This window comes from Williamsia sp. Y712, from assembly GCF_059445525.1.
Genome location: NZ_JCAIUN010000002.1, coordinates 573,724 through 631,394 on the forward strand (window position 1 = coordinate 573,724; position 57,671 = coordinate 631,394).

Sequence of the window (57,671 nt, forward strand, 5' to 3'; positions counted from 1 at the left end):
ACCTGCCGCAGTTTCGTCGCTGATGCGGTCGATTTCGGCAAAGGCGACCTCGAGTTCGTAGAGCGAACTCTCCCGCCCCTCGTCGACGCGGGGTGCCTGCGAGGTGGTGCCGATGAATCGTCCCGAGAACAGATATGACAGTGACGGATGCAGCTGCCAGTAGGTCAACATCGAGACCAGCAGATCTGGGCGGCGCAGCATCGGTGAATCGGCCGGGCGAATGCCACCGAGTGTGATGTGGTTGCCGCCGCCGGTGCCGCCGTGGCTGCCGTCGAGGTCGAACGACTCGGTCCCCAGACGGACCCGGCGAGCCTGGTCGTAGAGGGTTTCGAGGAGTTCGGACTGTTCGACGAACGACGCGGTCGGCTGGATGTTGACCTCGATGACACCGGGGTCGGGCGTGATCGTCAATGACGTCAGGCGCGGATCCGACGGTGGGCCGTACCCCTCGATGACCACCGGCTTGCCCACTTCGGCGGCACTGTCTTCGATCAGGCCGACCAGCTCGGCGAAGTCGTCGCCGGTCTGGGTGGGGGGAAGGAAGACATACAGGACACCGCCTCGCTCCTCGGCCACCAACGCGGTGACCGACCGGCCGGAGGGTTCGATGAGACCGGGCTGTTCCGAGGACGTTTGCGCCGCAGCGTTTGCTTCTGCTTCCGATTGCGCCGCCGCTGCTGCTTCTGCGGCCTTCTTCGCTTCGGCAGCAACGCGGGCCTTCTGCATCTCCGGGGTGATCCACAGCGGTTCACCGTCTCCGGGAACACCTGCCTCGGCCACGGACGTGCCCGGCCGGGCTCCGGGCAGCGGCTCCCCCGCCATTCCGGTCCGAGGCATCTGCGGTGCGGATGCGGCAGGTGGTATCGCGGAGGCAGGCGGTAGCGGCAGCTCATCCGACGCGGCGAGATCGGCAAGCGGGTCGATGTCGAATGCGGTGGGATCGGCCGGGAAGAACTGCATGTTCGGCTCCCAGAAGAGAGCGTCCAGCGGCAGTCGGAGACCGGCAGGCGAATTGCCAGGACTCAGGACCAGTCGGCCACGCCGGGTCCGCCACAATGCGCTCTGCCATCCGACACCGTTCGGGGCGCGGTTGATCGGCATCACATAGGCGGTCGGACTGCTGACCGACGAGTCCAGCTCGGCCAGAAGACGTTTACGAATCTCTGCCGAATCCTTGTCCGGCGTCAGATCGTCCTCGGTCGCCTCGGCGGCCTGTGCTTCGGGGTCCGGCGGTGCACCTGCCGGCAGCCGCACCAACTCGGCGAGACGCAGCAGCGGATCTTCGTAGGCGGGCATCACCTGCGAGTCCGGGAGGCGCAGACGTCGTGCCAGTGCCGAGATGAATGCCTTGGGCGCCTTGGCCGTTGCCGGATCGGTCGGCCCGAGTCCACCCGGTGCCTGCCAATCCATGGTGGCCTGCGCGGCGTCCTTCGTGGGCCACGGGTCGTCCAGCAGATCGGGGTTGTTCCAGAGCGCTTTTCCGTCCGCGCGCCAGATCAGGTCGATCTGCCACCGCGGCAAGGGTTCACCGGGATACCACTTGCCCTGTCCGCGCTGCACCAAACCGCTCGGCGCGTAGATCTTCTTGACGCGATCGGCCAGATCGGATGCGAGTGAACGCTTGTGGGGTCCGTCGGCGTCGGTCAGCCACTCGGGATCGACCTGATTGTCCAGGGAGACGAACGTCGGTTCACCGCCCATCGTGAGCCGGACGTCGGCCTCACGCATCCGCTCGTCGAGATCGGTGCCGAGATTGACGATCCGCTTCCACTGATCACCCGAATACGGCAGCGTGACCCGCGGATCTTCGTGGAAGCGGGAGACCTCGTTCGAGAAGTCCATCACCGCATGGCATTTGCCGGTGGCTCCGGTGATCGGTGCGGCCGCTCCCGGATGTGGGGTCGCGGCGAGCGGGATGTGGCCTTCGCCTGCGAACAGGCCCGAGGTGGGATCCATGCCCACCCAGCCCGCGCCGGGCAGGTAGACCTCCGTCCAGGCGTGCAGGTCGGTGAAGTCGGCGTCGGGGCCGGAGGGGCCGTCGATCGATTTGATGTCGGACGTCAACTGGACCAGGTAGCCGGAGACGAAACGGGCCGCCAGACCGAGACGGCGCAGAATCGCAACGAGCAACCACGCGGAGTCGCGACACGACCCGACCCCGCTGTCGAGGGTGAACTCCGGTGCCTGCACACCGGCCTCGAGCCGCACCGTGTACCGGACGTCGTCGCGGACTGCGGAATTCAGTTGGACGAGGTAGTCGATGACGCGCATCTTCCCCGACGCACGGTGGTCGTCAACCCACTTGGCCACCAACGGGTCCGTGCCCGTCTCGTCCACCGGTCGCAGATAGACCTCGAGATCGCGGCGGAGTTCTTCCGGGTACTCGAAGCCGACGTTCTCGGCCCATTCCTCGATGAAGAAGTCGAACGGGTTGATCGCGGTGAGGTCTGCAACCAGACCCACCGTGAAGCTCAGGACCGTTGTCGGTTCCGGAAACACCAAGCGCGCCAAGTAGTTGCTGAAGGCATCCTGTTGCCAGTTGATGAAGTGGTCGCCGGGCTCGACCTTCAGCGAGTACGCCTCGATCGGGGTCCGCGAATGTGGCGCCGGCCGAAGCCGCAGGACATGTGGATAGACCTTCGTCAACCTGTCGAAGTTGTACGTGGTCCGGTGCTCGAGTGCCACCTTGATGGTCAACTGGCGTTACCTCCATGCGTGCCAAAACGTCAGAACTGCAAGTTCATCACAATCTGCGCCCCACCGCCGGGCACAAGATCTACGCCACCTGCAGCCAGAGATCAGGCCCGAATACCTCGTATGCGATGTCGGCAGACGGCACACCCGCCTCGAGCAACTGCCCACGCATGCTCTGCATGAACGGCAGTGGGCCGCAGAGGTAGGCCTTGACGCCGTCCGGGAGCGCGATCGCCGACAGGTCGGTGTACCCGGCCCGACTGGTCTGGCTCTCAGGGCGGACGCCGAGGTCTTCGTACCAGTTGTGCATGATGGCGGCAGGCAGTTCGGCGACCAACTCCTCCAACTCGGTCCGATGTGCATGCACCGACAACGACCGGTCGGCATGTAGCACCCAAACCTGCCTCGGGTCACCGGTATCGACCATGTGTCGCAACATCCCGATCATCGGCGTACAGCCGATACCCGCCGAGACCAGCAGCACCGGGGTTGCCTCCGGATGCAATGTCAGATTGCCGAACGGCAGCGATACCACCAATGAATCGCCCTCGAAAAGGTTGGCATGCAGGTGGTTCGACACCTGACCGTCCTTTTTCACAGTGATGCGCCACTGCCCTCCCGATTTCGGGGTCGTGAGGCTGTATTGGCGGATCTGCCGCGCGCCGTCCGGGAGGTTCACCGCCACCGAGGTGTACTGGCCGGGGGCAAACCCGGGCAGCGTCGACCCGCCGTCGGACCTCAGCGTGATGGCAATGCAATCCGGCGATTCCTGCGTGCGCCGCACCACCGTTGCCGTCTGCCAGACCTGGCCGGGTTCCACGCCCGCTTGGTCGTACAACTGCCGTTCGATCGCTATCAGGCCGTGTGCCATCAGCCAGTAGACCTCGTCCCACGCCTTTGCCACCTCCGGTGTGACGGCTTCCCCGAGCACCTCGACGATCGCGGCGAACAGATAGTCGTGCACCACCTGATAGAGCTCTTCGGTGATCCCCAGGGACGCATGCTTGTTGGCGATCCTCGAGAGCACCGCCTCCGGACTGGGCGCATTCTCTGCCACCAGCAAGGTGGCGAAGGAGGCGATTGCACCGGCCAGCGCTCGTTGCTGATCCCCCTGGGCCTGATTGCCACGATTGAACAGGTCTCGCTCGAGTTCGGGGTGATCGGTGAACAGTGTCGAGTAGAACAGGGTCGTGATCTCTTCGATCGCACCGCCGACCGCGGGCAGCGTGGCGCGGATGATGGTTGCGGATTCAGGGCTCAGGGCCATCTCAGGCATGGGTCCTCCAGGACGCGAAGTGGTGATCAGGGTTCTGGTGGGGCATCTACTCGACGGCGAGCAGCGAGATTTCATTGTGAGCCACATCGCAAGCCCGTCGGTCACGCCACGGTTACGTCTGGCGAACCATCGGATCACCGACTCGCCGTGCCCACTGTGAGAAGCACCGATGGCCGACCGACAGTCATCTGATCTACGAATGCGAGATCAATTGTGCGCGGACAACTTAGGCTGACGTGCAGGCCCGCGGCACACCCTGCTGCAACGGGTCGGAGAGGCGAGAGACATGCGGATTCTGTTGGTCGGCGCGGGCGGAGTGGGCGACGCGATCGCCAGGATTGCCGCTCGGCGCGACTTCTATGAGTTGATCGTCGTCTCCGACTACGACGTGAGTCGAGCCGAGCGAACGGTGGCCTGGATCGCGGACAGACACGGCAGCAATGTTGCGGCCCGATTCACCGCCGCACAGATCGACGCCGGTGATGCCGCGGCGGTGGCCGAACTTGCTCGGGCGCATCGGGTCACACATGTGATGAATGCGGTTGAACCCAAGTTCGTGCCGACCATCTTCGACGGCGCCTTCGCAGCTTCGGCACATTACATCGACATGGCGATGAGCTTGAGCGCCCCGCATCCCGACGAGCCCTACTCGAAGACCGGCATCAAGTTGGGCGACTACCAGTTCGGGAAAGCAGCCGAGTGGGAAGCTGCCGGACTCCTGGCCCTCGTCGGGATGGGGGTGGAACCCGGTCTGTCCGACGTCTTCGCCAAATACGCCTGCGACCACCTCTTCGACACCGTCGATGAACTCGGTACCCGCGACGGCGCCAACCTCGTGGTCCGCGACGCCGACGGCACCGAGATCTTCGCACCCAGCTTCTCGATCTGGACCACCATCGAAGAGTGTCTGAACCCGCCGGTGATCTACGAAAAGGATCACCCCGAAGGCTGGTTCACGACACCCCCGTTCAGCGAGCCCGAGATCTTCGACTTCCCCGACGGCATCGGCCCGGTGGAGTGTGTTCACGTCGAGCACGAAGAAGTGTTGCTGATGCCACGATGGCTCGACGCCAAGCGGGTCACGTTCAAATACGGCCTGGGAGCCGAGTTCATCGGCATCCTGCAAACCCTGCACCTGTTGAAACTCGATGCCGTACAGCCGATCCGGGTTCGTTCGGCGAACGGTGCGGTGGAGGTCGCCCCTCGCGACGTCGTAGCAGCGGCACTCCCCGACCCGGCAACCCTCGGGCCACAGATGACCGGAAAGACCTGCGCCGGAATGTGGGTCACCGGAACCAAAGACGGCCAACCCAGGCAGGTGTACCTCTACCACGTTTCCGACAACGAGTGGACGATGGCGGAATACGGCTGCCAGTGCGTGGTCTGGCAGACCGCGCTGAACCCGGTGGTCGCCTTGGAGTTGCTGGCAACTGGGACATGGTCGGGTGCCGGGGTTCTGGGACCCGAGGCCTTGGACGCGGTGCCTTTCCTCGAGCTGATGAAGGCCGACAGTTCTGCGGGCGGCTACGACCAACCATCGGGTCTGCGTGAGGAGACACCGGGCCGCTAGCGACAATCCGCCGAGGCGCCGAACCGCGTTGCCCACGATTGTCAGACCTCTTCAGTAGGCTGAGTGGTTGCCACTGTTCTGTGGACCAATAGTCTTGCAGGACAACAGAAATACTTCGCTAGAACACTTGTGCGAACAGCTCGACGGGCGTAGTCTCGAATCATGAACTTCGGGGGGATGTTCGCCAGACTTTCAGATCTGGCAGGGGATGCGGCTTTGGTCACCGGTGATGATGCTGAAGTTTCATCGCGCACGGTGGCGGTACTTCGACTCAATCATGTTGTGGAACAGATACTTTTCCGGCTTGTCGGTGAACTCGACAAGCGTGGGGTCGCGCAGAAGTCCGGCGAACGATCCACCGCGAGACTGCTGCAAGAGGCGGGGATGGCTCCGGCGGTGGCCCATCGATATGTGCGGGTGGGTAAGGCGCTCGGCGACATTCCGTCGGTGGCGGCCTACGGGGTGGACGGAACGTTGTCCGGTGAGCATGTCGATGCGATCATCAAGGGTCTCAACCACATTGATCGGCGCAACCCGGATCTCTCCGGTGGTGATCGCGATGATTGTGTCCGCGGGTTGATGACCGAAGCGTTGGTGGCCACACCGGGGGCGGTGTCGGTGCGGGCACGACATATGGCTGTGGTGTTGTCGCCGCCGGACAAAGAAATCCCGGATGCGGAAAACCATGAGTTGAATGAGGTCTCATTCGGGACCGGCGATGACGGCCGCACCCACGGGGTGTTTGATCTGGACAACCTCGTCGGCGAGAAACTCACCGCGGCGTTGGCGCCACTATCCAGGCCGGTACCCGAGCCTGATGGATCACCCGATTCGCGCAGCAAACCCCAGATCCGCGCCGACGCCCTGGAGCGACTGCTGGATTCCTACCTCGGTCAGGAAGACCGACCCACCAGTGGCGGCGCCAAACCGCATGTGGTGATGACAGTTTCACCGGAGTATCTACAGCCGCTGCAGATGCGCGGGCTCGCCGGCGTCAAGCCGCCGACGTTGGCACCGGCATTCGAGTGGACCGGACCGGCATCAGCATCGACGGCGCAGATGGTGGCGTGTGATTCAGTGATCACCAAAATCTTGGTCGACAGTAACTCGGTGCCCTTGGATGTCGGCCGGGACCAGCGCACTGTCACCCCGGCAATCCGCAAAGCCCTGATCGCCCGGGACCGCGGCTGCGCGTTCCCTGGCTGCCAGTGCCCGGCCGGATACACCGACGCCCACCACATCGACTTCTGGCGCAACGGTGGCGTGACCAGTCTGACCAACATGGTGCTGCTCTGCCGACGACATCACCGCTACATCCACCACCGGGGCTGGGAAGTGTTCATTGGTCGCGATGGTCATCCCTGGTTTGTATCGCCGGATGATGCCGGCAAGACGCCGATGCGGTCCCAAGCCCGCCGCACCCTGACTTCGAACCTCGCCGCCGCGTAGAGAAGGCGAGCCCGGAAACCGCAAGACCCTCAGCTGACAGAGAACCTCTGCGCAGTACGACCATTGACAACTACACAGTGTGAACCGCACAAAAGACAGATCGCCGGCGGCTCGAGGCCGCCGGCGATCTGTCAGTCCAGGTTTCTTGCGGGAGCTATTGCTTCTCGGCAGCCACTTGCTTGTCGGCAGCCGCACCCGGAGCCTGTTGCTGCTTCGGAGCCGCGGGCTTGGCGTCGATGCCTGACTCCTTGCGCTGCTGCGGGGTGATCGGCGCAGGCGCGTCGGTCAGCGGGTCGATGCCGCCGCCCGACTTCGGGAACGCGATCACGTCGCGGATCGACGGCTGCCCGGCCAGCAGTGCCGTGATGCGATCCCAGCCGAAGGCGATTCCGCCGTGCGGCGGCGCGCCGTAAGCAAACGCGTCGAGCAGGAAGCCGAACTTCTCCTGCGCTTCGTCGTGCGAGATACCCATGATCTTGAAGACGAGTTCCTGGATCTCACGCTTGTGGATACGGATCGAACCGCCGCCGATTTCATTGCCGTTGCAGACGATGTCGTAGGCGTACGCCAACGCGGCGCCCGGATCGGACTCGAGCACATCCAGCGATTCCGGCTTGGGTGAGGTGAAGGCGTGGTGCACAGCGGTCCACGCACCCGAACCCACGGCCACGTCACCGCTCGCGGTGGCTTCATCGGCAGGCTCGAACAGCGGCGCGTCGACAACCCAGGTGAAGGCCCAGTCGCCGTCCTTGATCAGTCCGAGCTTCTGGGCGATCTCGCCGCGGGCCGAACCGAGCAACGCACGCTGAGCCTTGGCCGGACCCGCCGCGAAGAAGACACAGTCGCCGGGGTTGGCACCGACATGGGCGACGAGGCCGTCACGCTCGGCCTCCGACAGGTTCTTGGCAACCGGCCCACCGAGCGTGCCGTCTTCCTGCACCAGCACGTAGGCCAGTCCCTTGGCGCCGCGCTGCTTCGCCCATTCCTGCCACGCATCGAGCTGACGCCGGGGCTGGCTTGCACCCCCGGGCATGACGACCGCACCCACGTACGGCGCCTGGAACACCCGGAACGGGGTGTCCTTGAAATAGTCGGTGCACTCGACGAGCTCGATGTCGAAGCGCAGATCGGGCTTGTCACTGCCGAACCGGCGCATCGCATCGGCGTAGGTGATCCGCGGGATCGGGGTCTGCACGTCGTAGCCGATCAGCTTCCACAGCGCGACCAGGATCTGCTCGCCGAGGGCGATGATGTCGTCCTGCTCGACGAAGCTCATCTCGATGTCGAGCTGGGTGAACTCGGGCTGGCGGTCGGCGCGGAAGTCCTCGTCGCGGTAGCAGCGGGCGATCTGGAAGTAACGCTCCATACCGGCCACCATCAGCAGCTGCTTGAACAGCTGCGGGCTCTGCGGCAGTGCGTAGAAAGTACCCGGCTGCAAGCGTGCGGGGACCAGGAAGTCGCGCGCACCCTCCGGGGTCGAACGGGTCAGCGTCGGGGTCTCGATCTCGACGAAGTCCTGCTCCAGCAGCACACTACGGGCGGCCTGGTTGACCTTCGACCGCAATCGCAGTGCCGAACCGGGACCTTCGCGACGAAGGTCGAGGTAGCGGTACTTCAGCCGCGCCTCTTCGCCTGGGTTCTCGTCCAGCTGGAACGGCAACGGTGCCGACTCGTTGAGAACAACCAGCTCGGTGGCGTTGATCTCGATCTCGCCGGATTTCAGGTTGGGGTTCTCGCTACCGGCCGGCCGCTGTTCGACGACGCCGGTCACCTGGACGCAGTACTCGGCACGCAGCCGGTGAGCGGGCGTGGCCACAGCCTCGTCCCGGAACACAACCTGTGCGAGGCCGGAGCTGTCCCGCAGGTCGATGAAGATCACGCCGCCGTGGTCGCGTCGGCGCGCCACCCAGCCGGTCAACGTCACGGTCTGCCCGGCGTTCGCGGCTCGCAGTGATCCGGCAAATTGGGTGCGCAGCACAATAGTCCTCTCGAAGCTGACGATTTTGTATCGTGCAACATCCTACGGCTGTCTCGATCGGCCGAGGACGGCACTGCTCATGCAATGCTGACCGCATGACATTTCGAGGCAATGGCCCCTTGGATACCGGCAACGTTTCGGGCGGCGGCGGAGGCCGCGGCAAGTTCGCCATCGGCGGCGGAGCGGGCCTGATCATCGTGATCGCGGCCGCGCTGTTCGGATTCGATCCGGGCATTCTGGGCCTGGGCAGTGACGGATCGACCTCGACGTACTCGTCGCAGGACCAGTCCGCCATCAACGAGGAGATCAAGAGCTGCACCATCGAAAAGGCGAACACCGACACGGTATGCCGGATCGTGGCCACCACCAACAGCCTCGATGCGGTGTGGTCGGAGCTCATGCCCGGTTATGAACCACCGCAGACAGTGATCTTCGAGGGCAGCGTCGACACCGCCTGCGGACCGGCGACCTCGGATGTCGGCCCGTTCTATTGCCCCGGCGACCAGACCGCGTACTTCGATCCGTCGTTCTTCGATGTCCTGAGCGATCAGCTCGGTGGCGGAGACGGGCCACTGGCCCAGGAATACGTCGTCGCCCACGAGTACGGCCACCACGTCGAATACCTGACCGGTGCCCTGCAGGAAGGTCAGCGGATGGGTGCGGCCGGACCGAATTCGGGTTCGGTACGGATCGAACTTCAGGCCGACTGCCTGGCCGGCGTGTGGGCGTATCACGCCGACAAGGGCTCCGATGCGATGCTCGAACCGCTGACGCAGCAACAGATCAACGACGTCATCAAGACCGCCAAGGCGATCGGCGACGACGCGATCCAAGGTGACGCCTCCAACCCGGAAGGCTGGACCCACGGCTCATCAGACCAGCGGGTCCGCTGGTTCAACGTGGGCTACAGTGCGGGTGACCCGAACTCCTGCAACACTTTCGATGCGGCAAGCCTGTGACCCGCTCCAGCGCGATCGATCGGGTCGCCGACAACCACCTCGAACGCTCCTGTGCGCTCAACCCCATCGAGGCGACCCACCTCGGGGTGGCCGGCTTCGACGATCAACTACCCGACTTCTCTCCGGAAGGTGAGGCCGATCGGGTCTCCGAACGCCGCGCCGCGCTGAATTCGCTCGCGGCCGCGAACATTACCGACGACGTCGACCGCGTCACGGTTGCCACGATGTCCGACCAGTTACGCCGTGCACTCGCGGTCGACGAAGCGGGCCTGCGGATCGGCGAGGTCAATGTCATCGAATCCCCGCTGCAGGGTGTCCGCGACGTCTTCGATCTGATGTCGACGACGACCGCAGCCGAGCAGGACCTGTTCCTCGCGAGGTTGTCGCAGATACCGTCCTGCGTCGAATCGATCATCGCCGGGATGCGCCATCGCGTGCAGACCGGTCCCCCGTTGGTGAGCAGGCAGGTGAGTCTGTGCGCCACGCAGGCCGACGCCGCAACCGGGTCGATCTTCAGCAACGCCACCGCCATCGAAACCACCGACCAGGTCGATCTGCTCGACGATCTGCGCGGCCAGGTGGGAGCTGCGATGACCGAGCTCGCAGCGGTCCTGCGCGACGAGGTCCTGCCCCGGACCATCGACACCGATGCCGTCGGCCGCGACCGCTACCGGCTCCACTCGGCCGAGTTCGTCGGCGCGGACATCGACGTCGACGACGCCTACGCCTGGGGCCTGGATTTGCTCGAATCGATTGTGGCCGAACAGGAGACGTTGGCCCAGCAGATCGCGCCCGGCGCCGGAGTGACCGGTGCGCTGGCGGCACTGAACGACGATCCCCGCTACCAGATGACCGATCGCGATGCGTTTGTCGCCTGGATGCAGGATCTGTCCGACCGTGCGACCGACGAGGTCGGCCGCCTGCACTTCGACATCCCGCCCCAACTGACCGCACTGGAATGCCGGCTGGCCCCGTCGGCGACCGGGATCATCTACTACACGATGCCCAGCGAAGACCTGAGCCGTCCGGGACGCATGTGGTGGTCGGTGCCGCCGGACCAGCAGGTCTTCCACACGTGGCAGGAAACGACCACCGTCTTCCACGAAGGTGTCCCCGGCCACCACCTGCAACTGGGATCGGCCATGGTGAGCCCGGAGCTGAACCGCTGGCGCAAGCTGGCGTCGTTCACCTCCGGCCATGGCGAGGGGTGGGCGCTGTACGCCGAGCGGCTGATGGGCGAACTGGGTTGGCTCGATGATCCGGGCGATCGGATGGGCATGCTCGACTCGCAGCGACTACGCGCGGCCCGTGTGGTCGTCGACATCGGCGTGCACTGCGGCCTGACCGCACCCGCCTCGGTGGGCGGTGGCACCTGGGATGCCGACAAGGCCTGGCAGTTCCTGAGCTCCGCGGTTGCGATGGACAAGACAGTGCTGCGGTTCGAGCTCAACCGTTACCTCGGCTGGCCCGGCCAGGCCCCGTCATACGCGCTGGGACAACGGGTCTGGCAACAGGCCCGCGACAACTACATCCGAACCAACCCGGCGGCATCCCTCAAGGACTTCCATCGCAAGGCGCTGGCGCTGGGCGGTGTCAGTCTCGATGTGCTGCAGGCAGAACTGAGCTGACCTCCCCCTGCAAACGAGCCGGATATACGAAGACGAGCCACATATTTGTGGCTCGTCTTCGTACAAGTGGCTCGGCTGTCGAATCGCCGGCTAGCCGGGCGGGTTCTCGGCTGTGGGGAACTCCGGCGTATGCGCCGAACTCCCCCACGTCCGGCCCGTATGCGGAGCAGGTGCCGGGTCACCGTCGACGGTGAAGGTGCAGGCGGCGACAGTGGTCGCCATCAATACCCCGACCACCACTGCTGCCCACCGACGCCGCGCCCCCACGGCCCCTACCCCGCAGCCAGTGCCGAATTGATGTGCGCCACCACGGCATCGAGCGCGACACGCTGTTGCTCACCGTTAGACAGGTCTTTGAGTTCGATCTGGCCGTCGGCGAGTTCGTTGTCGCCGAGCACCAGCGCAAAACGTGCTCCCGAGCGATCGGCCGCCTTCATCGCACCCTTGAGACCACGGCCACCGTAGGCGATGTCGGCGCGGATGCCCGCGGCCCGCAGTCGCCCGGTGATCGCGACCAGCTCGTCTTTGGCGGCTTCACCCATCGGGACGCCGAACACCTCGCAGCGCGCATCACTGACAGCGGCAATACCCTCGGCCTCCAGCGCGAGCACGGTGCGGTCGACACCCAGGCCGTAACCGATACCCGAGAGCTCCTGCTTGCCACCGAGCTGCTTCATCAGACCGTCGTAACGGCCACCGCCACCGATGCCGGACTGCGCACCGAGTCCGTCGTGCACGAACTCGAAGGTGGTCTTGGTGTAGTAGTCGAGGCCACGAACCAGTCGCGGGTTCTTCTCGTACGGAACTCCCAGTCGGTCGAGGTGACCGATCACCGCGTCGTAGTGCTCACGCGCCGAGTCCGACAGATAGTCGATCATCAGCGGTGCCGACGCCGTGGCCTCACGAATGTGCGGACGCTTGTCGTCGAGTACGCGCAGCGGATTGATCTCCGCGCGACGACGGGTCTCTTCGTCCAGGTCGAGCCCGAAGAGGAACTGCTGCAGCACTTCCCGGTACTGCGGCCGACAGGTGTCGTCGCCGAGCGAGGTGATCTCGAGGCGAAAACCGGTCAGGCCCAGACGGCGGAAACCCTCATCGGCGATGGCGATGACCTCGGCGTCGAGTGCCGGATCATCGATACCGATCGCCTCGACACCCACCTGTTGCAACTGGCGGTAACGACCGGTCTGCGGCTTCTCATACCGGAAGAACGGTCCGGCATACGACAGTTTGACCGGCAGTTGCCCGCGATCGAGGCCGTGCTGGATCACCGCACGCATCACACCGGCTGTGCCCTCGGGGCGCAGTGTCACCGAGCGGTCGCCGCGGTCGGCAAACGTGTACATCTCCTTGGAGACGACGTCGGTCGACTCTCCGACACCGCGAGCGAACAGCGCGGTGTCCTCGAAGATCGGGAGTTCGATGTGTGAATACCCGGCAAGTCGCGCTGCACGCGTCAGGGTGTCGCGTACCGCCACGAACTGCGCCGACTGCGGTGGCACATAGTCCGGTACACCTCGTGGAGCCTGAAATCCGGCATTCACAGCCCGTGACGTCCCTTCTTGGGTTGATCGGCCGAGCCCGAGGCGGTCAGGTCGGCGAGAAATGGATTGGTGGCGCGTTCGCGGCCGATGTTGGTCTGCTCGCCGTGGCCCGGCAGGACCACGGTGTTGTCATCCAGTGGCAGCAGGCGGTCGGCGATCGAATCGAGGAGCTGCTGATGATTACCGCCGGGCAGGTCGGTCCGCCCGATCGAACCGGCGAACAGCACATCACCGGAAAAGCACACCGGCACAGTGCCTTCGGGCACCACGACGTCGATACCAAACAGCACCGAACCCTGGGTGTGGCCGGGCGCGAGGTCAACGCTGAAGGTGAGTCCACCGACGTCGATCGGTTCGCGGTCGGTCAGTTCGATGACTTTCTCCGGCTCACGGAACACCGTGTCGCCGATGATCTGCGACATCGCCCGCCCTATCCCGACACCCGGATCGGCCAGCATCGGCCGGTCGGCGGGATGGATGTAGGCCGGGATCGTGAACTCGTCGCAGAGCTCTGCGGCATTCCAGGTGTGATCGAGGTGACCGTGGGTCAGCAGGACCGCCACCGGGTTCAGCCGATGTTCGGAAAGTATCTCCCGGACACCGGGGGCCGCGTCCTGACCTGGGTCGATGATGATCGCATCGCTGTCGGGTCCGCTCGCCACCACGTAGCAATTGGTGGCGAACATACCGGCGGGGAAACCCGTGATCAGCATGGTCTGTTCTCCTGGGTCGTAAGGACGTGTTCCACCATCATCCCAGCACCACTGAATCCTGTGTGCCACGGCCATCCATTGTGGTCGGGCTCCGCTAGGCTGCGTCTCCAAATTCTGGTCGAGCTCCGCTAGCCTTCGTCTCCAAATTCTGGTCGAGCTCCGCTACGCTGCGTCTCCCGGTCACATCTCGCCCGGCGCGCCGGGGCAGTGCCCATATAACGTGCTCTCAGCAAGTGCTGGCAGACTCGCATCGGTGTCCCGCACCCGGGGCGCGGTCAGACGTACGACTTTGACGGAGGTTCTCTGCAGTGTCGAGCAGCAACAACGAGCAACGCCGGCAAGCGGCTAAACGCAAGCTGGAGAAGCGGTTGGAGCGGCAGCAGCAGGCCGCCCGTAAACGGAAGATGATCATCATCGGCAGCTCGGTTGCCCTGGTTGTGATCGTCGCCGCAGTGTCGACGACCCTCATCGTCAAGAAGGTGTCCGACGACAACGAGAAGGCACGGTGGACGGCCTGCGCGTTCACCCCGAATGATGCCGACCCGCTGGCGTCGCTACCGCCGATCGAGGAAGTCCCGGCCGAGCAGCAGGCGGAATACCTGAAGTACAAGGACGAGCTCACCGCGGGGATGGCCAATAAGCGGACCACCCCGATTCCCGGTGACAAGCAACTCAAGAGCGGCGTCGTCGACGCGTTGTTCACCACCAACCAGGGTGAACTGCCCATGACGCTCGATCGTGAAGACGCGCCCTGCAACGTCGGAGCCTTCGAGACGATGATCGAGGCCGGCTACTACAACGACACCAGTTGCCACCGACTGACCACCGAAGGCATCAAGGTGCTGCAGTGCGGCGATCCGACGGCCACCGGAGCCGGCGGCCCCGGTTGGCAGAGCCCGGACGAACCGCCCACAGACCTCACCCCTGTCGGCGAGATGAACGCCCAGACCGGCACGCAGGCGGTCATTTATCCGCGCGGCACCATCGCGGTCGCCAACAGTGGTCAGGAGAACACCGGCGCCAGCCAGTTCTTCATGGTGATCGAGGACAGCGAACTCGCGCCGAGCTATTCGGTCATCGGCACCGTCGACCCGGCCGGACTCGAAGTACTCGACAAGGTCATCGCGGCCGGTGTCGAACCCACTCCGGAAGGTCCTGCCACCGACGGCAAGCCGGTGCTGCCGGTGGAGATCCTCACCGCAACGATCACGAACTGAGCCGCCGTCACCAACTGAGCCACAAAAAACCCGGCCACCCCATTTGGGAGCGGCCGGGTTTTTTGTTCGGTTGATTCTGTACGGCAGAAGCCTGGGCGACACCAGGATCTAGGCGGCTGAGGTCACCCGGTAGACGTCGTAGACACCTTCGACGTTCCGTACGACATTGAGTACGTGCCCAAGATGTTTGGGGTCACCCATCTCGAACGTGAACTTGCTGATGGCCACCCGATCGCGGCTGGTGGTCACCGAGGCGGACAGGATGTTCACCCGTTCGTCCGCGAGGACCCGCGTCACGTCCGACAACAGCCGCGACCGGTCGAGCGCCTCGACCTGGATCGCGACCAGGAACACCGACGACGGTGACGGCGCCCATTTGACGTCGATGATCCGTTCGGCCTGTTCGCGCAGCGACCCCGCGTTGGTGCAATCGGTGCGGTGCACGCTGACACCGCCACCGCGGGTGACGAAGCCCATGATCTCGTCACCCGGGACCGGGGTGCAGCATTTGGCCAACTTGGCCAGAACACCATCGGCGCCGGGAACCACCACACCGGCGTCACCGGTCTGACGGACCGGCGACGGCATGGTCGAGGGCGTCGACCGCTCGGCCAGTGCCTCTTGCGCGTCTTCGAGTCCACCGAGCTGGGCAACCAGCCGGCTGACCACATGTCGTGCCGACACATGGCCCTCACCGACGGCCGCGTACAGCGCCGAGACATCGGCAAAGCGCAATTCGCTTGCGATCGCACTCATCGAGTCACTGTTGAGGAGGCGCTGGATCGGAAGCCCGCCGCGCCGAACCTCTTTGACGATCGCGTCCTTGCCGGACTCGAGTGCCTCTTCGCGCCGCTCCTTGGCAAACCACTGCCGGATCTTGGCGGTCGCCCGTGGGCTGACCACAAAAGTCTGCCAGTCCCGCGACGGACCGGCCGTTGCGGCCTTGGAGGTGAAAACCTCTACCACTTCACCGTTTTCGAGCTTGCGTTCGAGCGCGACAAGCCGTCCGTTGACCCGTGCGCCGATGCAGCGGTGGCCGACCTCGGTGTGCACCGCATACGCGAAGTCGACCGGCGTCGAGCCCATCGGAAGGGTGATCACGTCACCCTTGGGGGTGAAGACGAAGATCTCCTTGACCGCCAGGTCGTACCGCAGCGATTCAAGGAACTCGCCGGGATCGGCCGCCTCCCTTTGCCAATCGAGCAGCTGGCGCATCCAGGCCATGTCGTCGATCTCGGCGGAGTCGGAGCCGTGCTTGCCTTTGGTCTCCTTGTACCGCCAGTGCGCCGCGATGCCGAACTCTGCGGTCCGGTGCATGTCACGGGTCCGGATCTGGACTTCCAGCGGCTTGCCCTCGGGACCGATCACCGTGGTGTGCAGCGACTGGTAGACGCCGTACCGGGGCTGGGCGATGTAGTCCTTGAAACGGCCCGCCATCGGCTGCCAGAGCGAATGCACAACGCCCACAGCGGCATAACAGTCACGGAGGTCGTCACAGAGGATGCGCATGCCGACCAGGTCGTGGATGTCGTCGAACTCGCGCCCCTTGACGATCATCTTCTGATAGATCGACCAGTAGTGCTTGGGCCTGCCCTCGACCGTTGCCGTGATACGCGAACCCTCGAGCGACTTGATGATGTCGGCTCGCACGCGCGCCAGATACGTGTCGCGGGACGGCGCCCGGTCGGCGACGAGCCGGACGATCTCCTCGTATCGCTTGGGGTGCAGGATCGCAAAGGCCAGGTCCTCGAGCTCCCACTTGACCGTTGCCATACCCAGGCGATGTGCCAGCGGGGCGATGACCTCGAGGGTCTCGCGCGCTTTCCGGGCCTGCTTCTCGGGCGGCAGGAAGCGCATCGTCCGCATGTTGTGCAGCCGGTCGGCCACCTTGATCACCAGTACCCGCGGATCACGGGCCATCGCGATGATCATCTTGCGGATGGTCTCGGCCTCCGCGGCATTGCCCAGTGCGACCTTGTCGAGTTTGGTCACACCATCGACGAGATGCGCGACCTCTTGGCCGAAGTCGTCGGAGAGCTCCTCGAGGGAATAGCCGGTGTCCTCGACGGTGTCGTGCAGCAACGCCGCGACCAAGGTGGTGGTGTCCATCCCGAGGTCGGCGAGAATCGTCGCCACCGCGAGCGGGTGGGTGATGTACGGATCACCGGATTTACGGAACTGACCGCTGTGACGCGCCTCTGCGGTGTCGTAGGCCCGCTGCAGCACATGAACGTCGGCTTTGGGGTATACATCGCGATGGAGGGCGACCAGGGGCTCCAGAACGGGCCTGATGGAACTCTTTGTCGCGGTCATCCGTCGGGCCAGGCGGGCGCGCACCCGCCGTGAGGCAGACGTCGATACCGCGGCACCGCCGCTCTTCGTTTCGGACTCTTGCTCACCGGTGGTCACCGATGTAGCCCTGGGAGCCTCGTCAGCCATCTGTCACCTCCGTTTGTCGAATCCAGCCTAGTCGCCTCGGCGCGAACCCAGTCGCCTCAGCCCGGTGCCAGCGCCGAGAGCGCGACCCCGGTGCAGGCCAGGTTGACGGCCTCACGGCCGCCGAGTCCTTCGAGTTCCATCACCACTGCGATCGACACCGGGATCGCACCGGCCTGCTGCAGCAGTTTCACCGCTGCGATGACCGTTCCACCGGTGGCCAGGACGTCGTCGATCACGAGCACGCGGCGCCCGGTCAGATCCAGCCCATCGGCCGGGATCTCCAGGCTCGCCGAGCCGTATTCGAGTGAATAGCTCTCGGTGAGCACAGGCGGCGGCAGTTTGCCTGCCTTGCGCATCGCCAGCACGCCGGTACCGAGGTGAAGTGCAACACCTGATCCCAACAAAAATCCGCGGGCATCGATTCCCGCCACCAGGTCGACGCCGTCGGCGGCGCCTGCGGCCAGCCCGGCGATCACCGCACGCAATCCATCCCGATCAGCCAGGACCGGAGACAGATCCTTGAACTGGATTCCCGGAGACGGGAAGTCGGCCACCCTGCGGGTCAGTCGCTCGATCGCCGCGAGAGCGTCGTGGCCGATCGGGGTCTTGCTGTCCATCTGGTATTTCCTCAATCTTGTTCGTTCAGCTGTCGGTCAACAGCCAACGGTCGATGTTCCAGCCCGAACCCGGTCTGGCCATACCCATCACCACATTGTTCACCTTGTCCCCCGCGAGCCGAGTACGCGCCTCCGCAAACAGAGGCAGAACGGGCATGTCGCGCCAGAGCAATGTCTCGATCTCCCGCAGCAGCGGAAGCCGCCCGGCAGGTGGAACGGTCACCGCGAGCTGATCGATCAGGGCGGAGACCCGACTGTTGTCGTAACCCCCGACGTTGATCGGTTCGCCGCGCACGAACGCGTAGCTGTCGCGGGTCGGGTCGGCGGCCCCGGTGGCCGCGAATCCGTTGCCAGATGCGGTGATCAGCACATCGACGTCGCGCCCGAGGCTTCCCGGACCGATGTCCGGACCCGCCGTATCGATGACGGACACATCGGCACGACCACAGCTCGCGGCGATGGCGGCGACCATCTGGGCCCGCCGGCTGTCGGGTGCGACATAACCGATCCGGACGACCAGCGGCGGCATCCCGGCGCGCGCGGCAGCCAATTGTGCGCGGGCCCGTTCGGGATCTGCTTGTAGGTATTGGCCGCCGAACTGTGCGTTCACCGAGTCGGACAACAGATCGTCCGGACCGAGTAAGTGGTTGTTCACCACCGATGTTCCGCGGCCGAACTCGCGGGCCATGCTGTCTCGTGGGATGCAGGCGGCAAATGCGCGGCGGACGGCGGCATCGGCGAAGACGCCTTCACCGGAGAAAACGAGACGTTCGACACCCAGCGACGAGACGGGCGCCCGCACGCCCTGCGGGATCGGTTCGGCTTCGCGGTGTTCGCGCGGCGTGGGATCGACTCCGTATGTCCCCGCCGCGATGTCGAGAACGTCGATGGAACCGGCATCCCCGGTGGCGATCTTCTCGGTCATCTCCGTCTGCCGTGGCCAGACGGTCAGCCGTGGTGCCGCAGGCGGATCACCCCACCATCGGGTGTTCGCCACCAGGACCAACCCGTCCTCGCGCGTGTACTCCTCGACACGTAGAGGTCCCAGCGCCGGATACCTGTCAGTCGAGCGCTCGCCGGGCACCAACTCCCACGCCGTGTTCCACACCCGCGCGAGCTCGGCCCTGGCCTGTGGGTCGGAACCGGTGATGACGTCGACAACGGACGATATGCCCATCTGCTGGGTGATCACCTGCGGCGGCAGCAGCGTGCCTGCGCCGAAGAGCGCCTTCCAATCCTTGTATGCGCGACCGTGTTTGAACGTGACCATCGCGGTCCGCGCCCCGGGTCGGCAATCGATGCCCTCGATGTCGCGGTACCCGGCAGTGCTGGCCACGTCGAAACCGCCGACCGTACCGCTGTGCGCCGCCCAGGCCAACATCATCGCGTCACACGTGAGCGGCACCCCGTCGCTGTACACGGCCTTGGGGTTGATCTGGTACCGGACGACCAGCCCCCCGCGATTGCTGTCGGTGACAACGGAGGTGCCGATGTCGGTGTCCGCGAGGGCGCCACCGTCAGGCCCCAGGTAGCTGAAACCAGGAAGGACCCGCGACAGCGCCATCAAAGAGCCCTCGGTGGACCCAACCAGCGAACTCGGGTTATAGGTGGTCACCGCGCCGTCGATGACGTAGTTGACGGTCTCCGCGGGCGCATCGGAGCAGGCGCTGACCGACCCCATTACACACATCCCGGCGATTGCCGTCGCCAGGAGCCCGCGGATTCTCATCAACCGTGAGGTTAGTGCTTGCGCCTGCGCTTACCCGACGGACGCGCCCCGGGTTCCGGAGTACTTCCCGGACGGGCCGCACGCTTGGTTGTCTGCGCGGTCTTGGTCAGCGTCGTCTTGGACCCTGTGGTCGAGGATTCAGTGGCGGCGGACCCGGCATCGCCGGAGACGCTCACGCGTTCTTCACGCTCGGCACGGCGCGCGAGCACCTTGCGGGTGTGTGCCCCGATGTCTTTGCGGCGCTCCTTCAGCGTGACCAGCAGCGGTGTGGCGAAGAAGAGCGACGAGTACGTCCCGGTGATCACACCGACCATCTGGACCAGGGCCAGATCCTTCAGGGTTCCGACCCCGAGGAGCCAGACCGCGATGATCATCAGCGCCAGCACCGGCAACACCGAGATGACCGTGGTGTTGATGGACCGCATGAATGTCTGGTTCACCGCGAGGTTGGCCTGCTCGGCGTACGTGCGGCGCGCCGTGTGCGTCACCCCTCGGACGTTCTCCTCGACCTTGTCGAAGACCACCACCGTGTCGTACAGCGAGAAACCCAGAATCGCGAGGAAGCCGATCACGGTCGCCGGGGTCACCTCGAATCCGACCAGTGAATAGATCCCGGCGGTGGTGATGATGTCGAAGATCAGGGCGGCCATCGCCGCCAATGCCATCTCCCGGTCGAACCGGATGGCGATGTACACCGTCACGATGACCAGGAACACGATCAGGGCGATGATCGCCTTCTCGGTGATCTCACCACCCCAGGTGGAGCTGACCTCGGACGAGCTCACGTCGTTCGGCGCCAGTCCGAAAGCGTCTGCCAGCGCCGTGTTGACCTTGACCACTTCTTGCGCGTTCAAGGTCTCGGTGCGGATTTGCACCGTCTTGCTCGAACCCGAACCGGCGGTCTGCACCGACTCCGGGGCACTGCCCATGGCCTGGGTGTAGACGTCCTCGACGTCTCCGGTGCTGATCTCACTCGACATCGGGAGCGAGATCTGGGTGCCACCCTCGAAGTCGATACCGAGCGTGAAACCCCGGATACCGATACTGGCCAGTGAGATGACCACCAGCGCCAGCGTGATGAGATACCACATCTTGCGCCTACCGACGATCTGGAAAGCGCCGGTACCGGTGTAGAGCCGTGAAAACGCCGAACGATTGGTGGCCGCGACAAAGTTCGCGTCACTCGTGGGTGCCAGGCGATCGACCTCAGCCATTGCGCACTCCTCCTGAGGTCGATGTCGGACGATCCGCCGCGGCAGCGTTGCGGCGCTCGCGCGCCACATCGGTGACGGCGCCCAGTCCGTTGACAGAGGGCTTGGACAGGAACTTCGAACGTGATGCGTAGACCACCAGCGGGTACGTCACCATGAACACCACCGCGACATCGAGGATGGTCGTGAGGCCGAGCGTGAACGCGAATCCTCGGACGTCACCGATCGCCAGGAAGTACAGCACCGCGGCCGAGATCAGGGAGACCGCGTTACCGGACCAGATGGTCCGCTTCGCGCGCGCCCAGCCGCGAGGCACGGCGGACCGGAAACTTCGGCCCTCGCGCATCTCGTCCTTTATTCGCTCGAAGTAGACGACAAACGAGTCGGCGGTCATACCGATACCGATGACCAGACCGGCAATACCTGCGAGGTCGAGCGAGAAGCCGATGTATCGGCCGAGCAGGACCATGATCCCGTAGACCATGATCCCCGACATCACGAGCGAGACAACGGTCAGGATTCCGAGCATGCGGTAGTACAGCAATGCGTAGATGAAGACGGCGAGGAGTCCGACCAGACCCGCGATCAGACCTGCCTTGAGCGAGGACCAGCCCAGTGTTGCCGACACCGTCTCCGCATCAGAGGCCTCGAACGACAACGGCAACGATCCGTATTTGAGGACGTTGGCGAGGTCTTTTGCCTCGGTCTGGGTGAAGTCACCACTGACCTCGGTGGTGCCACTGATGGCACCGTTGATCTGGGGAGCGCTCACGACCTTGGAGTCGAGCGTGAACGCCGTCGCCTTGCCGATGTTCTGGGCCGTGTAGCTCGCCCATCGATCGCTGGCGCCACCCTTGTAGTCCAGGCGCACGATCCAGGCACCGGCCCCCTGGGTGGTGCCTGCCTCGGCCTTGTCGATGTCGCTGCCCTTGAGGATCTGCGGTTCCAGCAGATAGACCTGCGAACCGTCCTCTGAACAGGTCACCAGGTACTGATCGGGATCGTCGTTGCCCTGCAACGGATCCGGCACCGAAGGATCACAGTTCATCTTCGACATGTACTCGGTCAAGGCGGTGGTGTCGGCATCGGCCGGAGCCTGCCGCAACCGCTTCGCCTCGGCGATCGCCTCTTCCGGCGTCTGGTCCTCGGGGGTGGTTGCCGCCGGCTGAGGTGTCGCCGCCTGAACGGTGGCGACGGGCCGGACGTACAGCAGGGCGGTCTGCCCGAGGGTGCGCGCCTGCTGACCGTCGTCGCCGGGCACCGTGATGACCAGGTTGTCACCGGTGATGACCACCTCGGACCCGGAGACACCGAGCCCGTTGACGCGCTGCTCGATGATCTGCTTTGCCTTGTCGAGCTGATCTTTGCTCGGCGCGGCGCCATCAGGGGTACGAGCGGTCAGTGTGACCCGGGTACCGCCCTGTAGGTCGATACCCAGCTTGGGTGTCGGATCTTGGTTGCCGGTGAAGAACACCAACCCGTACACCACGATCATCAATAAGAAAAAGACGATCAAAGACCGTATAGGCGGTGCCTCACGGTTCGACGACGATGCCACGCTGCCTACGTCTCCTCGGTTGTTCTAGATACCCCATGCACACCGCAGGGGCGCCCGCCACGGTACGTGCCGCGACCACAGTTGTGTCGCGACACCTCCTTGGAGGCGCCCCGGTATGGGCTTCGTACTTACGCTTTGTCTTGGTCTTCGTGCGGCTTCTCCAGGCTGACATTCTTGTCGCCGTTGTCGGAGCTGCCCAGGTCTTCGTCGTCATCGTGGATGCCGTTGTATTCGATCTCGGCATCGTTGCTGCCGACCAATCCGACACCCGGGTAGCTGTCGGCGAGGTCATCGGAGTGGACGACCTCGCGAATGGCGAGGCGGTTCCACCGAGAGACGAAGCCGTCGGCGATCTCGAGATCAACAGCTCCCTCGGCCAGTCCGGTCACGGTGCCGTAGACACCGGACGTGGTCTGGACGCGGACGCCGACCTGCAGGGATTCCTGCATGGTCTTGGCTTCTGCCACTGCCTTCTTCTGGCGGCGGACAGACAGGAACATCATGCCGACCAAGAAGACCAGCAGTAGGGGGAATAGCAATTCCATGAGGTGTGTTCAGTCCTTGGTTGTAATTCGCGGTCGCGAGAAGTGCTCGCAATCACTGACCAGTGTGCCATCTTCGCCGCACCATGCCAGATCCGGCTTGGAACAGCCCCTTGTCAGATCCCCTTCTCGTCGGATGGATCGAACAGCGAAACCACCTCGGGACCGTCGTCCCGCGCCCGCACACCGAAGCCCGCACTGAGTGCACCCGCCGGCGGATTCAGCCCGAGGTGATGCCACGCAGCTGCGGTCGCGACCCGGCCGCGAGGGGTCCGGGCGATCATCCCGGCGCGCACCAGGAACGGTTCACACACCTCTTCGACGGTGGCGGGTTCTTCTCCAACTGCCACCGCAAGGGTTGACACACCCACCGGCCCGCCGCCAAAACCCCTGATCAGGGCTGCGAGCACAGCACGGTCGAGACGATCGAATCCGAGTTCGTCGACGTCGTAGACGGCCAGTGCAGCACGTGCCACGGCCAGATCGACCACGCCATCGGCCCGCACCTCCGCGTAGTCCCGGACGCGCCGCAGCAGGCGGTTGGCGATCCGGGGCGTGCCCCGGGACCGGGAAGCGATCTCGGCACCGGCGTCGGGCCGCATGGTGATCCCGAGAATTCCCGCCGCCCGGTTCAGAACCCGCTCGAGTTCACCGGTGTCGTAGAACTCCATGTGCGCGGTGAAGCCGAACCGGTCACGCAACGGTCCGGTGAGGGCACCTGACCGCGTGGTTGCGCCGACCAACGTGAACGGTGCGACATCGAGCGGGATCGATGTGGCACCGGGTCCCTTGCCGACGATCACGTCGACACGGAAGTCCTCCATCGCGAGGTACAGCATCTCCTCTGCGGGCCGGGCGATCCGGTGGATCTCGTCGATGAAGAGCACATCACCCTCGACGAGGTTGGAGAGCATCGCGGCGAGATCGCCTGCCCGTTCGAGCGCCGGACCCGACGTCACGCGCAGCGCCGCACCCATCTCGGAGGCGATGATCATCGCGAGCGAGGTCTTGCCGAGTCCGGGTGGACCGGAGAGCAGAATGTGATCCGGTGTCCCGCCGCGTCCGCGGGCGGCTTGCAGCACGAGTTCGAGCTGTTCACAGACCCGTGGCTGCCCGATGAAATCGCCAAGGCTCCGTGGCCGCAGACTGTTGTCGAGATCGCCGTCACCCGTGATGCGACCGGCATTGACGGTCCGACTGGACGACTCATCGGACCCGGCCCCGAAATCGTCGCCACCGAAATCGCCGTCTCCGAAATCGCCGTCTCCGAAGTTGTCGTCCCCGAAGTTGTCGTCCCCGGCGCCGATCATGACGACCCACCCATCACTTGGTCTTACCCAGTGACGCCAGCGCGGCTCGCAGCACGGTTGCCGAATCGGCATCCGGCCGGTCGGCGAGGACCGCGATGACGGCCTTCTCTGCCTGCGGGGCGGCGAATCCGAGTCCGACGAGGGCTTCGGACACCTGGTCGCGAATGGTGAAACTCGACATCGAGGAATCACCTGTGGAGGCGGCATGTGGCCGCTCGACCTTGTCGCGCAGTTCGACGACGAGACGCTCGGCGACCCGCTTGCCGATGCCGGGCACGGTGATCAATGCCTTGGTGTCGCCGCCCGCCAATGCTTGTCGCAAGGCATCGGGCTCGAGGACCGCGAGGGTGGCCATCGCCAACCGCGGACCGACCCCGGTCACCGTCTGCAACAGGGTGAACAGCGATCTGGCGTCGGGTTCGGTGAAGCCGTACAAGGTCATCGAGTCTTCGCGGACGATCATCGTCGTCAACAGAAGGGCCTCGACGCCACGGCGTACCGATCCGGCGGTACTGGGGGTGACCAGGACCTGATACCCGACGCCGCCGCAATCGATGACCACATGGTCGAGTGCCACGTCCACCACCGGACCACGAACCGAAGCGATCATCGCGCCGCCGCCTTCTTCGCCTGGGCGACTCGCTCGCGATACGCCTTTTGTTGGGCCAATGCCTTTGCCTGGGCCGCCTCCATGCGCTCGGCGATCGGTCCGCGCCAGCAATGACAGATCGCCAACGCCAGCGCGTCGGCGGCATCGGCCGGTTTGGGAGCCTGCTGCATGCCCAGGATGCGGGTGACCATGGCGGTCACCTGCGCCTTGTCGGCACGGCCGCTGCCGGTGACAGCGGCCTTCACCTCACTCGGCGTGTGAAATCGCACGGGGACACCCCGTTTGGCCGCGGCCAGCGCGATCACTCCCCCGGCCTGGGCGGTACCCATGGCGGTGCTGACCTGATGCTGCGCGAAGACCCGCTCGATCGCCACCACGTCCGGGCTGTGGACATCGAGCCAGTGCTCGGCGGCCGTGTGGATGGCGAGCAACCGGTTCTCCAGCGGCATGTCCGGGGGCGTGCGGATCACGTCGACGTCAAGTGCCGTCACAGCGCGACCGGAGCCGGATTGAACCAGCGCAATCCCGCACCGGGTCAACCCTGGGTCCACACCCATCACACGCATGCATCTCCACCTTCGACAACAACCAGCCAGAAACGAACAACTGTTCGATATCCTAGCGGCCGCGTCGAACAAGCCGAGGCAACAACACGCCGGGTCAGGCGTCCTGTTCGAGTTCGGCGAGCACGTCGTCGCTGATGTCGATGTTGGTGTAGACGTCTTGCACGTCGTCCGAATCCTCGAGCGCGTCGATCAGCCGGAAGACCTTGCGTGCACCCTCGGCGTCGACCGGCACCTCGACCGAGGCGCGGAAGCTGGCCTCGGCGGATTCGTAGTCGATTCCGGCGTCCTGCAACGCGGTGCGAACGGCAACGAGATCGGTTGGCTCACTGACGATCTCGAACTGCGTCCCAAGATCGGTGACTTCTTCGGCGCCGGCCTCGAGAACAGCCATCAACACGTCGTCCTCCGACAGACCGTTCTTCTCGAGGGTCACCACACCCTTGCGGGCGAACAGGTACGACACCGAACCCGGATCGGCCATGTTGCCGCCGTTGCGGCTCATCGCGGTGCGCACCTCGGTGGCAGCCCGGTTGCGGTTGTCGGTGAGGCACTCGATCAGGATTGCAACACCGTTGGGTCCGTAACCCTCGTACGTGATGTTCTGCCAGTCGGCGCCACCGGCCTCTTCGCCGCCGCCACGTTTGCGGGCGCGTTCGATGTTGTCGTTGGGCACCGACGACTTCTTGGCCTTCTGAATCGCGTCGTACAACGTGGGGTTACCAACCGGGTCGCCGCCACCGGTCCGCGCTGCGACCTCGATGTTCTTGACGAGCTTGGCAAACATCTTGCCGCGCTTGGCATCGACCACCGCCTTCTTGTGCTTGGTGGTGGCCCATTTGGAGTGGCCGCTCATTGGCGCAAGCCCCTTTCGTACAGCTCTGGTCTTCTGGCGTGGAGGTGCGGATCGATCCTACTCGCAGTATCAGCGGGTATTTCTGACCATCTCGGCAAAGTACTCGTGGACCCGTAAATCGCCCGTCACCTCGGGATGAAATGAGGTCGCCAGGACATTGCCCTGACGTACCGCCACCACCCGACCGGCGGCCGGACCGTCGGGGACCGTGCCGAGTACCTCGACGCCCTCCCCCGTCGACTCCACCCACGGCGCGCGGATGAAGACCGCACGCATCGGGCCGCCAGGGATGCCGACGAGTTCGAGGTCGGTCTCGAACGAGGCGACCTGACGTCCGAATGCGTTGCGGCGCACGGTGATGTCGAGGGCATCGAGGTGCTGGGCATCGGGACGCGTATCGAGGATGTTGCTGGCGAGCATGATCATCCCGGCACAGGAACCGTAGGCGGGCAGGCCACCGGCGAGAGCCTTGCGCAACGGTTCGAGCAGGTCGAGGATCACCAGCAACTTGCTCATCGTGGTCGATTCGCCACCGGGGATGACGATTCCGTCGATCTGGTCGAGTTCACTCGGCCGGCGGATCGCGCAGGCCTGCGCCCCCGCCTTGGTCAGCGCGTCGTGATGTTCGCGGACATCACCCTGCAGTGCGAGGATGCCGATCCGGGGTGCGCTGCTCAACTCGGCCGCTTCGCGTGCTGGTCGGCCGGAACGGGACGTCCGGTCCTGGTCAGCCCCTCCTGCGTGACCGCGGCCACCATCACGCCCCGGTGATCGTAGATCCGGCCCTGGGTCAACGAGCGACCCCCACTGGCCGACGGTGACGTCTGGTCGTAGAGCAGCCATTCGTCGGCGCGGAACGGGCGGAGGAACCACATCGCGTGGTCGAGGGAGGCGAACTGCGCGTCTTCGTCGGGGTGCGGGACCTTCGCCGAACCCAGCAATGTCATGTCGCTCATGTACGCGAGTGTGCAGACGTGGAACACCTGGTCGTCGGGCAGCGGGGTGCGGTAGCGGAACCACACCTGCTGCTGCGCCGCGAGGTCCCGGCTGCCGATCAGATCGTCACGCGGAACGATCCGGACGTCGAAGTTCTGCCATTCACGGTAGGGCGCCTTGAGTTCCGGGTCGTCAACGGTCAGCAGGTCGACGAGCTCTTCGGGCCGTTTGACCCGGGGCATCGTGTCCTGGTGTTCATAACCCTGGTCATCGACGTGGAACGAGGCCGACATCGTGAAGATTGCCAGGCCGTCCTGGATGGCGGTGACCCGGCGCGTGCAGAACGACCGGCCGTCGCGGATCCGATCGACGAGGTACACCGTCGGTTCGAGCGGGTTGCCCCCGCGAAGGAAGTAGCCGTGCAGCGAGTGCACGTTGAAACGGTCCTCGACACTCCGGGTGGCCGACACCAGTGCCTGTCCGGCGACCTGCCCGCCGAAGGTGCGTTCGAGGAAACTCTCGTGAACCCGCCCCCGGTAGATGTCCTTCTCGATTTCCTCGAGTTGGAGGATCTCTTCGATCATCGCCATGTGGTTGACCCCTTTCTGACCACGATTATTGCCCACGTGGCGTCAGAGGCCGATCACCCGCACCCGCGGGCGACTACTTCACAAGTCGTCGATGGAGACGATCCCGTCCTGGATGGCCCGCGCCACCAGAGCCGCTTTGGTCGATGCTCCGCGCCCGACCTCGTTGTACTTCACGCGGATTCGCGCGAGGTGCGTGTTGACGGTGCCGAGCGAGATGAAGAGTGATTCGGCGACAGCCGATTTCGAGTCGAGGTTCAGCCAGGCCCGGAGCACCTCGATCTCCCGTTGCGACAGCTTCGGCTTCGGGTATGTCCGGGTGGCCACCGAATCGACCTGGCCCTGGCCCGCCTGCCGGGTCGGTGACGTCGGAGCACCCGGCGTGGTGCAGGTGGTCGTCTGCCGACCCGGAAGTGGCATCGTGCGCTGTGCCAGCCGGGCCAACGCCTCTTCACGGGTCAGCCGGGCCGGGGTCGCCGGCCGGTAGCCGACGCGGGGACGGGTCGGCGCGTGAAAAGTGTTGTGCAATACGGTCATCACGGTCTCCTACTAGGTGTTGGGCCAACTCGCTGCGCTGCGGCGCGGCTGTGGAATGTCACAACACTAAAACCGCTACGAGCGACGTGTCGATGGGGAGAACTACCCACCCCATCGATGCAGGTAAGACCACCTTTTCACGGCGAGTACCCGGAGATCGTGCCCCATCGGGCACACTTGCGGGCGATCAGCCGCCCGTCACACCGCTGCGCCGCGCCTCGGCCTCGATCAACGGGAGGTCGGCGCGGGTGACCACCCGGGAGGCGACGGCGTACTCGACGAGCTTGACCCGGCGATTGCTGGCGAGCCGACCCGAGCCACCCCGCATCCCGGACACGCCGATCTGATCGAATTTGTCGCAGACGTTGTCGAGTTTGCGATTGAACTTGGTCAGCGACCAGCCGAGCCGATGCGCGGCCCGCGCGGATGACGGGATCGAACTCGCTCCGGTGCCGTTGCGGCGCAACACCTCTTCGGCGAGTACCACGATGAGCAGCTTCTGGCTCTCCGTCAGGGATACGACACCGATGGTCGCCTCCCCACTGCCCGTCGGTTCGCCAGGCCGATCCAGACTCACCAAAGGGGTTGTGCCCGAATGGATGTCGAGTTCATAGGTGGTGGGTCCGGCGGTGAACACGACCGCGGTCACCCCGGATGTCAACGGCACCCTGGCGCCAGGAGCCAGGGTGGCCTGGAAGCCCGCTTCACCGGCGACAACACCCGCCGACAGATGCGAGCCGACATTGGACAGCCACCACAGACCCTGTTCGAAATGGATCATCAGGAACTTGCGGTGCAGATACGGGTTGTCGTCGATGTCCAGATCGGCGTCACGGCCGATGTGGAAGGGTTCGTCCGGGTCCAGCGGGTGACGCTCGCCGCAATAGTCGACGAACGACTCAGGCGGCGCGCTCATCGGCACGCTCACCGAATGGGGGGTTCGACAAGTTCCGGAACCGCGGTGACATCGGCAATCGCCACGGTCACGTTGTCACGGCCGCCCGATTCCAGTGCGGCCGCGACCAGCGTTGTCGCGGCCAGCGTCGGATCGGGCTGGTCTGCGAGGATCTGCGCGATCACGCTGTCGGCGAGCTCTCCGGTCAGACCGTCCGAGCACACCAGGATGCGATCGCCGATCGCGACCGGGAACGTGAAGAAGTCGGCCTCTTGTTCCATGCCGGCACCCAGGGCCCGCGTGATCACGTTGCGCCGCGGGTCAACTCGAGCCTGTTCGGCGGTCAGATATCCGGCGTCGACAAGTTCTTGCACCTGCGAGTGGTCGACGGTGACCTGTTCGAGCCTGCCCGCGGAGAACCGGTACGTCCGGGAATCGCCGATGTTCAATACCAGCCAGTGCGGCACACCATCGTGGTCGGCCAACAGCGCACCGGTGATGGTTGTGCCCGCATGGCGGTTGGACTCGGTGTCGATCCGTTCGATCTGCCGCTGCGCCTCGGTGAGGAGTTCGACGACCGAATCGCGGGTGCGGTTGATCCCGCTGATGGCGGTGGTCGACAACGCGGTCAGCGCCGCCTCACTGGCGAGCTCGCCACGGTCGTGTCCGCCCATGCCGTCGGCGACAAGGACCATCCCGGGGGCCACCAGTACCGCGTCCTCGTTGGTCTCGCGCAACAGGCCGACGTCGCTGACCACCGCCCAGGAGATCGAGACCTGGCCGAACTCACCTGTACCGCTGCGGGTTACATCCCGAACCGCCCCGGTTGTCTCCATGCTCATCGAGCTCCGCCTTCAGGTCTTTTGGTCGAACGCGCCAACACGTATCAATCTGCCACGTCAAAGCTTCCTTCGCCCGGCGCAGCAACCTTGCCCGGTCTGATCATCCACAATCGACCCGCCGGGCGCAGTGAATTGGATATGCGTGTCGGCAGAAACAAAGGAGCCACCGGCCCGCGGGTGCGGCACAGTGGCTCCTGCGGGTGCCGACAACACCCGGACGATCTCCGGCGCTGCCGTGGCAGCGCTCGATCAGTCAGCGGACGTGGTCACCAGCCGCGCTCTGCGAGGCGGTGCGGCTCCGGGATCTCGTCGACGTTGATACCGACCATTGCTTCGCCCAGCCCGCGGGAGACCTTGGCCAGGACATCGGGATCGTCGAAGAAGGTGGTGGCCTGCACGATGGCGGAGGCACGCTGCGCCGGGTTACCGGACTTGAAGATGCCCGACCCGACGAACACACCCTCGGCGCCGAGCTGCATCATCATCGCGGCGTCGGCCGGGGTGGCGATACCACCGGCGGTGAACAGGGTGACCGGCAACTTACCTGCCTCGGCGATCTCGACAACCAGGTCGTACGGCGCCTGCAGCTCCTTGGCCGCCACGAACAGCTCGTCCTTGGGCAGCGAGGTCAGCCACCGGATCTGATCACGCATCTTGCGCATGTGGGTGGTGGCGTTGGAGACGTCGCCGGTTCCGGCCTCACCCTTGGACCGGATCATCCCGGCACCTTCGGTGATACGGCGAAGCGCCTCACCGAGATTGGTGGCACCACAGACGAACGGAACGGTGAACTGCCACTTGTCGATGTGGTTGGCGTAGTCGGCCGGCGTCAGGACCTCGGACTCGTCGATGTAGTCGACACCGAGGCTCTGCAGGATCTGCGCTTCGACAAAATGGCCGATACGGGCCTTGGCCATCACCGGGATCGACACCGTGGAGATGATCGAATCGATCATGTCCGGATCGCTCATCCGGGAGACGCCGCCCTGGGCTCGGATGTCGGCGGGAACTCGCTCGAGTGCCATGACCGCAACAGCACCGGCATCCTCGGCGATCTTGGCCTGCTCCGCGTTGACCACATCCATGATCACGCCGCCCTTGAGCATCTCGGCCATACCGCGCTTCACCCGCGCAGTACCGGTGCCGGAAGCGTCCGGAGTCACCGAAGAACCAAGGTCTGAAGCACTGCTCACGTCAATTACTCCTACACAACTAGTGGATACACAGTTCAGTAAAGTCCTGGACTTTCAGTCTATGCCCTGGGCTTTTGGCGTGCATACACGCCTCGGCGAGAGGTGAACGTCCAGTCCGTCGAGCAGGGGGTCGATCGCCGATCAGGCCGCTGCCCGCTCGACGATCTCGAAGTACGTCGGGAGTGGCGCGGTACCACCGAGGTGAAGCCACCGCACCGGGCGCCGCTGTCGCAGCGCCAAGGTATCGCGGACGGCATCGTTGTAGAACCGCCGCGCGATCATCACCCTGGTCTCGGCGTCGGCGAGCTCGGTGACCAGTTGTGAGCGCAGTGAACCACTGTCCACCTGGGCCAATGCGGCGGACACCACGTTCTCGGCATCTTCGCGTTCGCCGGGCGATGCACCTTCGGCCCGGTCGGCTGCCGCGATCAGCGCTTTGCCGTCACCACCGAGGCCGGCCCCGATCGACCGGGCCACCACGGCCCGGCGGGCCAGCGCCGCGTCGAGTGCCTGCCAGGACAGATCAACCCGCACGTGCAGGCGATCGAGCCGGTTGGCCGTCTTGTACGACCAGCCGAGCCCGGCCAGCACCACCACTGCGACGATTCCCAGGATCAGGATTGTCAGAGCTGAAATCGTCATTCTTCGACTACCACCTTGCCGGCCCCGATAGTGACCGTGTCATAAACCCGCAGGATCTGATCAGCGACCTGCGACCAGTCGTATCGCGCCGCGCGCTGCTCTGCGCGCTCCACCATCGCCGAGCGGCTCGCGTCGTCACCGAGGGCCGCGATGATCCCGAAGGCGAGTTCCTCCGAATCACCGACCTCCACCAGGACTCCGGAACGTCCGTCGTCGAGGACCCGGCGGAATGCGTCGAGCTTGCTCGCCACCACCGCAGCGCCTGCGGCCATCGCCTCGACAAGCACGATGCCGAAACTCTCGCCACCCAGGTTCGGCGCGCAGTACACATCGGCCGACCGCAGGGCCCGGGCCTTGGTCTCGTCGTCGACCTGTCCGAGCAACACCAGGCGATCGGCGAACTCCCCGGCCTTACCGCGCAGCGTCCGTTCGTGACCGCCCCCGACCACCAGGACGCGGACGTCGGGATACCGGGCGACCACCGCGGGCAGCGCACCGATCAGGACGTCCATTCCCTTGCGGGGTTCGTCATAGCGGCCCAGGAACAGGATCGTCTTGCCCCGTCGTGGATAGCCTTCGAACGGCTCCGCATCGGAAAACGACCGCACATGCACGCCGTTCGGGATCTCCACCGCGTCGGAACCGAGGGATTCCATCTGCCAGCGGCGTGCCAGTTCGGATACGGCGATCTTGCCGGCGATCCGTTCGTGATAGGGACGCAGAATCCCCTGAAAGAGACTGAGCCACAACGACTTCGTGGTCGCGGCATGGAATGTGGTGACGATCGGACCCTGCGCCACCATCAGGGAGAGCATCGAGATACTGGGCGAATTGGGTTCATGGACGTGGAGGACGTCGAACTCTTCTTCCCGCAACCAGTTCCGCAGGCGCCCATACGCTTTCGGACTGAAGTTCAGGCGGGCCACCGAGCCGTTGTACGGAATCGCAAGTGCCTCACCGACCGACACCACATAGGAGGGCAATTCGGTGTCCCGGCCTGCGGGCGCGAGCACACTGACGGTGTGTCCGCGGTTGATGAACACCTGCGCGAGTTCCATCACATGGGCCTGGACGCCGCCGGGGATGTCGAACGAGTACGGGCAGATCATGCCGATCTTCACTCGCTTTTCCCCTCCTCGATCATGCGACGCCGGTTGTGCGACCAGTCAGCCTCCCACAGCGGTTGCAGCATGTGCCAATCTTCGGGATGGGCAGCGATATTGGCCTCGAACACCGTCGCCATCGCCTGCGTGGTCGCCTCGACCCCGCCCGTGGTGTCGATCACCTCGCTGCAGGAGAGCTCGGAGGTGTCGGGTCCGGTGAACCAATGGTGGACCGCGATCAGCGCGGCACCGGTGTCGATCGCCAATTTGGCAGGCCCGGCAGGCATTCGGGTCTGTTCCCCGAAGAACGTCACCGGGACGCCGCGTTTGGCGAGATCGCGCTCACCGAGCAAGCAGACCACACCTCCGGACCGAAGGCGCGCCGCCAGCTGTTGAAAGGGCGGTGCCTCTCCTCCGCTGAGCGGGAAGATCTCGAAGCCCAGGCTCTCCCGGTACCGGACGAACCTCTCGAACAGCGATTCGGGCTTCAACCGCTCGGCGACGGTGGAGAACTCCCCCAACAAGTCGACAAGCCAGACACCGGCCATGTCCCAATTGCCGGAGTGGGGCAAGGCGAGGATCACTCCGTTGCCCTTGTCGAGGGCGGTCTCAATGCGACCACGGTCGATGTCGGGCATATGTACCCGCGAGGCTGCGGCGGCCATATCCATTGACGGAAGCCGGAACGACTCACGCCAATAACGTGCATACGACCGCATCGCGGCCTTCATCACGTCGTCCGGGACCTGCTCGGGTTCGCAGCGCAGGACCCGGGCGAGGTTCTTGCGCAACTGATCGGGACCGCCTTTGCGACCGCCCACGACCGTGCCGACGCCGTCGAAGACGCTGCGGGCGACACCTTCCGGCAGATGCCGGACCAGCGACCAACCGGCCGCGTAACCGAGGTCCGCGAGCCGTTCTGCGGCCCCGCTCATTCCGTCGGCCCGCCGGGGTCCGGTGTCGACGACGGAGCTGTGATCGGGAGCAGATCCGTGGCGCCCGGCGACTTGTACACCGACCACATCCGCTGGAAGACGGTGATCACGCTGCCCGCGGCCAGTGCCCACATCGCGATGTGAATTGCCCACGGCAATCCGAGTCCGGTCAAACCGGTGCCCACCAACACGATGACCAGGCGATCCGGGCGTTCGATCAACCCGCCATCACCGTTGAGGCCGCTGGCCTCCGCACGGGCCTTGGCGTAAGAGATCACCTGCGAGGTGACCAGGCAGATCATCGTCGCGATGAACAGGGGTTTGCTCGGTTCCTCCACCAGGGTCCACCAGCCGAGCCCGGCGAAGATGGCACCGTCGGCGAGCCGGTCGCAGGTGGAGTCGAGCACGGCACCGAACTTGGTGCCGCCACCGCGGGCCCGGGCCATCGCCCCGTCGAGCATGTCGAACATCACGAAGAGCCAGATCGCCAGTGTCCCGACGAACAGATAGCCCATCGGGAACAGCGTCACCGCCGCCGCGATCGTCGCAACGGTGCCGATGATCGTCATCGCATCAGGGGTCAGACCGGTCTTGATCAGCACTTTTCCCAGCGGCAGGGTGATCTTGGATACCGAAGCCCGCCCCAGCACACTCAACATAGATTCAGCACGCTCTCCATCGGAAACATCTTCATCGGGTACTCCAGCCGTCAATCCTGCAGCTTCAGCCAGGCTTCTGCCAGCAGAGCTCTGGTGTCGCGGAGCAACTGCGGCATCACCTTGGTCTCGCCGATCACCGTGATGAAGTTGGCGTCGCCACCCCACCGGGGCACAACGTGCTGGTGCAGGTGTTCGGCGAGCGAACCACCCGCGGCGGTCCCGAGATTGAGACCGACGTTGAACGCATCGGGATTGGAGACCGACTTGATCGCGCGGATCATCTTCTGCGTGAACACCATCAGCTCACGGCTTTCGGCCTCGGTGAGATCTTCGAGATCGGCGACCTGACGGTAGGGCACGATCATCGCATGCCCGGGGTTGTACGGATACAGGTTCAGGACCGCGTAGACCGTCTCACCACGGGCGACCATCAGGCCGGCCTCGTCGGACATCCGGGGGATGTCGATGAAGGGATGCACCGACGCCGCCGACGACTCGGAGTCGTCGCCGTTGCCGGTCGCGGTGCGCGGGGCCGCGGTGATGTACGACATGCGGTGTGGGCTCCACAACCGCTGCAGGCGATCGGGTTGCCCCGGCCCGACGTCGCGGATCACGCCGGCGCCTCGGTCAACCCTGAATCCTCGATCAACCCTGCAGTCGGCGACTCGTTGCGGCGACCTCGGACCCACTCGGTGATGATGCGGACCGCATCGGCGACCGGCACACCGTTGACCTGGGTGCCGTCCCGGAACCGGAAGCTCACCGCGCCCGCCTCGACGTCGCGCTCGCCTGCCAGCAACATGAACGGCACCTTGCCCGTCGTGTGGTTGCGGATCTTCTTCTGCATCCGGTCGTCACTCTGATCGACCTCGGCGCGAACACCGTTCGACTTGAGCTGCGCCACAACATCGTCCAGATGCGGAACGAACGCGTCGGCGACCGGGATACCCACCACCTGCACCGGCGAGAGCCAGGCCGGGAACGCGCCCGCGTAATGCTCGGTCAGCACGCCGAAGAACCGCTCGATGGATCCGAACAGTGCCCGGTGGATCATCACCGGACGATGCTTGGAACCGTCGGGACCGGTGTACTCCATCTCGAACCGCTCGGGCAGGTTGAAGTCGAGCTGGATGGTCGACATCTGCCAGTTGCGGCCCAGGGCGTCCTTGACCTGGACGGAGATCTTCGGGCCGTAGAACGCGGCGCCGCCCGGATCGGGCACCAGGCGTAGGCCGGACGCCTCACCGACCTCGGCGAGGGTGGCCGTCGCCTCTTCCCAGATCTCATCGGACCCGACGGACTTGTCCGGGTTGCGGGTCGACAGTTCTAGGTAGAAGTCATCGAGACCGTAGTCATGGAGAAGGCCGAGCACGAACTTCAGCGTGCTGGTCAGCTCTGCGCGCATCTGCTCTTTGGTGCAGTAGATGTGGGCGTCGTCCTGCGTCATACCCCGCACGCGGGTCAAGCCGTGGACGACACCGGACTTCTCATACCGGTAGACCGCACCGAACTCGAACAGCCGCAGCGGCAGTTCGCGGTACGAGCGACCCCGGGCGTTGAAGATCAGGTTGTGCATCGGGCAGTTCATCGGCTTGAGGTAGTAGTCCTGGCCGGGCTTGCGCACCTGCCCGTTCTCGTCGAGTTCGGCGTCGAGGTGCATCGCCGGGAACATCCCGTCCTTGTACCAATCGAGGTGGCCGGAGATCTCGTAGAGATTGCTCTTGGTCACGTGAGGGGTGTTGACGAAGTCGTAGCCCTCTTCGATGTGACGTGAACGCGAGTAGTCCTCGAGTTCCTTGCGGATGATGCCGCCTTTGGGGTGGAACACCGGCAGACCGGAACCGAGCGCGTCCGGGAAGCTGAACAGGTCGAGTTCGGCACCGAGCTTGCGGTGGTCGCGGCGTTCGGCCTCGGCCAGCAGTTCGAGATAGCCGTCCATCGCCTCGGCCGACTCCCAGGCGGTGCCGTAGACCCGCTGCAGATCGGCGTTGTCCTGGTTGCCCCGCCAGTAGGCCGCCGAGCTACGGGTCAGCTTGAAGGCAGTGATGTATTTGGTGGTCGGCACGTGCGGGCCGCGGCACAGATCGCCCCAGATCTTCTCGCCCGTACGCGGGTTGAGGTTGTCGTAGGCGGTGAGCTCTGCGCCACCGACCTCCATGACCTCGGGGTCGTCGGCCGAACCCTTGTCTTCGACGAGTTCGAGCTTGTACGGCTCGTCGGCCAGTTCGGCCTTGGCCTGATCGACCGATTCGTAGACGCGACGCGAGAAGCGCTGACCCGACTTGATGATCTGCTTCATCTTCTTCTCGAGCGCGGTCAGGTCTTCCGGCGTGAACGGTTCTTCGACATCGAAGTCGTAGTAGAAGCCGTTCTCGATGGGCGGACCGATGCCCAGCTTGGCCTTCGGGTTCAGGTCCTGGACGGCCTGGGCCAGCACGTGGGCCGCCGAGTGCCGGATGACGCTACGGCCGTCTTCGGTGTTGGCGGCGACGGGCTCGACCACGGTGTCGGAGTCAGGGGCCCAGGACAGATCACGCAGGGTGCCGTCGGCGTCGCGAACGACAACAATCGCCTCGGGACCCTTGTTGGGGTGCCCACTCTCGCGTAGCGCCGCACCCGCGGTGGTCCCGGCCGCCACCGTGATCGTGGCTGATGGACCGGGAACGGGATTTTCTGGCACCTGGGTACTCCTTGTCGAATGAAACCACCCGACCGAGGCCGGCCGGGTTCCATGTCAATCCATGATCGTAATGCCGACCACCCGGCCGACCCACGTCCGGTTGCCTCCGGCGGGAGCAGACGCGGTCAGAAAACGGGACTCGCCAGCCACGTCCATTCGATGCCGACCCAGCCTGCGCCTATCTCCAGGGCCCCGAGCACCCACAGGGTTGCCACGACGATCGCACAGGTCAACAACCAGAATATGGCTTGAACAGACCAATGCTGCGCCGAGATCCAGTCCATCCATTTGTCGTACTTGCCCTTGGCAAACGTCAACACGCGATGCGCCCACACGAACTCCGTCGCCAAGATGCCCAAGCCGGCGAACACGATCAGCCAGCCCGGACCCGGGTACGGGATGGCCACGATCCCCACTGCCAGTACTGCGGCGCCGATGATCCCGACGGCGCAGCGATAGATCAGGTTGAGGGTGCGTCGATCCCGAATGTCATTGCGCTTGTTCGATATCGCCTGCAGGAAGCCCTTGGCGTCACGTTGCTCCACAGTGCCCCCACTTCGATCCATGGTGACAGCTTACGTAAGCAGGTCTGCGCCGGCTCAGCTGCCGGAACGACCCCTCGGCACATCGCGGAATGCCAGGTTGACGTCGTGAGTCTGCTCACGCGGCATCCCGAGCAGTCGCTCGCTGATCGCGTTGCGGGCCATCTCGGTGGTGCCGCCCGCGATCGTGGAGACCTGCCGCATGAGGTTGTCCACACCCCGTTCGGCGACCGCGCCGTCGTCGCTGTCCCACGCAGCACCGGAGGCATCGGTGAGCTCGTATCCGATAGACGTGGAGCGCACGGCGGCCACACCGGTCATCAACCGGGCGATGCTGGCCGCCTGATCCGACACGGTCTTCTTGGCGATACCACGCGAAATGCGCTGCTGCAACGCATCTTTGACCACATCGAACATCCGCGCCTCGCCGATAAGATCGCGACTGATCGGATCGTCGGCCCGGCCGGAATCCTGCAGCACCTCGACCAGTTCGGGCACGCGCGAACCACCGCGGGCCGACCCCGCAGGCATCGTCGTATACGGCGAGTGATGAGCCATCCGCTCATGGAACATCCAGCCGGTGCCGACCTTCCAGCCGTTGTCGATCTCACCGACCCGATCGCTGTCCGGGACCCTGACATCGGTCAGGTACTCCTGACAGAACTCCCGCGACCCGTTGAGGAGTTCGATGCGATGCACCTCAATCCCGGGTTGGCGCAGCGGAAGCATGAAGACGGTCAGTCCGCGGTGCTTGGGTACGTCCCAGTTGGTGCGGGCCAGGCACAGCGCCCAGTCCGACCACCAGGCGCCGGTGGTCCAGATCTTCGAACCGTTGAGCACCCACTCGTCACCGTCACGCACCGCCGTGGTCAGCGCGCCTGCCACATCCGACCCACCGCTGGGTTCGGAGAGGAACTGCATCCAGATCTCCTCGCCCTTCAAGATGGCGGGGATGTGCTGCTTCTTCTGCTCTTCGGTGCCGTAGTCGAGGATGACACCCACACAGGGCGCAAACGTGGGCGACTGCAGGCGGGCCGGGTACTCGTATCCGCCGAGCGCGTCGTCGAGCGCTTTCAGGTGCGCCCGGGTCAAACCGCGCCCGCCGTATTCGCGCGGGATGCAGATGCCTGCGAATCCGGCGTCGTAGAACATGCGCTGGATCTCACGCTCGCGCGCGACGAGAGCGACTTCTTCCTCGTCGCTGCCCTCGTTGCGCATGACCCCGATGTGGGCGGCGGGGTCGGATCGCTTGAGATTGTCCTGAACCCAGGCCCGCGCGCGGGCGCCGAAGTCCTCGACAGATTCGATGTCGGTGTCTGTATTGGGGGCGGTCATACCGTGGCCTCCTGGCGCAGGACGATGTCGGCGATGCGTTGACGATGATCGGCAGGAACTCCGAAGGTGGATCGATTGGCACTCGCGCGCCGGCTGTACAGGTGCAGGTCGTGTTCGAACGTGACACCGATCCCGCCATGGATCTGCACGCAGTCCTGCATGAGTTCTTCGCCGTATTGACCGATGTAGGCCTTGGCGGCACTGACGACCTCTGCCGCATTCGGGGCCTGCGCGGCAACCGCCGCGGCGGCGGCGTCGGCGACCGCGTGGCTCGCCTCGAGCCACATTTTCATGTCGGCAAAACGGTGCTTGATCTCCTGGTAGGAGGCCAGGGACCGGCCAAAGGAATAGCGGTCGAAAGCCCACTCGAGTGTCATGTCGAACACCGACTGCATCGCGCCAACCGACTCGGCGCAGCTGATCACGATCGCCACCTGACAACCGCGGGTGACGGCCTCACGAGCCTGCCCCGGCTCACCGACCAGCGCCGAACGCGGCACGCGAACATTGTCGAAGTCGACGGCGGCGTAGCGCCGGGTCAGGTCGATCGATTGCAGGGGCTTGACCGTGACGCCTGCGGCGGTCCGCGGGACGAGCACCTGCGACAGACCTTCTCCGGTCCGCCCGACCACGAGCAGGTGGTCGGCGGCGGCAGCACCTTCGACGGGCCGCTTGGTCCCGTGAACCACCACCTCGTCGCCGTCGATGGTGATCGAGGTCGCGGGGACGGCCACCAATGATTTCGGGTTCGGCCGGGCCAGCGCCCAGGCCGCGGTCGCCGTGCCCGCCAGAAGGGCTTCGAGCACCGCAACGTGCTCATCGGAGCCCTCGGTGTTCAGCAGTGCGGCGACGACGTTCGTGGGCAGCAGCGGACCTGGCGCAGCGTGGCGGCCGAACTCGTGGGCGACCAGTGTGAGGTCGGCGAGCCCCGACCCACTGATGGATCCACCACCGTGCCGCTCGTCGACCAGCAGGCTGGTCCAACCGAGCTCGGCGCCTTTGCGCCAGTAGTCCGACGGATACCCGACCGGGTCGTCCCGAAGACGACGGAGCTCTGCAACCGGCACCTTGGCCGACAGGAACCGGTCCGTGGTGTCCCGGAAGAACTCTTGATCGTCAGACAGCTCCAACAACATGGGCGTGCACGTCCTCACCTCGGTCGCACCTGTGAATACATAGATCTCTCTGAGCGAGAACGCAATTCTCATCCAGAATTCAATTAGTAGCCGCTCAAGGCCTACCGGGGCAAGTGGAGGTCAGCGGCAAACCACGCCCACGTAGAATCCGACGATGAGCTTTCAGGGATTCCCCGAGGCCGCACTCGACTTCTACGACGACTTGGAGCAGGACAACTCCAGAGCGTTCTGGGATGCGCACAAGCAGACATACCAACTCGCTGTCGCAGGCCCGATGCGCGAACTCACCGAGGCCCTGAGCGAGGAATTCGGTGCACCCAAGGTGTTCCGCCCCTACCGTGACGTGCGATTCGCGAAGGACAAGACCCCGTACAAGACGCACCAGGGCGCGTTTGTGGCCGTCGGACCGGCGACCGGCTACTACGTACAGATCGGTGCACCCGGGGTGAAGGTCGCCGTCGGCTACTACGACACCTCTGCCGAACGACTCGCGAATCTGCGGGCCGCGATCGACAACGATCTCCACGGCCCCGAGCTGGAACATCTCGTCGAGACCATGCGGGCGGACGGCTGGGACATCGGCGGGAGCCAACTCAAGACCGCGCCTCGTGGGTGGGACGTGAACCATCCCCGGATCGCGTTGCTGCGCCACAAGACCCTCACCGCCACCCGCGACTTCGGGTTCGAGGACTTCATCCACACCCCGGCACTCGTCGACCGTGTGCGTGCGGAGTGGCGAGCGGGAACCCCGCTGGTCGACTGGGCGATGCGCCACGGATAACGGCGCGACGACGAATCCCGGATGGTTGACTGATCGGAACCTGAACCCCGTCCATGGGCGACCACCAAGGATTCTGATGACAACCGGATCGTTGCGGCCACGTGCCGGCACCATCGTGTCCCTCGTCGTGATGCTGACCATCGCGACACTGCTTCTCCCCGCGGCCGGATCCAGCGCCGATCCGCGTATGTCCTCGGCCGGGACGGATGGGGTCAGCACGGATGGACGGTGGCTGATCGACGCCCATGGACGCACGATCTACCTCCACGGACTGCAGATCGCCCACAAGAAGCCTCCCTATCACCCGCCTGCAGAAGCGGTCACCGATCGAGATGCCGAGCTGCTGACGTCGTTGGGCGTCAACTCCGTTCGGCTCGCCTGGTTCTGGAAGGGTTTGGAACCCACCCGCGGCGTGATCGATCGGGCCTATCTGAACGAGATCCTCCGCGAGGTCGACGTGCTGACCCGGAACGGGATCTGGGTGCTGCTGGAGTTCCATCAGGACAACTACAACGAAAAGGTGAACGGCGCCGGATTCCCGGACTGGGCCACCTTCACCGACGACTGGCCGAATCCACCGGAAATCACCCAAGGTGCCTCGGCTTTCACCAACCCCGCACTGCAGCGGGCGTTCGACAATCTCTACGCCAATCGGGACGGCATCGCTGATGCGATGGCGGGCGCGTGGCGCACCGTCGCGCAAGCGGTGCAGTCCAAGGGCATCGGCAACGATCATCTCCTCGGCTACGACCTGTTCAACGAGCCATGGCCGGGGACGGCGTTCCCGAGCTGTCTGCCGCCGGGTGGGTGTGCGGACTTCGACAAGAACCAGCTACAACCGCTGCAGGACAAACTCGCCCTCGCGGTGCGTTCGGTCGACCGCGCCACCCCGGTGTTCTATGAGCCGCATCTGATCGCCGACATCGGATCGCCGACGTTCCTACAGCCGCCACCGGCGGAAGTCGAGCCGGTGGTGTTCGGATTCCACGATTACTGCGGTACCTCGCTGGCGACCAAGAGTGCCGACCAGGAGTCCACAGCGCTCGGGTATCCGGCCTGCCCCGAGCTGGACAACACCGTCTACCGCAATGCGATCGATGCGGCCGACCGGATGGGTGCCGCGGTGGTGCAGACCGAGTTCGGCGACACGCAGGACGTGGTCGAGATCGAACGCATCATGCAACTCAGTGACAAATACCTGACCGGCTGGATGCTCTGGGGCTACAAGGACTGGATCGACTATCCGGGCGGAATCGGCGACGGCGACCTGTTCGACGATCCCGATGACATGAGCACCATTCGGCAACCGATGGCGGATGTGATCGCACGTCCGTCTCCGCAGGCGATCTCTGGGGTGCCCAACCGCTATTCGTACGATCCAGAAACGGGACGCATGGTGCTGGAATGGACGCCACGTGCGGGCGTGCGCGCACCGACCGAGATCTTCGTCCCCGTCGACCGTCACTATCCGGGGGGCTACACGGTCCGGGCGACCGGCGGACAGGTGACCTCAGCGCCGAACGCGCAGCTGCTGGAAATCGAGAACACCGGAGGCCCGGTCATCGTGGAACTCACTCGCTGAACTTGTGGTCCCGGCTGGGATCGAACCAGCGACCTTCCCGGTGTGAACGGGACGCTCTTCCACTGAGCCACGGGACCAGATTGTCGTGACCGAAATCCTTCGGTTGCGACCGGAAGACATTAACACGATCACCCCGGGCTGATCCAAATCGCAAGGTCGATCCCACCAACCCCACCGACACCACCCGAAACTCGATCAACACCCGCGGCGTTTTGCCGAAAAATGGGCTGATCAGGCGATTTGTGACTTTGCGGGTCGGTCCGATAATGTTTGTCCTCGTTGCCAGGACAGCACGACCAAGACCCTGGTTCCGAATGCGGATGTAGCGCAGCTGGTAGCGCATCACCTTGCCAAGGTGAGGGTCGCGGGTTCGAATCCCGTCATCCGCTCGAAGAACGAGATTCACCGTGGCGGTGTGGCCGAGTGGTGAGGCAACGGCCTGCAAAGCCGTGCACACGGGTTCGATTCCCGTCGCCGCCTCCAAAAGTTGGATAGGCTAAAACTAAACAAGATCTCGCGCGATTAGCTCAGCGGGAGAGCGCTTCCCTGACACGGAAGAGGTCACAGGTTCAATCCCTGTATCGCGCACCATAGTTCGAAAAGAAGAACCCGGCCCAGCGGCTGGGTTTTTCTTGTGTCCAGATAGATCCACACGTTTGAGGAACCACTATGAACGACACCGGTGATCGCGATGCCCTGCGCTACACGCTCGATTGGGTCAGCAACAACAACTACCCGATGAGCGGCAGCCAGGTGCTGACCAATCTTCTTCCCATCACGCGCGAACATCGCGATCTCGCGCAACGCGACCGGGCCCTGCACGCCGCGGCGCAGCGCATCTGCGCCACGTCCGCAGTCCTGATCTGACTCCACAGCGCTTACAGCCACTGCCACCTCAACCACAGCCGGGCCGCTCATGCGGCTCGGCTTTTTTGTGTTCTTCGAATGAATTCGCTTGACCGTCACTCAAGTCAGTGCTTGAGTGGCAGTCAAATGAAAACAACACGTGCTTACACCCAGACCGGCCGCGCCGAGAGCAAAGTTGCCACGCGGGAGCGAATCCTCGCCGCCGCGAAGGACCTCTTCATGGAGAAGGCGTTCGAGGACGTGACGCTCGCATCGATCGCCAAAGCGTCCGGGGTTTCTCACCAGACCGTGCTCAATCATTTCGAATCCAAGGCCGGGGTGGTTCTCGGATTGGCCGAGTCGTTGGCGGAGCAGACCAACACCGCCCGTCACGCCGCGCGGCCCGGCGACATCAGCGGCGCCATCAGCGCACTGGTCGGCGAATACGAACTGATGGGCGACGCGAACGTCCGGTGGGCGATGTCCGCGGATCGCTTCCCCGACCTGGCCGCCGCATTGGACAAAGCCCGGACCCATCACCAGCAGTGGTTGGCCGCGATGTTCGGCGACCACCTCCCCACCGATCCGACTGCACGCGCACACGCACTGCACACCTTGCATGCGGCCACCGATGTCTACGTCTGGAAACTGCTGCGCCGCGATCTTCGTCTGAGCCGGTCGGCAACCGAACAATCGATGGCCGATCTGGTCGTCGGCGTCCTGAAAGGAACCAGAACATGAACACTCACACGTACCTCTTCGCCCTCGTCGACGGCGGCGGCACAGTACCCCCAGAACTCGGGGCCGCCCGCAGACTCGTCGAACGTGGCCACCGTGTCACCGTCCTCGCCGAGGACTCGATGATCTCCGACGTCGAAGCCGTCGGCGCAACTTTTATGCCGTGGACATCCGCACCGAATCGTCCGTCCCGCAGCGCACAGGACGATCCGCTGCAGGATTGGGAATGCTCGAACCCGATCACCTTGTTCTCCAGGCTCCGCGATCGCCAGTTCGTCGGCCCGGCCCCCGCCTACGCCCGCGACATGGTCGCGGCCATCGACGACGTACATCCCGATCTGGCGATCTGTTCGTTTTTCGCGGTCGGCGCGATGGTTGCAGCGCAGGCCCGTGGAGTTCCGTTCGATGTGCCGTTCGCCAACGCGTATCTCCTGCCGGCAAAAGACATGCCGCCGGTCGGGCTCGGCCTACCGCCCGCCCGCGGCCGGTTGACCCGACTCCGTGATCGCATCGTTCGAACAGTGACGCTCGGGCAGTGGAACAAGGGCACCGAGGCGCTGAACGCACTGCGGGTGTCCTACGGACTGGCTCCGGTGCCGGAGTTCTTCGATCAGGTCCACGCGGCGCGCAAACACCTCGTGCTCACCTCCGCCGAATTCGACTTCCCCGCGCAGATGCCAGATCACGTCCGGTACGTCGGAGCCGTCCTCGACGATCCGGCATGGACCGGCTCGACACCGTGGACACCTCCCCCAGGCGATGCCCCACTGGTCCTGGTGGCCCTCTCATCGACATTTCAGGACCAGGTGGACTGTCTGCAACGCATCATCGACGCGCTCGCTCAGATGCCGGTTCGCGGCTATGTGACCACCGGTCCGGCGATCGATTCCACCTCGCTGAACGCCGCCGACAACGTCACCGTCGTCACCGCTGCACCCCACTCGGCGGTCCTGGAACATGCCCGCGCGGTCATCACCCACGCCGGCCACGGCACGGTTGTCCGGGCTCTGGCCGCGGGTGTACCGATCGTGGCGCTGCCCCATGGCCGGGACCAGGCCGACAATGCCATCCGGGTCAGTGTCCGGGGCGCCGGGATCACGCTGCCGCGCAAGGCAACACCCCGCAAGATCGCCCGGGCCACGCAGCGCATCCTGGAGGTTCCGTCGTATACCGAGGCCGCAACCGGACTCGGTGCGATCATCAGGCGCGACGCGGCAGCGGGCACCCTGGTCGCCGAACTCGAGGACATCGAGCTCACTGGAACCGTCGACTCCGAATCGTCGACGTCGCGGCACGAAGGGTGATGAACTAAAAGGGTGTGCCCGAGGGCCGACGCGGCCCGAAGTCCATCTTCTGACGCCCGCACAGGAGGAACACCATGAACGACAGCCCCACCCGCACCCCGGTGGCAGTCATCACCGGCGCTTCGTCGGGCATCGGTGCCGCCACCGCCCGATCACTGCACGCGTCCGGGTACCGCGTTGCGCTGCTGGCTCGCCGGATCGACCGCATCACCGCGTTGGCAGGCGAACTCGGCGAGGGCGCGGTCGCCATCGCCGCCGACGTCACCCACCGCGACGCACTCGTCGCTGCTGCAGAGCAGGTCAGGTCCGAACTGGGCGGAGCCGATGTACTGGTCAACAACGCAGGCGTCATGCTGCTCGGCCCCTTCTCGTCCGAACAGCGCGCGGATTACCGCAACATGATCGAGGTCAACCTGCTCGGTGCGATCACCACCACCGAGGTGTTCCTCGACCAGATCAAAGACGGTGGAGGCGACATCGTCAACATCTCCTCGGTCGCCGGACGGACCGCTCGGGCAGGCAACGGCGTCTATGCGGCCACCAAGTGGGGCCTCAACGGATGGTCGGAATCGCTCCGTCAGGAACTGTTGCCCGAGGTCCGCGTCACTCTGATCGAACCCGGCATCGTCGCGACCGAACTACCCACGCACATCACCCACGAGGCGACCCGCGAGACCATCCAGCAGGCCTACGACGTCGCCACCGTCACCCCGGAAGAGATTGCCGAGATCGTCGCCTTCGTCCTCACCCGGCCACGGCACCTGGCCATCAACGAAATCCTCCTCCGCCCCGCCGACCAACAAGGATGACCGGCCACATGCCCGAGTACGCCACCTCGCAGATCCTCATCGCCACGCCTGAAGACGCCGCGGAAATCGCGGCCGTTGCAGCTGTGACCTTCCCTCTCGCGTGTCCACCAGAGCTCACGATCGCCGACATCGACCAGTTCGTGGCCCACAACCTGACTGCGGAGCATTTCCTGGCCTTCATGGCCGACCCCACACATCACGTCTTCAAGGCCGTCGACCCCGCCACCTCGGCGATCACCGGGTACGCACTTGTCATCGACGAAGAGCCCACCGACCGCGATGTGCTGGCGACCATCACCGTGCGCCCGGTGACCATGCTGTCGAAAATGTATGTGCTGCCCGGCCACCACGGCCGCGATGCCTCAGCCGGGCTGATGGCCGCGACGCTGAATCACGCAGCCGAGGCCGGCAGTGCGCTGGTCTGGCTCGGCGTCAACCAGAAAAACCTGCGGGCACAACGCTTCTACCAAAAGATGGGGTTTGACATCGTGGGCCACAAGACCTTTCAGGTCAGCGGCACCAGGTGCAACGACTTCATCTTCGCCCGCAGGCCCGACGAAAGCTCCGCCTGAGCCGACTCCCGGTCAGGGCCGTTCGCCCCTGGCAGCTTTCTCCACGATCGAGGTGATGCGCTTACGCTTCGTCTCCGACCTCTTGGCCATGGCGATCTGCGTCAGCGCGAACTTCCGCACGCTGGGCGGGAATCCGTCCCAGTGACCGCGGGCCGCCGGATCGGCGTCGAGCGCAGATGCCAACTCCGCCGGTTCGATGAGCGCCTCGGCATCCTCGAGGAGGTTCCACAAGCCGGTGGCCTTGGCTTCGTCGATGACTGCCTGTCCGGGCGGCCGCATTCGGCCTTCCGCGATCAGATCGGCGACCCGCGCCCTGTTCGATGCCGCCCACGCGCTGCTGCGCCCTCTGCGGGTGAACCACAACCCGCGACGGTCGTCGTCGATGGATCGGGTGTGGCCGTCGATCCATCCCCAGCACAGTGCCTCTCGGACAGCCCCGTCGTAGTCGAGGGGCACGTTGCCGGATTCCTTGCGCCAGAACACAAGCCACACACCAGGTGACGTGTCGTGGTTGGCCGCGAGCCACCGGCTCCACTCCGCCAGATCGGTGGGGTGCACGTGTGGTGCCTGGGGATCAGCCATCTGACCAGCCTAATGCCGGGACGATCCGGCCGGGATCGGCTCGCTGCCGGCTATCTGGATTCGGCGAACCGCGAGAGCGCCAGCAGACGAGAGGTCGCCCGCAGGTACTTCTTGCGGTAACCACCGTTCAACATCTCTTCGGTGAAGATCTCATCGAGCTTCGACCCCGAGACCATCAACGGGATGCCTGCGTCGTACAGCCGGTCGGCGAGGACGACGATCCGCAATGCCACCGTTTGATCGGCGGCCGGGTGCACCCCGGAGACGCAGGCGACGCTGACGCCCTCGAGCAATGCCTTGTACTTCGACGGATGCAGTTTGGCCAGGTGCGCGCACAGTTCGTCGAAGTCGTCGAGGGTGGCGTTCGGGGTGTTCTCCGCCAGTTCCCGCAGCTCGGCATCCGTGGCCGGATCGGGCGCGGGCGGCAGATCACGATGGCGATAGTCGGGACCGTCGACGCGAATCGCCTCGAAGACCGCCGAGAGCTTCTTGATCTCCCGCAGGAAGTCCTGGGCTGCGAAGCGGCCCTCACCGAGCTGCCCCGGCAGGGTGTTCGACGTGGCGACGATCGAGACGCCCTTCGCCGAGAGTTCGGTCAGCAACCGCGACACCAACATCGTGTCGCCGGGATCGTCGAGTTCGAATTCGTCGATACACAGCACCGTGTGGTCCGAGAGCCGCTCGAGGGCGTTGACGAATCCGAGCGCACCCACCACGTGCGTCACCTCGACGAACGTCGCGAACGCCTTGGGCTCTGGCATCGCGTGATAGATCGAGGCCAGCAGGTGGGTCTTACCGACACCGAACCCACCGTCCAGGTAGAGCCCGAGTCCGGCCTGCGGCGCGGACTTGCGTCCGAACAGGCCTTTTTTGCCGCTCTTGACCTTCTTGGCACGTTCGACGAATGCGCGTGCAGCAGCAACCGCCTGAGCCTGGCTCGGCTCGTTGGGATCGGGTATGTAGGAGTCGAAACTGACCTCGTCGAACATCGACGGCGGAACCATCTCACCGATGAGGGCCTCGGGTGCGACCTGCGGCGTGCGGTCGCTCAGACGTGCTGGCATGTCGAGAGCCTAGTCAAGTGGTCAGAATGGTTCCGTGCACCCATTGACGAAAGCGACCCAGCTCACAGGAATCCGCGGCGCTGACCGCGCGGGTACCACGGGGGCGGACCTCGGGCCCGATGCTCTCGCGGACCTCTACGCTTATCCCCCGGTCCCGTCAGGCGGCGTGGTGATGCGCGCGAACATGATCGGTTCGATCGACGGTGCAGCGGTGGTCGACGGCCTCTCCGGTGGCCTCGGCGGCGATGGCGACCACCAGTTGTTCACGGTACTGCGCGCACTGGCCGACGTGGTGCTCGTCGGGGCGCGGACCGCAGTCGCGGAAGGTTATGGACCGGTGCAGGCCAACCCCGACCTGGCTGATCGTCGCGCCGGGTTGGGTCAATCCCCGACGGCGACACTGGCATTGGTGAGCAGCTCACTCAACATTCCCGCCGACAACCCACTCATCACCGACGCCGGCACCGAAATCCTCACCTGCCGCAACGCCCCCGACGACGCACGCGTACGCCTTCTCCAGGCCGGTGCCACGCTCGTCGATTGCGGCTCCGACAGTGTCGACATGGCCGCGGTCGCCGCACATCTGGCCGGAAGTGGCAGGCCGCGGGTTCTCTGCGAAGGGGGTCCATCGCTGCTCGGCACACTGCTCGACCAGGATCTGCTCGACGAGCTGTGCGTCACGGTCGCACCGCTGCTCACTGCCGGAGCCGCCAAGCACCTCACCGCAGGTGGCACCGCCGACCGCCGGATGCGACGGGCTCACGTCATCGCCGACGATCAGGACTACCTGTACGTGCGCTGGGTGCGCGATCCGCGATGACACAACAGGCCAGTACCCTCGCCATCATGCGACGCCCCACCGTGATCCGCCGCCGGCTACGACTGTGCGCGCTGGCCACGGCAGTGACGATCGGCACGCTCGCCGGTTGTTCCGCCGGTCCCGACCCCGGCCCCGATCTCGTGATCGAGCAGGACGGCAATGGCGGGCAGGCGCCGGAGACCACCCCGCCCCCACCTCCCCTGGCTGTGCCCGCATCGGATCTCAACTGGAGTGAATGCACCGATCAAACAGTCGACCGGTTCGGTGTCGCCTCGCTGCCCGCCGGCATCACCCTCGACTGCGCGAACTACACGAACACGGTCACACCCGGTGTCCAGAGCATGGATTCCGTCCTGGTGTCCGCGGTGCGGGCCCGATCATCGGCGACCCCGGCCGACGCGCCACCGCTGGTCCTGACCTCTGGCACCGATCTCGCCTCGGCCCGGGCCCTGGTGTCGCTGGCCTCCGGAGATGGCGCCGCCCTCCTGGCAGGCAACCCGGTGGTCGCCGTCGACCGTAGGGGCACCGGCGAGTCGCTCCCCCTCGATTGCATGACCAACCTCGAACGCAACACCCTGCTGAGCAACGGCTTCAGCGTGCCCGCCGACGACACCGCGGACCGCGAACGCCGTCTCGCCGCCGCCGCGACGTCCGCATCCGACGGCTGCACGGAGACGTTGAGCCCCCACCAGGTGCAATTCACCACGAACAACGCGGCTGCAGACCTCGAAGAGCTGCGCGTCCTGTGGGACGTCGAGCGCATCGGGATCATCGGGGTCGGTGACGGCGCCCGGGTGGCACTGGCGTACGCCGGTCTGTACACCGACCACGTCGCACGGTTGGTCCTCGACACCCCGGCCCCGTATGGCGCGAACGCCCAGAGCTCTGCCCAGCAGATCGCAGAAGGCACCACTGCCGCCCTGCGCACCTTCGCCGAACAGTGCCGGGCGGTGAGCTGTTCACTCGGCGCCGATCCCGCGGCCACGATCGCCGGACTTCTCGATCGGGCCCGTGCCGGTGAGGTCGGTGGGCTCTCCGACACCGACATCCTGCTCGCCCTGACCACCACCATCGCGCTGGCACCCGGTGACCGGCCCGACGTCATCGCGGCCACCTCCGACATGCTGAGCAAGGCCGACGACGGCACCCTCGGTCCATTGCGCGCGGCGATCGAGCAGGCCAGGGAACTGCGCGGCAGCGACGGTCAACTGCTCTCGCGCTGCAACGACACCACCGAACCCGTCGGCCAGAACCAGATCGCCGACCTCATCACCGAGTGGACTCAGCAGTACCCCCTGACCGGCGGCAATGCCGCGCTCGGTCTCCTGCGATGCAACGGATTCCCCTCCGGCGACGGCACGCCGTCCCTGAGCGAGCTGCCGGTGCCCGTCCTGGTGCTCCGGGGCGCAGGCGACCCGATCAACGGTCCCGTGGCAACGGACGGTGTCAACGGCGGTTTGGTGGGTGCCGGCGCCGACTTCTCCATGCTGACGTGGGAAGGGCTCGGTTACTCGGTGATCGCCCACTCCGACTGTGCAGGCGAGGCGGTCATGTCTTACGCCCGCTCCGGGGAGCCCCCGACGACGGGCGCATGTCCGGCCTGAGTCCCGTGTCGGCCACCGCGACCACCGGCGGCCGTAGTACGGTGCGGCAGTGCCGATGAATGACACCCGCGACGACGAACATGTGACGACCAGCCCTGCGACGATCCGTGATCGGCTGCTGTTTCCGCAGGTCGACATCGGCCGCATCGTGACGATGGTGCTGTGGCCCGTAGCCATCCTGATGGTGATCCAGCGGTCCTTGATCCTGGGTGTCAACGGCGACCGAACCGACGATTTCGCACCGGTGTACCGGGCCGCGCTGGCGTTCCTGCGCAACGAACCCGTCTACAACGGCAACTACAACACCGTCGATCCCCACTACCTGTATCCCCCGTCCGGCACCATGCTGATGGCGCCGCTGGGTTATCTCGACCCGGAAAAGGCCCGCTGGCTCTTCATCTTCGCCTCGGTGGTGGTCCTGGTCTTCTGCGCCTTCCTGATCACCCGGATGTTCGGGTATTCATGGCGCTCACCGGTCATGCCGGTGGTGCTGTTCGTGTTCTTCCTGTCCGAGAGCGTCGCGCACACGCTGATCTTCGTGAACTTCAATTCCTTTGTGCTGCTGGGTGAATTGTTGTTCATGACCTGGGCACTCAAACACAAAGACCTGTGGGCCGGTATCCCGCTGGGTATCACGATCGCGGTCAAACCGGTTCTGGCCGTGCTGCTCCTGTTGCCTCTGCTCAACCGACAGTGGAAGGTGTTCGTCGGCGCGATCGGAATGCCGATCCTGCTGACCGCGATGGCCTGGCCGCTGTCGGCCGATCCGATGGATTTCTTCACCCGCACGGCGCCGTATCTGTTCGAAGCCCGCGACTACTACAACAGTTCGATCGTCGGCAGCGGCGCCTACTTCGGTGTCGACACCTGGCTGGTCTGGCTGTTGCGTCTGGCCTTTGTGGCGATGGCGGCGTTCAGTCTCTGGTTCCTGTACCGCTACTACCGCAAAACCGACGAATTGCTGTGGATGGCAACCTCGTCCGGCGTTCTGCTGTGCACCTCGTGGCTGGTCGGTTCACTCGGCCAGGGCTACTACTCGATGCTCCTGTTCCCGCTGCTGATGACCGTGCTGCTGCGCGGCTCGGCCATCCGGAACTGGCCGGCCTGGCTGGGTATCTACGGCTGCTTCACCTTCGACGCCTACTACTCGATTCGGTGGGAAGCCTTCGGTCGGGCCATCGAATACAACAAGGTCACCTGGGGCTGGTCCCTGCTGATGATCGCGGTGTTCTGTTCGCTGCTCTTCCGGTACCTCGATCTTCGCAAGAGAGATCAACCGATCCAGGCAGAACAACTGGCCTGACGCCACTGGCACAAACCCGACACCACTGCCACAAACGATCCGGAAATACGAGGACGAGCCACATATTTGTGGCTCGTCCTCGTGCTTCTGGATCGTTTGCGTGTGCCGCTCGTTTACCTATGCCATCAGATCAGGGCAGGGAGGCGATCAGCTTGTCGACCTCGACCCGCGGCCCGGTGTAGAACGGTGTCTCCTCGCGAACGTGCATGCGGGCCTCGGTGGCCCGCAGATCGCGCATGAGGTCGACGATCCGGTGCAGTTCGGGTGCCTCGAAGGCCAGCAGCCACTCGTAGTCGCCCAGAGCGAACGACGAGACCGTGTTGGCGCGCACGTCCTTGTAGCCGCGGGCTTCCTTGCCGTGGTCGGCGAGCATCTTGCGGCGCTCCTCGTCGGGCAGCAGGTACCACTCGTACGACCGCACAAACGGGTACACACAGATGTACTTGCCCGCTTCCTCACCGGCGAGGAAGGCCGGGATGTGACTCTTGTTGAACTCGGCCGGACGATGCAGCGCCACGTTGCTCCAGACCGAGTTGCTGGCCTTGCCTAGGATCGTGGTGCGGCGGAAATCCGCGTAGGCGGCCTGGATCTGTTCGACCTCTTCCGAATGCCACCAGATCATGAAGTCGGCATCAGCCCGCAGGCCGGCGACGTCGTAGAGACCGCGGACCACGACGCCACGCTCTTCCAGCGAATCGAAGAACTTGGTGGCATCGGCAATCGCCTCGGTCCGGTCGTCACCCAGCTCTCCGGGGCGAACCGAAAAAACTGAGAACATCAGATAGCGGACAGTGGCATTGATTTCGGCATAATCCAGGCGGGTCATGGATTTCATACTGCCACCCACCGACAACGTCTCGGCAGCCCAGGGGCACCGATGCGCCGAAGGTCAGGCGGTCAGGTCGGCGACCAGTTGGCGCGCTGCGCGGTCTGCCCGGCCGACACAGGCCGGGACCCCCACCCCGTTGTAGCTGGCACCGGCCAGGGCCAGGCCACGCGGACGTCTGCGATCGAGCTCGGCGATCAGTTCGGCATGCCCGGTCCCGTAGCGCGGCAGCCCCGAAGGCCATCGCTGCACCACCGCATCGACCGGTTGCACAGGCCCGCTGCGACTACCCGAGATACCGATGACGGTGGACAGGTCGCGCCTGGCCCAGGCGATCAGCTGATCGTCATCGATGTCGGCGACGGACGCACCGAACCGGCCATAGGACGCGCGGACGAGGGCGCCGTTGCCCGCCAGATGCGGCCACTTCTGACTGCTGAAGGTGAACGCCTTGGCCCGCACCACGGTTTCATCGCTGGCCACCAGCACTCCGGACAACTCCGGCAGGATCACCTCCGGCCCCAACGCCAGTGCCACGACGGCGGATCCGGAGATGTCGATTCCCGACAGCGGCTTCGCGAGTTCGGGCTCGGAGTTCATCACCCGGGCTGCGGCGGGCGCGGTGAGCGCACAGACGACCCCGTCGTAGGCGACGCCGTCGACAAGCCAGCCGTCGTCGCCGCGCCGGATGTCGGTGACGATGGTCCCGGTGCGCAGCGTGGCCACGGACCGCTCGATGAGAACGTCGATGAGTTCGGAATATCCACCCGCCAGCGCACCGAAGATGGGTCCCTGCCCCGATGCGGCGCCGAGCAGGTCGGTGACCGCTGCGGTGAGACTGGAAACCCCGGCATCCAGCTTTGCGGCCAGCGCCGGCAGCACTGCACGCAGACCCAGATCGTCGGCCCGCGCCGAATAGACACCGGAGAGCATCGGATCGACACTGCGGTCGACCACCGAGCGGCCGAAACGCTGCGCGACCAATCCCCCGATGGAGACGTCCTGACCGGATGTCCACTCGAGCGGTCGAGTGGGTTCGTCGGTCATCAACGCCAGATCGGCGGGTTCGGCGAGATGCGCGACCACGGCCGGATCGGCGGGGATCCCCATCAGTGTTGGCCGCGCCATCGGCTCCAGGACCGCGCGGGCCAGGATCCGGGGACCGAGCGTGCCCGGATGCACCATCCGCGACGAGATACCGAGTTCGGCCAGCAGCGCCGGGACTTCCGGGCGACGAACCAGGAATGCTTCGGCGCCGACATCAAGCCGCACGCCGGCCAGGTCGACACCCTTGAGGGTGCCGCCGAGCCGGTCTGTGGCCTCGAAAAGGTCGATGGTGGCAGTCGGCCCGAGTAGCGCCCGCAGCCGATACGCAGCCGTCAAACCCGAGATACCGCCACCGATCACTGCCAGCCGCGATGGGGTCACAGCGAATGCACCAGCTCCACCACCCGCGTCAGCATGGTCGGGTCGGTGGTCGGCAGTACGCCGTGACCGAGGTTGAAGATGTGGCCCGCAGCACCGGCGGCCATCGCGGCGTCGGCTTCGGCGGCGATGCGACGGACGTGGGTTTCCACGACCTCCCACGGAGCGAACAGCAAGGCCGGATCGAGGTTGCCCTGCAGTGACTTGCCGGGTCCGACGCGACGCGCGGCCTCGTCGAGCGGGATCCGCCAGTCGACACCGACCACGTCGGCGCCCGCGGTACCCATGTCGTGGAGCAGTTCACCGGTGCCGACACCGAAGTGGATACGCGGTACGTCGTAGGACGCGAGTTCGGCGAACACCCGAGCCGAATGCGGCCTGGCGTAGGTGCGGTAATCGGCGACCGACAGGGCCCCGGCCCAGGAGTCGAACAGCTGGATGGCATCGACGCCCGCTTCGAGCTGCACCCGCAGGAACGCGATCGTGATGTCGGCGAGCTTGCCGACCAGTTCGTGCCACACCGCGGGCTCGGAGTACATGAGCGCTTTGGTGTTCTCGTAGTTGCGGCTCGGACCACCCTCGATCAGATACGACGCCAGGGTGAACGGTGCACCTGCGAAACCGATCAGCGCGGTGTCCCCGAGTTCTGCCTTGAGGAGCTTGACCGCTGACGAGACCGCACCAACGGCCTCCGGCCTCAGGATCGGCAGGGCCTGGACATCGGCGTGGGTGCGCACCGGATTGGCGATCACCGGACCGACACCGGAGACGATGTCGAGGTCGATGCCTGCGGCCTTGAGCGGAACAACGATGTCGGAGAACAGGATTGCGCCGTCGACGCCATGGCGGCGGACCGGCTGCATCGTAATCTCACAGACCAGCTCCGGATCGAAGCAGGCCTCGAGCATCCCGCGACCAGCGCGGATCTCCCGGTACTCTGGTAGCGAGCGCCCAGCTTGGCGCATGAACCAGACCGGACGGTGGCTGGGAACCTGTCCGCGGGCAGCCGCGACCAGCGGAGAGACAGTGCGAGCATCATGTTCAGACATCACCTCCACATGCTGCCATGTGCCTCTCGGCGCGCCTCCGCTGCGTCCGACCTGATCGGCCCTACGGTCGAGCAGTGACCACATCCGGAGCCTCGACCGAGCCTGCGGTCTTTCGCAGCGCAATCGAATCGATGCATGCGGCCAAGGTCCGGTCGGAGATCGAACTCGGCAGCATACGTCCACCACAACGACTTGCGCCTTACAGTTACGCCGTCGGCGCAGAGGTGACCCAGCCTGACGACGGCGACATCGCAACAGACTCCGACGGGACCGCATTCGGCCGGTTGATCCTTCTCTACGACCCCGACGGCCACGAGGCCTGGAACGGCACGATGCGCCTGGTGGCGTTCATCCAGGCCGAGATGGAGGCGGACCTTGCGACCGATCCACTCCTGCCAGAGGTTGCCTGGAGCTGGCTGACCGAAGCGCTCGAGAACTCGGACCGCGTGGACGTGACCGCCCTTGGCGGCACCGTGACGTCTACGACCTCGGTTCGCTATGGCGACATCGCTGGACCCCCACGCGCGCATCAGCTGGAACTGCGGGCATCGTGGACGGCCACCAACGACGACCTCAGCGGTCATGTCGAAGCCTTCTGCAACGTCCTCTCACTTGCCGCCGGACTCCCGCCGACCGGCGTGACACGTCTCGGGTTCGCTGAAGCGTGACCGATTCCGACACACCGGAGCCTGGGGCAGAACCCGCCCGGCCGCCGGCCATCCCGCTGACTGCACCGGCCGACGGTGTTCCACCGGTTCTGACCACACCGCAGGAGTTCGCCGACGCCGCACGGCGGCTTGCCGACGGAACCGGCCCGATCGCCCTCGACACAGAACGCGCATCGGGTTTTCGCTACTCCGGACGCGCCTACCTGATCCAGATCCGGCGCAACGGCAGCGGGACGATGCTGATCGACCCGATCGAGCACCCCGAGGCACTCGGTCCGGTGGCCGACGTCCTCGACGGTCCGGAGTGGATCCTGCACGCCGCCGACCAGGACCTCCCGTGCCTACGCGAGTTGAACTTCCGGTGCGCGGCGCTCTACGACACCGAACTGGCCGGGCGGCTCGCCGGAATCCCCAGGGTCAACCTGGCCGCCATGGTCGAGCACTTCCTCGGTCTCGGGCTGGTCAAGGGCCACGGCGCCGCCGATTGGTCCCGCCGCCCGTTGCCGGACGAGTGGCTGAACTATGCGGCGCTCGATGTCGAGGTTCTGATCGAGTTGCGAGACGCAGTGCAGGAAGCCCTGGTCGAAGCAGGTAAAGACACTTGGGCCGCACAAGAATTCGAGGCGATCCTGGCTCGGCCCGATCCCGTACCCCGTCCTGATCGTTGGCGCCGGGTCTCGAAGATCCACACCATCAAGTCACCGCGGACCCTGGCCGCGGTGCAGCAGTTGTGGAACACGCGGGAAGATCTGGCCCGTCGACGCGATATCGCGCCGGGTCGTATCCTTCCGGATTCCGCGATCGTGGCCGCCGCGGTCGCAGACCCGAAAACCCTGGACGAACTGTACAAACTGCCGGTATTCGGTGGTCCTCGCCAACGCCGACTTGCCGGTCGCTGGATGGACGCGCTCGAGACCGCGCGCACCCTTCCCGACAGCGAACTCCCCTCACGTCGGCCGCCGACCACCGGTTTGCCGCCTGTCAATCGGTGGGAAGGTAAAGAACCAGCGGCCGCGGCGCGCTATACCGCCGTCCGGGCCGGGTTGACCGAGCTCGCCGAACGCGTCGATGTTCCGGTGGAGAACCTGTTGCTCCCCGAACTCGTCCGCCAATTGTGCTGGGAGGGTATCGCTTCGCCGTCGACGGACGCAGTGGCAGAGCGACTGACCGCGGGCGGCGCCCGCCCCTGGCAGGTCGAACTGACCGCACCCGT

At 65.1% G+C, this 57,671-nt stretch carries 52 protein-coding genes, 4 tRNA genes and 1 pseudogene (2 of these 57 only partly in view); 20 read left to right on the forward strand and 37 right to left on the reverse strand.

Going from position 1 to position 57,671, the window contains the following annotated elements; all coding sequences use genetic code 11:
- Window positions 1–2,697, reverse strand: partial view of a transglutaminase family protein gene (locus AC1D75_RS17470; RefSeq protein ID WP_495516576.1) — the 5' portion only. 972 nt of this gene lie to the left of the window's left edge; the window shows 2,697 of its 3,669 coding nt (coding positions 1–2,697); its start codon is at window positions 2,695–2,697; the stop codon falls past the left edge of the window.
- A 79-nt stretch (window positions 2,698–2,776) separates the two neighbouring features.
- On the reverse strand, window positions 2,777–3,961 hold the full coding sequence (locus tag AC1D75_RS17475; RefSeq protein ID WP_495516920.1) for a globin domain-containing protein: 1,185 nt from the start codon (window positions 3,959–3,961) through the stop codon (window positions 2,777–2,779).
- Window positions 3,962–4,256: 295 nt separating this feature from the next.
- Here AC1D75_RS17475 and AC1D75_RS17480 point away from each other — a divergent pair, with 295 nt between their 5' ends.
- Together AC1D75_RS17480 and AC1D75_RS17485 are read left to right on the forward strand one after the other, a co-directional pair.
- On the forward strand, window positions 4,257–5,540 hold the full coding sequence (locus AC1D75_RS17480; protein WP_495516577.1) for a saccharopine dehydrogenase family protein: 1,284 nt from the start codon (window positions 4,257–4,259) through the stop codon (window positions 5,538–5,540).
- 162 nt (window positions 5,541–5,702) lie between these two features.
- Entirely contained in the window at window positions 5,703–6,989 is a 1,287-nt protein-coding gene (locus tag AC1D75_RS17485) for an HNH endonuclease signature motif containing protein (protein WP_495516578.1), read from the forward strand.
- Window positions 6,990–7,143: 154 nt separating this feature from the next.
- On the opposite strand, the gene aspS is transcribed toward AC1D75_RS17485, so the two are convergent.
- Entirely contained in the window at window positions 7,144–8,967 is a 1,824-nt protein-coding gene (aspS, locus tag AC1D75_RS17490; RefSeq protein ID WP_495516579.1) for an aspartate--tRNA ligase, read from the reverse strand.
- Between the two features lie 95 nt (window positions 8,968–9,062).
- On the opposite strand from aspS, the gene ypfJ reads away from it, so the two are divergent.
- On the forward strand, window positions 9,063–9,926 hold the full coding sequence (ypfJ, locus tag AC1D75_RS17495) for a KPN_02809 family neutral zinc metallopeptidase (protein ID WP_495516580.1): 864 nt from the start codon (window positions 9,063–9,065) through the stop codon (window positions 9,924–9,926).
- Window positions 9,923–11,554, forward strand: coding sequence for a DUF885 domain-containing protein (locus AC1D75_RS17500; protein ID WP_495516581.1), 1,632 nt, complete (start codon window positions 9,923–9,925; stop codon window positions 11,552–11,554). The genes ypfJ and AC1D75_RS17500 overlap by 4 nt, the downstream gene beginning before the upstream one ends.
- Window positions 11,555–11,644: 90 nt before the next feature.
- Here the strand turns inward: AC1D75_RS17500 and AC1D75_RS17505 are convergent, their stop codons facing one another.
- Genes AC1D75_RS17505 through AC1D75_RS17515 form a run of 3 tightly spaced genes read right to left on the reverse strand, consistent with a single transcriptional unit; the run spans window position 11,645 to window position 13,811 of the window.
- Complete coding sequence (locus tag AC1D75_RS17505) at window positions 11,645–11,821, reverse strand: hypothetical protein (protein ID WP_495516582.1); 177 nt, start codon at window positions 11,819–11,821, stop codon at window positions 11,645–11,647.
- A gap of 5 nt (window positions 11,822–11,826) precedes the next feature.
- The gene (gene hisS / locus AC1D75_RS17510; protein ID WP_495516583.1) at window positions 11,827–13,098 is read right to left on the reverse strand and encodes a histidine--tRNA ligase; all 1,272 of its coding nucleotides are present in this window, start codon (window positions 13,096–13,098) and stop codon (window positions 11,827–11,829) included.
- Window positions 13,095–13,811, reverse strand: coding sequence for an MBL fold metallo-hydrolase (locus AC1D75_RS17515; protein WP_495516584.1), 717 nt, complete (start codon window positions 13,809–13,811; stop codon window positions 13,095–13,097). The genes hisS and AC1D75_RS17515 overlap by 4 nt, the downstream gene beginning before the upstream one ends.
- A gap of 308 nt (window positions 13,812–14,119) precedes the next feature.
- Between AC1D75_RS17515 and AC1D75_RS17520 the strand changes: the two genes are divergently transcribed.
- Window positions 14,120–15,028: a peptidylprolyl isomerase gene (locus AC1D75_RS17520; RefSeq protein ID WP_495516585.1), complete on the forward strand. Its 909-nt coding sequence runs from the start codon at window positions 14,120–14,122 to the stop codon at window positions 15,026–15,028.
- A 108-nt stretch (window positions 15,029–15,136) separates the two neighbouring features.
- On the opposite strand, the gene AC1D75_RS17525 is transcribed toward AC1D75_RS17520, so the two are convergent.
- The 25 genes and pseudogenes from AC1D75_RS17525 to AC1D75_RS17645 form a co-directional block, all read right to left on the reverse strand.
- The gene (locus AC1D75_RS17525) at window positions 15,137–17,467 is read right to left on the reverse strand and encodes a RelA/SpoT family protein (protein ID WP_495516586.1); all 2,331 of its coding nucleotides are present in this window, start codon (window positions 17,465–17,467) and stop codon (window positions 15,137–15,139) included.
- A 56-nt stretch (window positions 17,468–17,523) separates the two neighbouring features.
- Window positions 17,524–18,084: an adenine phosphoribosyltransferase gene (locus AC1D75_RS17530; RefSeq protein WP_495516587.1), complete on the reverse strand. Its 561-nt coding sequence runs from the start codon at window positions 18,082–18,084 to the stop codon at window positions 17,524–17,526.
- 25 nt (window positions 18,085–18,109) lie between these two features.
- Window positions 18,110–19,813 (reverse strand): ABC transporter substrate-binding protein, encoded by a 1,704-nt coding sequence (locus AC1D75_RS17535; RefSeq protein WP_495516588.1) that lies wholly within the window; start codon window positions 19,811–19,813, stop codon window positions 18,110–18,112.
- 11 nt (window positions 19,814–19,824) lie between these two features.
- Window positions 19,825–21,027 carry a protein translocase subunit SecF gene (gene secF / locus AC1D75_RS17540; RefSeq protein WP_495516589.1) on the reverse strand — a complete coding sequence of 401 codons (1,203 nt, stop codon included), beginning with the start codon at window positions 21,025–21,027 and terminating at the stop codon, window positions 19,825–19,827.
- Window positions 21,020–22,582, reverse strand: coding sequence for a protein translocase subunit SecD (gene secD / locus AC1D75_RS17545; protein ID WP_495516590.1), 1,563 nt, complete (start codon window positions 22,580–22,582; stop codon window positions 21,020–21,022). Before secD ends, secF begins: the two co-directional genes overlap by 8 nt.
- Before the next feature lie 128 nt (window positions 22,583–22,710).
- Complete coding sequence (gene yajC / locus AC1D75_RS17550; protein WP_495516591.1) at window positions 22,711–23,127, reverse strand: preprotein translocase subunit YajC; 417 nt, start codon at window positions 23,125–23,127, stop codon at window positions 22,711–22,713.
- Window positions 23,128–23,240: 113 nt separating this feature from the next.
- Window positions 23,241–24,434, reverse strand: coding sequence for a Holliday junction branch migration DNA helicase RuvB (gene ruvB, locus AC1D75_RS17555; RefSeq protein WP_495516592.1), 1,194 nt, complete (start codon window positions 24,432–24,434; stop codon window positions 23,241–23,243).
- Between the two features lie 13 nt (window positions 24,435–24,447).
- On the reverse strand, window positions 24,448–25,044 hold the full coding sequence (ruvA, locus tag AC1D75_RS17560) for a Holliday junction branch migration protein RuvA (protein ID WP_495516593.1): 597 nt from the start codon (window positions 25,042–25,044) through the stop codon (window positions 24,448–24,450).
- The gene (ruvC, locus tag AC1D75_RS17565; RefSeq protein WP_482139297.1) at window positions 25,041–25,610 is read right to left on the reverse strand and encodes a crossover junction endodeoxyribonuclease RuvC; all 570 of its coding nucleotides are present in this window, start codon (window positions 25,608–25,610) and stop codon (window positions 25,041–25,043) included. The genes ruvA and ruvC overlap by 4 nt, the downstream gene beginning before the upstream one ends.
- Window positions 25,611–25,704: 94 nt before the next feature.
- Window positions 25,705–26,463, reverse strand: coding sequence for a YebC/PmpR family DNA-binding transcriptional regulator (locus AC1D75_RS17570; protein WP_495516594.1), 759 nt, complete (start codon window positions 26,461–26,463; stop codon window positions 25,705–25,707).
- A 69-nt stretch (window positions 26,464–26,532) separates the two neighbouring features.
- Window positions 26,533–27,141 carry a pyridoxal 5'-phosphate synthase glutaminase subunit PdxT gene (gene pdxT / locus AC1D75_RS17575; protein WP_495516595.1) on the reverse strand — a complete coding sequence of 203 codons (609 nt, stop codon included), beginning with the start codon at window positions 27,139–27,141 and terminating at the stop codon, window positions 26,533–26,535.
- Window positions 27,138–27,989: an acyl-CoA thioesterase gene (locus tag AC1D75_RS17580; RefSeq protein ID WP_495516596.1), complete on the reverse strand. Its 852-nt coding sequence runs from the start codon at window positions 27,987–27,989 to the stop codon at window positions 27,138–27,140. The genes pdxT and AC1D75_RS17580 overlap by 4 nt, the downstream gene beginning before the upstream one ends.
- A 78-nt stretch (window positions 27,990–28,067) precedes the next feature.
- Window positions 28,068–28,523, reverse strand: a complete 456-nt coding sequence (locus AC1D75_RS17585; RefSeq protein ID WP_495516597.1) for a response regulator transcription factor — start codon at window positions 28,521–28,523, stop codon at window positions 28,068–28,070.
- Window positions 28,524–28,710: 187 nt separating this feature from the next.
- On the reverse strand, window positions 28,711–29,439 hold the full coding sequence (locus AC1D75_RS17590) for an FHA domain-containing protein (RefSeq protein ID WP_495516598.1): 729 nt from the start codon (window positions 29,437–29,439) through the stop codon (window positions 28,711–28,713).
- 8 nt (window positions 29,440–29,447) lie between these two features.
- The gene (locus tag AC1D75_RS17595; protein WP_495516921.1) at window positions 29,448–30,254 is read right to left on the reverse strand and encodes a PP2C family protein-serine/threonine phosphatase; all 807 of its coding nucleotides are present in this window, start codon (window positions 30,252–30,254) and stop codon (window positions 29,448–29,450) included.
- A 272-nt stretch (window positions 30,255–30,526) separates the two neighbouring features.
- The gene (gene pdxS / locus AC1D75_RS17600) at window positions 30,527–31,453 is read right to left on the reverse strand and encodes a pyridoxal 5'-phosphate synthase lyase subunit PdxS (protein ID WP_495516599.1); all 927 of its coding nucleotides are present in this window, start codon (window positions 31,451–31,453) and stop codon (window positions 30,527–30,529) included.
- Between the two features lie 147 nt (window positions 31,454–31,600).
- Window positions 31,601–32,095, reverse strand: a pseudogene (locus AC1D75_RS17605) (LemA family protein); the annotation flags it as partial.
- Complete coding sequence (locus tag AC1D75_RS17610) at window positions 32,092–33,216, reverse strand: glycosyltransferase family 4 protein (RefSeq protein ID WP_495516600.1); 1,125 nt, start codon at window positions 33,214–33,216, stop codon at window positions 32,092–32,094. The gene AC1D75_RS17610 and the pseudogene AC1D75_RS17605, both read right to left, overlap by 4 nt.
- Window positions 33,213–34,133: a phosphatidylinositol mannoside acyltransferase gene (locus AC1D75_RS17615; protein WP_495516601.1), complete on the reverse strand. Its 921-nt coding sequence runs from the start codon at window positions 34,131–34,133 to the stop codon at window positions 33,213–33,215. The genes AC1D75_RS17610 and AC1D75_RS17615 overlap by 4 nt, the downstream gene beginning before the upstream one ends.
- Complete coding sequence (gene pgsA / locus AC1D75_RS17620) at window positions 34,130–34,792, reverse strand: phosphatidylinositol phosphate synthase (RefSeq protein ID WP_495516602.1); 663 nt, start codon at window positions 34,790–34,792, stop codon at window positions 34,130–34,132. The genes AC1D75_RS17615 and pgsA overlap by 4 nt, the downstream gene beginning before the upstream one ends.
- A gap of 50 nt (window positions 34,793–34,842) precedes the next feature.
- Complete coding sequence (locus AC1D75_RS17625) at window positions 34,843–35,406, reverse strand: ATP adenylyltransferase (protein ID WP_495516603.1); 564 nt, start codon at window positions 35,404–35,406, stop codon at window positions 34,843–34,845.
- On the reverse strand, window positions 35,403–37,472 hold the full coding sequence (gene thrS / locus AC1D75_RS17630; RefSeq protein ID WP_495516604.1) for a threonine--tRNA ligase: 2,070 nt from the start codon (window positions 37,470–37,472) through the stop codon (window positions 35,403–35,405). The genes AC1D75_RS17625 and thrS overlap by 4 nt, the downstream gene beginning before the upstream one ends.
- A gap of 125 nt (window positions 37,473–37,597) precedes the next feature.
- Window positions 37,598–38,038, reverse strand: coding sequence for a TIGR02611 family protein (locus AC1D75_RS17635; protein WP_495516605.1), 441 nt, complete (start codon window positions 38,036–38,038; stop codon window positions 37,598–37,600).
- Between the two features lie 33 nt (window positions 38,039–38,071).
- Complete coding sequence (locus tag AC1D75_RS17640; protein ID WP_495516606.1) at window positions 38,072–39,349, reverse strand: acyl-CoA dehydrogenase family protein; 1,278 nt, start codon at window positions 39,347–39,349, stop codon at window positions 38,072–38,074.
- Window positions 39,346–40,485, reverse strand: coding sequence for an acyl-CoA dehydrogenase family protein (locus tag AC1D75_RS17645; RefSeq protein WP_495516607.1), 1,140 nt, complete (start codon window positions 40,483–40,485; stop codon window positions 39,346–39,348). The genes AC1D75_RS17640 and AC1D75_RS17645 overlap by 4 nt, the downstream gene beginning before the upstream one ends.
- Window positions 40,486–40,639: 154 nt before the next feature.
- Here AC1D75_RS17645 and AC1D75_RS17650 point away from each other — a divergent pair, with 154 nt between their 5' ends.
- Window positions 40,640–41,266 (forward strand): DUF2461 domain-containing protein, encoded by a 627-nt coding sequence (locus tag AC1D75_RS17650; RefSeq protein ID WP_495516608.1) that lies wholly within the window; start codon window positions 40,640–40,642, stop codon window positions 41,264–41,266.
- A gap of 76 nt (window positions 41,267–41,342) precedes the next feature.
- Window positions 41,343–42,848: a cellulase family glycosylhydrolase gene (locus AC1D75_RS17655; RefSeq protein ID WP_495516609.1), complete on the forward strand. Its 1,506-nt coding sequence runs from the start codon at window positions 41,343–41,345 to the stop codon at window positions 42,846–42,848.
- Window positions 42,849–42,853: 5 nt separating this feature from the next.
- Here the strand turns inward: AC1D75_RS17655 and AC1D75_RS17660 are convergent.
- Window positions 42,854–42,925: transfer RNA gene (locus tag AC1D75_RS17660), tRNA-Val, on the reverse strand.
- 239 nt (window positions 42,926–43,164) lie between these two features.
- On the opposite strand from AC1D75_RS17660, the gene AC1D75_RS17665 reads away from it, so the two are divergent.
- The 8 genes from AC1D75_RS17665 to AC1D75_RS17700 all read left to right on the forward strand — a co-directional run bounded on the left by AC1D75_RS17665 (window position 43,165) and on the right by AC1D75_RS17700 (window position 47,117).
- A tRNA-Gly gene (locus tag AC1D75_RS17665) sits at window positions 43,165–43,237 on the forward strand.
- Window positions 43,238–43,257: 20 nt separating this feature from the next.
- Window positions 43,258–43,331 (forward strand) — tRNA-Cys (locus tag AC1D75_RS17670).
- Between the two features lie 33 nt (window positions 43,332–43,364).
- Window positions 43,365–43,439 (forward strand) — tRNA-Val (locus AC1D75_RS17675).
- Between the two features lie 78 nt (window positions 43,440–43,517).
- On the forward strand, window positions 43,518–43,715 hold the full coding sequence (locus AC1D75_RS17680; RefSeq protein WP_495516610.1) for a hypothetical protein: 198 nt from the start codon (window positions 43,518–43,520) through the stop codon (window positions 43,713–43,715).
- A 126-nt stretch (window positions 43,716–43,841) separates the two neighbouring features.
- The gene (locus AC1D75_RS17685) at window positions 43,842–44,435 is read left to right on the forward strand and encodes a TetR/AcrR family transcriptional regulator (protein ID WP_495516611.1); all 594 of its coding nucleotides are present in this window, start codon (window positions 43,842–43,844) and stop codon (window positions 44,433–44,435) included.
- A complete protein-coding gene (locus AC1D75_RS17690) occupies window positions 44,432–45,736 on the forward strand; it encodes a glycosyltransferase (protein ID WP_495516612.1) in 1,305 nt (434 codons plus the stop codon). The genes AC1D75_RS17685 and AC1D75_RS17690 overlap by 4 nt, the downstream gene beginning before the upstream one ends.
- A 74-nt stretch (window positions 45,737–45,810) precedes the next feature.
- Window positions 45,811–46,545: an SDR family oxidoreductase gene (locus tag AC1D75_RS17695; RefSeq protein WP_495516613.1), complete on the forward strand. Its 735-nt coding sequence runs from the start codon at window positions 45,811–45,813 to the stop codon at window positions 46,543–46,545.
- Between the two features lie 8 nt (window positions 46,546–46,553).
- Window positions 46,554–47,117: a GNAT family N-acetyltransferase gene (locus tag AC1D75_RS17700; RefSeq protein ID WP_495516614.1), complete on the forward strand. Its 564-nt coding sequence runs from the start codon at window positions 46,554–46,556 to the stop codon at window positions 47,115–47,117.
- 12 nt (window positions 47,118–47,129) lie between these two features.
- On the opposite strand, the gene AC1D75_RS17705 is transcribed toward AC1D75_RS17700, so the two are convergent.
- Together AC1D75_RS17705 and zapE are read right to left on the reverse strand one after the other, a co-directional pair.
- A complete protein-coding gene (locus AC1D75_RS17705) occupies window positions 47,130–47,699 on the reverse strand; it encodes a YdeI/OmpD-associated family protein (protein ID WP_495516615.1) in 570 nt (189 codons plus the stop codon).
- A gap of 50 nt (window positions 47,700–47,749) precedes the next feature.
- Complete coding sequence (zapE, locus tag AC1D75_RS17710) at window positions 47,750–48,763, reverse strand: cell division protein ZapE (protein WP_495516616.1); 1,014 nt, start codon at window positions 48,761–48,763, stop codon at window positions 47,750–47,752.
- A 34-nt stretch (window positions 48,764–48,797) separates the two neighbouring features.
- On the opposite strand from zapE, the gene AC1D75_RS17715 reads away from it, so the two are divergent.
- The 3 genes from AC1D75_RS17715 to AC1D75_RS17725 are packed head-to-tail and all read left to right on the forward strand — an operon-like array spanning window position 48,798 to window position 52,490.
- Complete coding sequence (locus tag AC1D75_RS17715) at window positions 48,798–49,583, forward strand: dihydrofolate reductase family protein (protein WP_495516617.1); 786 nt, start codon at window positions 48,798–48,800, stop codon at window positions 49,581–49,583.
- Between the two features lie 26 nt (window positions 49,584–49,609).
- Window positions 49,610–51,187, forward strand: a complete 1,578-nt coding sequence (locus AC1D75_RS17720) for an alpha/beta hydrolase (protein WP_495516618.1) — start codon at window positions 49,610–49,612, stop codon at window positions 51,185–51,187.
- A gap of 55 nt (window positions 51,188–51,242) precedes the next feature.
- On the forward strand, window positions 51,243–52,490 hold the full coding sequence (locus AC1D75_RS17725; protein WP_495516922.1) for a glycosyltransferase family 87 protein: 1,248 nt from the start codon (window positions 51,243–51,245) through the stop codon (window positions 52,488–52,490).
- A gap of 130 nt (window positions 52,491–52,620) precedes the next feature.
- Here the strand turns inward: AC1D75_RS17725 and hemQ are convergent, their stop codons facing one another.
- The 3 genes from hemQ to hemE all read right to left on the reverse strand — a co-directional run bounded on the left by hemQ (window position 52,621) and on the right by hemE (window position 55,790).
- On the reverse strand, window positions 52,621–53,316 hold the full coding sequence (gene hemQ / locus AC1D75_RS17730; RefSeq protein WP_482139272.1) for a hydrogen peroxide-dependent heme synthase: 696 nt from the start codon (window positions 53,314–53,316) through the stop codon (window positions 52,621–52,623).
- A 63-nt stretch (window positions 53,317–53,379) separates the two neighbouring features.
- Complete coding sequence (gene hemG / locus AC1D75_RS17735) at window positions 53,380–54,744, reverse strand: protoporphyrinogen oxidase (RefSeq protein WP_495516619.1); 1,365 nt, start codon at window positions 54,742–54,744, stop codon at window positions 53,380–53,382.
- Window positions 54,741–55,790, reverse strand: a complete 1,050-nt coding sequence (gene hemE, locus AC1D75_RS17740; protein ID WP_495516620.1) for a uroporphyrinogen decarboxylase — start codon at window positions 55,788–55,790, stop codon at window positions 54,741–54,743. The genes hemG and hemE overlap by 4 nt, the downstream gene beginning before the upstream one ends.
- A 74-nt stretch (window positions 55,791–55,864) precedes the next feature.
- Here hemE and AC1D75_RS17745 point away from each other — a divergent pair, with 74 nt between their 5' ends.
- Together AC1D75_RS17745 and AC1D75_RS17750 are read left to right on the forward strand one after the other, a co-directional pair.
- Window positions 55,865–56,458 carry a DUF3000 domain-containing protein gene (locus AC1D75_RS17745; RefSeq protein WP_495516621.1) on the forward strand — a complete coding sequence of 198 codons (594 nt, stop codon included), beginning with the start codon at window positions 55,865–55,867 and terminating at the stop codon, window positions 56,456–56,458.
- Window positions 56,455–57,671: the 5' portion of an HRDC domain-containing protein gene (locus AC1D75_RS17750; RefSeq protein WP_495516622.1), read on the forward strand. The gene runs 52 nt beyond the window's last position; 1,217 of the gene's 1,269 nt are visible here — the first part of the coding sequence; the start codon lies at window positions 56,455–56,457; its stop codon lies beyond the right edge, outside the window. The genes AC1D75_RS17745 and AC1D75_RS17750 overlap by 4 nt, the downstream gene beginning before the upstream one ends.

What these genes read in the sequence shown, in the direction of transcription:
- AC1D75_RS17475 (WP_495516920.1), bottom strand. Translation starts at nt 3,961, where the DNA reads ATGGCCCTGAGCCCTGAATCCGCAACCATCATCCGCGCCACGCTGCCC.
- AC1D75_RS17480 (WP_495516577.1), top strand. Translation starts at nt 4,257, where the DNA reads ATGCGGATTCTGTTGGTCGGCGCGGGCGGAGTGGGCGACGCGATCGCC.
- AC1D75_RS17485 (WP_495516578.1), top strand. Translation starts at nt 5,703, where the DNA reads ATGAACTTCGGGGGGATGTTCGCCAGACTTTCAGATCTGGCAGGGGAT.
- ypfJ (WP_495516580.1), top strand. Translation starts at nt 9,063, where the DNA reads ATGACATTTCGAGGCAATGGCCCCTTGGATACCGGCAACGTTTCGGGC.
- AC1D75_RS17515 (WP_495516584.1), bottom strand. Translation starts at nt 13,811, where the DNA reads ATGCTGATCACGGGTTTCCCCGCCGGTATGTTCGCCACCAATTGCTAC.
- AC1D75_RS17525 (WP_495516586.1), bottom strand. Translation starts at nt 17,467, where the DNA reads ATGGCTGACGAGGCTCCCAGGGCTACATCGGTGACCACCGGTGAGCAA.
- AC1D75_RS17530 (WP_495516587.1), bottom strand. Translation starts at nt 18,084, where the DNA reads ATGGACAGCAAGACCCCGATCGGCCACGACGCTCTCGCGGCGATCGAG.
- AC1D75_RS17535 (WP_495516588.1), bottom strand. Translation starts at nt 19,813, where the DNA reads ATGAGAATCCGCGGGCTCCTGGCGACGGCAATCGCCGGGATGTGTGTA.
- secF (WP_495516589.1), bottom strand. Translation starts at nt 21,027, where the DNA reads ATGGCTGAGGTCGATCGCCTGGCACCCACGAGTGACGCGAACTTTGTC.
- yajC (WP_495516591.1), bottom strand. Translation starts at nt 23,127, where the DNA reads ATGGAATTGCTATTCCCCCTACTGCTGGTCTTCTTGGTCGGCATGATG.
- ruvB (WP_495516592.1), bottom strand. Translation starts at nt 24,434, where the DNA reads ATGATCGGCGCCGGGGACGACAACTTCGGGGACGACAACTTCGGAGAC.
- ruvA (WP_495516593.1), bottom strand. Translation starts at nt 25,044, where the DNA reads ATGATCGCTTCGGTTCGTGGTCCGGTGGTGGACGTGGCACTCGACCAT.
- ruvC (WP_482139297.1), bottom strand. Translation starts at nt 25,610, where the DNA reads ATGCGTGTGATGGGTGTGGACCCAGGGTTGACCCGGTGCGGGATTGCG.
- AC1D75_RS17570 (WP_495516594.1), bottom strand. Translation starts at nt 26,463, where the DNA reads ATGAGCGGCCACTCCAAATGGGCCACCACCAAGCACAAGAAGGCGGTG.
- AC1D75_RS17580 (WP_495516596.1), bottom strand. Translation starts at nt 27,989, where the DNA reads ATGGCGATGATCGAAGAGATCCTCCAACTCGAGGAAATCGAGAAGGAC.
- AC1D75_RS17585 (WP_495516597.1), bottom strand. Translation starts at nt 28,523, where the DNA reads ATGACCGTATTGCACAACACTTTTCACGCGCCGACCCGTCCCCGCGTC.
- AC1D75_RS17590 (WP_495516598.1), bottom strand. Translation starts at nt 29,439, where the DNA reads ATGAGCGCGCCGCCTGAGTCGTTCGTCGACTATTGCGGCGAGCGTCAC.
- AC1D75_RS17595 (WP_495516921.1), bottom strand. Translation starts at nt 30,254, where the DNA reads ATGGAGACAACCGGGGCGGTTCGGGATGTAACCCGCAGCGGTACAGGT.
- AC1D75_RS17615 (WP_495516601.1), bottom strand. Translation starts at nt 34,133, where the DNA reads ATGAGCGGGGCCGCAGAACGGCTCGCGGACCTCGGTTACGCGGCCGGT.
- pgsA (WP_495516602.1), bottom strand. Translation starts at nt 34,792, where the DNA reads ATGTTGAGTGTGCTGGGGCGGGCTTCGGTATCCAAGATCACCCTGCCG.
- AC1D75_RS17635 (WP_495516605.1), bottom strand. Translation starts at nt 38,038, where the DNA reads ATGGATCGAAGTGGGGGCACTGTGGAGCAACGTGACGCCAAGGGCTTC.
- AC1D75_RS17640 (WP_495516606.1), bottom strand. Translation starts at nt 39,349, where the DNA reads ATGACCGCCCCCAATACAGACACCGACATCGAATCTGTCGAGGACTTC.
- AC1D75_RS17645 (WP_495516607.1), bottom strand. Translation starts at nt 40,485, where the DNA reads ATGTTGTTGGAGCTGTCTGACGATCAAGAGTTCTTCCGGGACACCACG.
- AC1D75_RS17650 (WP_495516608.1), top strand. Translation starts at nt 40,640, where the DNA reads ATGAGCTTTCAGGGATTCCCCGAGGCCGCACTCGACTTCTACGACGAC.
- AC1D75_RS17655 (WP_495516609.1), top strand. Translation starts at nt 41,343, where the DNA reads ATGACAACCGGATCGTTGCGGCCACGTGCCGGCACCATCGTGTCCCTC.
- AC1D75_RS17680 (WP_495516610.1), top strand. Translation starts at nt 43,518, where the DNA reads ATGAACGACACCGGTGATCGCGATGCCCTGCGCTACACGCTCGATTGG.
- AC1D75_RS17685 (WP_495516611.1), top strand. Translation starts at nt 43,842, where the DNA reads ATGAAAACAACACGTGCTTACACCCAGACCGGCCGCGCCGAGAGCAAA.
- AC1D75_RS17690 (WP_495516612.1), top strand. Translation starts at nt 44,432, where the DNA reads ATGAACACTCACACGTACCTCTTCGCCCTCGTCGACGGCGGCGGCACA.
- AC1D75_RS17695 (WP_495516613.1), top strand. Translation starts at nt 45,811, where the DNA reads ATGAACGACAGCCCCACCCGCACCCCGGTGGCAGTCATCACCGGCGCT.
- AC1D75_RS17700 (WP_495516614.1), top strand. Translation starts at nt 46,554, where the DNA reads ATGCCCGAGTACGCCACCTCGCAGATCCTCATCGCCACGCCTGAAGAC.
- AC1D75_RS17705 (WP_495516615.1), bottom strand. Translation starts at nt 47,699, where the DNA reads ATGGCTGATCCCCAGGCACCACACGTGCACCCCACCGATCTGGCGGAG.
- zapE (WP_495516616.1), bottom strand. Translation starts at nt 48,763, where the DNA reads ATGCCAGCACGTCTGAGCGACCGCACGCCGCAGGTCGCACCCGAGGCC.
- AC1D75_RS17720 (WP_495516618.1), top strand. Translation starts at nt 49,610, where the DNA reads ATGCGACGCCCCACCGTGATCCGCCGCCGGCTACGACTGTGCGCGCTG.
- AC1D75_RS17725 (WP_495516922.1), top strand. Translation starts at nt 51,243, where the DNA reads ATGAATGACACCCGCGACGACGAACATGTGACGACCAGCCCTGCGACG.
- hemQ (WP_482139272.1), bottom strand. Translation starts at nt 53,316, where the DNA reads ATGACCCGCCTGGATTATGCCGAAATCAATGCCACTGTCCGCTATCTG.
- hemE (WP_495516620.1), bottom strand. Translation starts at nt 55,790, where the DNA reads ATGTCTGAACATGATGCTCGCACTGTCTCTCCGCTGGTCGCGGCTGCC.